This is a genomic window from Kocuria oceani, from assembly GCF_029524215.1.
GTDB classification, from domain to species: domain Bacteria; phylum Actinomycetota; class Actinomycetes; order Actinomycetales; family Micrococcaceae; genus Kocuria; species Kocuria oceani.
This window is the reverse complement of record NZ_JARAMH010000024.1, coordinates 1-55221: the sequence shown is the minus strand read 5'-3', so window position 1 is coordinate 55221 and position 55221 is coordinate 1. Positions and strand designations below refer to the sequence as shown.

Annotated in this window: 53 protein-coding genes and 1 pseudogene; 27 read left to right on the top strand and 27 right to left on the bottom strand. The window is 66.7% G+C overall.

The annotated features are described in order from the left end of the window. Positions 1-538 precede the first annotated feature (538 nt). The 6 genes from PU704_RS17945 to PU704_RS17920 all read right to left on the bottom strand — a co-directional run bounded on the left by PU704_RS17945 (position 539) and on the right by PU704_RS17920 (position 5933). Positions 539-868 carry a histone-like nucleoid-structuring protein Lsr2 gene (locus PU704_RS17945; RefSeq protein WP_277552232.1) on the bottom strand — a complete coding sequence of 110 codons (330 nt, stop codon included), beginning with the start codon at positions 866-868 and terminating at the stop codon, positions 539-541. A 183-nt stretch (positions 869-1051) separates the two neighbouring features. After that, a complete protein-coding gene (locus PU704_RS17940) occupies positions 1052-1675 on the bottom strand; it encodes a hypothetical protein (RefSeq protein ID WP_277552231.1) in 624 nt (207 codons plus the stop codon). 56 nt (positions 1676-1731) lie between these two features. Next, positions 1732-2973 (bottom strand): SNIPE associated domain-containing protein, encoded by a 1242-nt coding sequence (locus tag PU704_RS17935; RefSeq protein ID WP_277552230.1) that lies wholly within the window; start codon positions 2971-2973, stop codon positions 1732-1734. A 131-nt stretch (positions 2974-3104) separates the two neighbouring features. Further along, the gene (locus PU704_RS17930; protein WP_277552229.1) at positions 3105-4352 is read right to left on the bottom strand and encodes a coiled-coil domain-containing protein; all 1248 of its coding nucleotides are present in this window, start codon (positions 4350-4352) and stop codon (positions 3105-3107) included. Positions 4353-4507: 155 nt separating this feature from the next. After that, complete coding sequence (locus PU704_RS17925; RefSeq protein WP_277552228.1) at positions 4508-5275, bottom strand: DUF1883 domain-containing protein; 768 nt, start codon at positions 5273-5275, stop codon at positions 4508-4510. A 16-nt stretch (positions 5276-5291) separates the two neighbouring features. Next, the gene (locus tag PU704_RS17920; protein WP_277552227.1) at positions 5292-5933 is read right to left on the bottom strand and encodes a hypothetical protein; all 642 of its coding nucleotides are present in this window, start codon (positions 5931-5933) and stop codon (positions 5292-5294) included. 530 nt (positions 5934-6463) lie between these two features. On the opposite strand from PU704_RS17920, the gene PU704_RS17915 reads away from it, so the two are divergent. Both PU704_RS17915 and PU704_RS17910 read left to right on the top strand, forming a co-directional pair. Further along, positions 6464-6934, top strand: a complete 471-nt coding sequence (locus PU704_RS17915) for a PIN domain-containing protein (RefSeq protein ID WP_277552226.1) — start codon at positions 6464-6466, stop codon at positions 6932-6934. Between the two features lie 113 nt (positions 6935-7047). Continuing rightward, complete coding sequence (locus PU704_RS17910; protein ID WP_277552225.1) at positions 7048-8574, top strand: hypothetical protein; 1527 nt, start codon at positions 7048-7050, stop codon at positions 8572-8574. Positions 8575-8678: 104 nt separating this feature from the next. Here PU704_RS17910 and PU704_RS17905 read toward each other — a convergent pair whose 3' ends face one another. After that, on the bottom strand, positions 8679-9002 hold the full coding sequence (locus PU704_RS17905; RefSeq protein WP_277552224.1) for a histone-like nucleoid-structuring protein Lsr2: 324 nt from the start codon (positions 9000-9002) through the stop codon (positions 8679-8681). A 785-nt stretch (positions 9003-9787) separates the two neighbouring features. Between PU704_RS17905 and PU704_RS17900 the strand changes: the two genes are divergently transcribed. Genes PU704_RS17900 through PU704_RS17890 form a run of 3 tightly spaced genes read left to right on the top strand, consistent with a single transcriptional unit; the run spans position 9788 to position 13682 of the window. Then, positions 9788-11497 (top strand): Mu transposase C-terminal domain-containing protein, encoded by a 1710-nt coding sequence (locus PU704_RS17900; protein ID WP_277552223.1) that lies wholly within the window; start codon positions 9788-9790, stop codon positions 11495-11497. Beyond that, the gene (locus tag PU704_RS17895) at positions 11491-12417 is read left to right on the top strand and encodes a TniB family NTP-binding protein (RefSeq protein ID WP_277552222.1); all 927 of its coding nucleotides are present in this window, start codon (positions 11491-11493) and stop codon (positions 12415-12417) included. Before PU704_RS17900 ends, PU704_RS17895 begins: the two co-directional genes overlap by 7 nt. Beyond that, positions 12414-13682 (top strand): TniQ family protein, encoded by a 1269-nt coding sequence (locus tag PU704_RS17890; RefSeq protein ID WP_277552221.1) that lies wholly within the window; start codon positions 12414-12416, stop codon positions 13680-13682. Before PU704_RS17895 ends, PU704_RS17890 begins: the two co-directional genes overlap by 4 nt. Positions 13683-13792: 110 nt before the next feature. Here the strand turns inward: PU704_RS17890 and PU704_RS17885 are convergent, their stop codons facing one another. Continuing rightward, complete coding sequence (locus PU704_RS17885; protein ID WP_277552220.1) at positions 13793-14269, bottom strand: hypothetical protein; 477 nt, start codon at positions 14267-14269, stop codon at positions 13793-13795. A gap of 282 nt (positions 14270-14551) precedes the next feature. Here PU704_RS17885 and PU704_RS17880 point away from each other — a divergent pair, with 282 nt between their 5' ends. Both PU704_RS17880 and PU704_RS17875 read left to right on the top strand, forming a co-directional pair. Beyond that, positions 14552-15175: a recombinase family protein gene (locus PU704_RS17880; RefSeq protein ID WP_277552219.1), complete on the top strand. Its 624-nt coding sequence runs from the start codon at positions 14552-14554 to the stop codon at positions 15173-15175. A gap of 41 nt (positions 15176-15216) precedes the next feature. Beyond that, on the top strand, positions 15217-15735 hold the full coding sequence (locus PU704_RS17875) for a GNAT family N-acetyltransferase (protein ID WP_277552218.1): 519 nt from the start codon (positions 15217-15219) through the stop codon (positions 15733-15735). A gap of 92 nt (positions 15736-15827) precedes the next feature. Here the strand turns inward: PU704_RS17875 and PU704_RS20100 are convergent, their stop codons facing one another. Continuing rightward, on the bottom strand, positions 15828-16112 hold the full coding sequence (locus tag PU704_RS20100) for a RidA family protein (protein WP_380112711.1): 285 nt from the start codon (positions 16110-16112) through the stop codon (positions 15828-15830). A 180-nt stretch (positions 16113-16292) separates the two neighbouring features. Here PU704_RS20100 and PU704_RS20095 point away from each other — a divergent pair. After that, a pseudogene (locus PU704_RS20095) lies at positions 16293-16884 on the top strand (recombinase family protein). 50 nt (positions 16885-16934) lie between these two features. Here PU704_RS20095 and PU704_RS17860 read toward each other — a convergent pair. After that, the gene (locus tag PU704_RS17860; RefSeq protein ID WP_277552217.1) at positions 16935-17849 is read right to left on the bottom strand and encodes a LysR family transcriptional regulator; all 915 of its coding nucleotides are present in this window, start codon (positions 17847-17849) and stop codon (positions 16935-16937) included. Positions 17850-17901: 52 nt separating this feature from the next. On the opposite strand from PU704_RS17860, the gene PU704_RS17855 reads away from it, so the two are divergent. The 5 genes from PU704_RS17855 to PU704_RS17835 all read left to right on the top strand — a co-directional run bounded on the left by PU704_RS17855 (position 17902) and on the right by PU704_RS17835 (position 20888). Continuing rightward, on the top strand, positions 17902-18870 hold the full coding sequence (locus PU704_RS17855) for a carbon-nitrogen hydrolase family protein (protein WP_277552216.1): 969 nt from the start codon (positions 17902-17904) through the stop codon (positions 18868-18870). Between the two features lie 74 nt (positions 18871-18944). Continuing rightward, positions 18945-19220: a hypothetical protein gene (locus tag PU704_RS17850; protein WP_277552215.1), complete on the top strand. Its 276-nt coding sequence runs from the start codon at positions 18945-18947 to the stop codon at positions 19218-19220. Continuing rightward, a complete protein-coding gene (locus PU704_RS17845) occupies positions 19217-20515 on the top strand; it encodes a SufS family cysteine desulfurase (RefSeq protein WP_277552214.1) in 1299 nt (432 codons plus the stop codon). Before PU704_RS17850 ends, PU704_RS17845 begins: the two co-directional genes overlap by 4 nt. Beyond that, the gene (locus tag PU704_RS17840) at positions 20512-20640 is read left to right on the top strand and encodes an iron-sulfur cluster assembly scaffold protein (protein ID WP_277552213.1); all 129 of its coding nucleotides are present in this window, start codon (positions 20512-20514) and stop codon (positions 20638-20640) included. Before PU704_RS17845 ends, PU704_RS17840 begins: the two co-directional genes overlap by 4 nt. Then, positions 20637-20888 carry a hypothetical protein gene (locus tag PU704_RS17835; RefSeq protein ID WP_109223263.1) on the top strand — a complete coding sequence of 84 codons (252 nt, stop codon included), beginning with the start codon at positions 20637-20639 and terminating at the stop codon, positions 20886-20888. Before PU704_RS17840 ends, PU704_RS17835 begins: the two co-directional genes overlap by 4 nt. 229 nt (positions 20889-21117) lie before the next feature. On the opposite strand, the gene PU704_RS17830 is transcribed toward PU704_RS17835, so the two are convergent. The 3 genes from PU704_RS17830 to PU704_RS17820 form a co-directional block, all read right to left on the bottom strand. After that, positions 21118-21950, bottom strand: a protein-coding gene (locus PU704_RS17830) for an IS5 family transposase (RefSeq protein ID WP_417466369.1) whose coding sequence is annotated in 2 segments (ribosomal slippage) — positions 21118-21597 and positions 21600-21950 — 831 coding nt in all. Because the reading frame shifts where the segments join, the coding sequence is not laid out codon by codon here. A gap of 143 nt (positions 21951-22093) precedes the next feature. Further along, entirely contained in the window at positions 22094-22450 is a 357-nt protein-coding gene (locus PU704_RS17825) for a recombinase family protein (protein WP_081416879.1), read from the bottom strand. A 293-nt stretch (positions 22451-22743) separates the two neighbouring features. Then, positions 22744-23937, bottom strand: coding sequence for an alcohol dehydrogenase catalytic domain-containing protein (locus tag PU704_RS17820; protein ID WP_026821179.1), 1194 nt, complete (start codon positions 23935-23937; stop codon positions 22744-22746). A gap of 148 nt (positions 23938-24085) precedes the next feature. Between PU704_RS17820 and PU704_RS17815 the strand changes: the two genes are divergently transcribed. Then, positions 24086-24980, top strand: a protein-coding gene (locus PU704_RS17815) for an IS5 family transposase (RefSeq protein WP_277552211.1) whose coding sequence is annotated in 2 segments (ribosomal slippage) — positions 24086-24442 and positions 24444-24980 — 894 coding nt in all. Because the reading frame shifts where the segments join, the coding sequence is not laid out codon by codon here. On the opposite strand, the gene PU704_RS17810 is transcribed toward PU704_RS17815, so the two are convergent. Continuing rightward, complete coding sequence (locus PU704_RS17810; protein WP_277552210.1) at positions 24977-25900, bottom strand: LysR family transcriptional regulator; 924 nt, start codon at positions 25898-25900, stop codon at positions 24977-24979. The two genes, PU704_RS17815 and PU704_RS17810, sit on opposite strands and share 4 nt — an antisense overlap. 102 nt (positions 25901-26002) lie before the next feature. On the opposite strand from PU704_RS17810, the gene PU704_RS17805 reads away from it, so the two are divergent. Further along, positions 26003-27028 (top strand): YeiH family protein, encoded by a 1026-nt coding sequence (locus tag PU704_RS17805; RefSeq protein ID WP_338130242.1) that lies wholly within the window; start codon positions 26003-26005, stop codon positions 27026-27028. A gap of 164 nt (positions 27029-27192) precedes the next feature. Here the strand turns inward: PU704_RS17805 and PU704_RS17800 are convergent, their stop codons facing one another. Both PU704_RS17800 and PU704_RS17795 read right to left on the bottom strand, forming a co-directional pair. Further along, positions 27193-27825, bottom strand: coding sequence for a response regulator (locus tag PU704_RS17800; protein ID WP_277552209.1), 633 nt, complete (start codon positions 27823-27825; stop codon positions 27193-27195). Further along, positions 27822-29123: a sensor histidine kinase gene (locus tag PU704_RS17795; protein ID WP_277552208.1), complete on the bottom strand. Its 1302-nt coding sequence runs from the start codon at positions 29121-29123 to the stop codon at positions 27822-27824. Before PU704_RS17795 ends, PU704_RS17800 begins: the two co-directional genes overlap by 4 nt. A 243-nt stretch (positions 29124-29366) precedes the next feature. Here PU704_RS17795 and PU704_RS17790 point away from each other — a divergent pair, with 243 nt between their 5' ends. Both PU704_RS17790 and PU704_RS17785 read left to right on the top strand, forming a co-directional pair. Continuing rightward, the gene (locus PU704_RS17790; RefSeq protein ID WP_277552207.1) at positions 29367-30461 is read left to right on the top strand and encodes an ABC transporter permease; all 1095 of its coding nucleotides are present in this window, start codon (positions 29367-29369) and stop codon (positions 30459-30461) included. A gap of 2 nt (positions 30462-30463) precedes the next feature. Then, positions 30464-31219, top strand: coding sequence for an ABC transporter ATP-binding protein (locus tag PU704_RS17785; protein WP_277552206.1), 756 nt, complete (start codon positions 30464-30466; stop codon positions 31217-31219). Positions 31220-31314: 95 nt separating this feature from the next. On the opposite strand, the gene PU704_RS17780 is transcribed toward PU704_RS17785, so the two are convergent. Next, entirely contained in the window at positions 31315-32334 is a 1020-nt protein-coding gene (locus tag PU704_RS17780; RefSeq protein WP_277552205.1) for a hypothetical protein, read from the bottom strand. A gap of 193 nt (positions 32335-32527) precedes the next feature. On the opposite strand from PU704_RS17780, the gene PU704_RS17775 reads away from it, so the two are divergent. The 9 genes from PU704_RS17775 (at position 32528) to PU704_RS17735 (ending at position 39517) form a co-directional block, all read left to right on the top strand. Continuing rightward, positions 32528-32713 (top strand): hypothetical protein, encoded by a 186-nt coding sequence (locus PU704_RS17775; RefSeq protein ID WP_277552204.1) that lies wholly within the window; start codon positions 32528-32530, stop codon positions 32711-32713. 321 nt (positions 32714-33034) lie between these two features. Continuing rightward, positions 33035-33445, top strand: a complete 411-nt coding sequence (locus PU704_RS17770) for a hypothetical protein (protein ID WP_277552203.1) — start codon at positions 33035-33037, stop codon at positions 33443-33445. An 11-nt stretch (positions 33446-33456) separates the two neighbouring features. Next, a complete protein-coding gene (locus tag PU704_RS17765) occupies positions 33457-33690 on the top strand; it encodes a PLDc N-terminal domain-containing protein (protein WP_277552202.1) in 234 nt (77 codons plus the stop codon). Between the two features lie 523 nt (positions 33691-34213). Further along, entirely contained in the window at positions 34214-34540 is a 327-nt protein-coding gene (locus PU704_RS17760) for a hypothetical protein (RefSeq protein WP_277552201.1), read from the top strand. Positions 34541-34649: 109 nt separating this feature from the next. Next, positions 34650-35423, top strand: a complete 774-nt coding sequence (locus PU704_RS17755) for a hypothetical protein (protein WP_277552200.1) — start codon at positions 34650-34652, stop codon at positions 35421-35423. 62 nt (positions 35424-35485) lie between these two features. Continuing rightward, on the top strand, positions 35486-36043 hold the full coding sequence (locus PU704_RS17750; RefSeq protein WP_277552199.1) for a hypothetical protein: 558 nt from the start codon (positions 35486-35488) through the stop codon (positions 36041-36043). Positions 36044-36229: 186 nt separating this feature from the next. Next, positions 36230-36910 (top strand): ABC transporter ATP-binding protein, encoded by a 681-nt coding sequence (locus tag PU704_RS17745; protein ID WP_277552198.1) that lies wholly within the window; start codon positions 36230-36232, stop codon positions 36908-36910. Then, positions 36910-38523 carry a hypothetical protein gene (locus tag PU704_RS17740; protein ID WP_277552197.1) on the top strand — a complete coding sequence of 538 codons (1614 nt, stop codon included), beginning with the start codon at positions 36910-36912 and terminating at the stop codon, positions 38521-38523. Before PU704_RS17745 ends, PU704_RS17740 begins: the two co-directional genes overlap by 1 nt. Positions 38524-38878: 355 nt before the next feature. Next, entirely contained in the window at positions 38879-39517 is a 639-nt protein-coding gene (locus tag PU704_RS17735) for an NAD(P)-dependent oxidoreductase (protein WP_277552196.1), read from the top strand. A 287-nt stretch (positions 39518-39804) separates the two neighbouring features. Here PU704_RS17735 and PU704_RS17730 read toward each other — a convergent pair whose 3' ends face one another. The 6 genes from PU704_RS17730 to PU704_RS17705 all read right to left on the bottom strand — a co-directional run bounded on the left by PU704_RS17730 (position 39805) and on the right by PU704_RS17705 (position 46423). Continuing rightward, positions 39805-40089 (bottom strand): hypothetical protein, encoded by a 285-nt coding sequence (locus PU704_RS17730; RefSeq protein WP_277552195.1) that lies wholly within the window; start codon positions 40087-40089, stop codon positions 39805-39807. Between the two features lie 296 nt (positions 40090-40385). Next, entirely contained in the window at positions 40386-40892 is a 507-nt protein-coding gene (locus tag PU704_RS17725; RefSeq protein WP_277552194.1) for a hypothetical protein, read from the bottom strand. Beyond that, entirely contained in the window at positions 40889-41116 is a 228-nt protein-coding gene (locus tag PU704_RS17720; RefSeq protein WP_277552193.1) for a hypothetical protein, read from the bottom strand. The genes PU704_RS17725 and PU704_RS17720 overlap by 4 nt, the downstream gene beginning before the upstream one ends. Beyond that, positions 41109-42893: a DEAD/DEAH box helicase gene (locus PU704_RS17715; RefSeq protein ID WP_277552192.1), complete on the bottom strand. Its 1785-nt coding sequence runs from the start codon at positions 42891-42893 to the stop codon at positions 41109-41111. Before PU704_RS17715 ends, PU704_RS17720 begins: the two co-directional genes overlap by 8 nt. Before the next feature lie 264 nt (positions 42894-43157). Continuing rightward, the gene (locus tag PU704_RS17710; protein ID WP_277552191.1) at positions 43158-44663 is read right to left on the bottom strand and encodes a serine/threonine-protein kinase; all 1506 of its coding nucleotides are present in this window, start codon (positions 44661-44663) and stop codon (positions 43158-43160) included. 1328 nt (positions 44664-45991) lie between these two features. Beyond that, positions 45992-46423, bottom strand: a complete 432-nt coding sequence (locus tag PU704_RS17705) for a hypothetical protein (RefSeq protein WP_277552190.1) — start codon at positions 46421-46423, stop codon at positions 45992-45994. A gap of 525 nt (positions 46424-46948) precedes the next feature. Between PU704_RS17705 and mobF the strand changes: the two genes are divergently transcribed. After that, positions 46949-51469 (top strand): MobF family relaxase, encoded by a 4521-nt coding sequence (mobF, locus tag PU704_RS17700; protein WP_277552189.1) that lies wholly within the window; start codon positions 46949-46951, stop codon positions 51467-51469. Between the two features lie 92 nt (positions 51470-51561). On the opposite strand, the gene PU704_RS17695 is transcribed toward mobF, so the two are convergent. The 4 genes from PU704_RS17695 to PU704_RS17680 form a co-directional block, all read right to left on the bottom strand. Next, positions 51562-51954, bottom strand: coding sequence for a DUF4913 domain-containing protein (locus PU704_RS17695; RefSeq protein ID WP_277552188.1), 393 nt, complete (start codon positions 51952-51954; stop codon positions 51562-51564). A 3-nt stretch (positions 51955-51957) separates the two neighbouring features. After that, complete coding sequence (locus tag PU704_RS17690) at positions 51958-53469, bottom strand: type IV secretory system conjugative DNA transfer family protein (RefSeq protein ID WP_277552187.1); 1512 nt, start codon at positions 53467-53469, stop codon at positions 51958-51960. Beyond that, positions 53466-55004 carry a hypothetical protein gene (locus tag PU704_RS17685; protein ID WP_277552186.1) on the bottom strand — a complete coding sequence of 513 codons (1539 nt, stop codon included), beginning with the start codon at positions 55002-55004 and terminating at the stop codon, positions 53466-53468. The genes PU704_RS17690 and PU704_RS17685 overlap by 4 nt, the downstream gene beginning before the upstream one ends. Further along, the coding region (locus PU704_RS17680; protein ID WP_277552185.1) for a hypothetical protein at positions 55001-55221 on the bottom strand (221 nt) is incomplete at its 5' end. The genes PU704_RS17680 and PU704_RS17685, both read right to left, overlap by 4 nt.

The following is a 55221-nucleotide window of genomic DNA, read 5'->3' as shown; positions in this document are numbered from 1 at the left end:
GGTCGCCCGCGGGTTCCGGAACTTCGAGAACTACCGTCTACGCGCCCTGCTCGCCGCCGGCGGACACCGGCCGTGGAGAAAGACACCTACCCATGCTCATTTGTGAAGGGCCGCTTTCCCATGGTCGGAGAGGAAGGAACCCGGCTCACCGTTGCTGGTGGGCCGGGTTCTCTTCTTCTGGTGACAGGCGGCGGGATGGGGCGGGTGGTCCGGTGGGTCTTCGAACGACGCGGGTGCCCGCGCTAGGTCCGAAAGCTGCCAGGGCTAAGCCCCAGAGAGGCTCGTTCCCGGGCGCCAAAGGGACGACCAGCGCTGTCCAGATGGACGCGGGGCGCCCCGGGGGCACCGTGGCCGGAAACTGATCATCAGCCCGTCACCGGCTGCTCACCGTGCGGAGGGGCCACGGTGAGGGCCCCCGTACTCGAGCCCTGCCCCGAGACGTTCCCCGGTAATGCCACGGCCGTAACCGCCGGCATCAGACCCCCCTGACGCGGAGCACCCGGACGGCCCGAGGCGGTGTCCGGGTGGGGGAGTGGGTCTACTGGGCGGCGTAGTAGGCGTCCTTGACGGACTGGTGGATGCGGCCGCGGTCGGAGACCTCGTACCCGTTCTCCTTCGCCCAGGCCCGGATTTTCGCCGTCTCCGGGTTACCACCGGAGGAGGAACGGGGCCCGGTGGTCCGGGGGGACTTGCCCTGGGCCCGCCGGCCAGCGGCGGCGTAGGGGCGCAGGGCCTCCCGCAGCTTCTCCGCGTTAGCGGTGGAGAGGTCGATCTCGTACTGCCGGCCGTCCAGGCCGAACTGGACGGTCTCCTCCGCCGGTCCGCCTTCGAGGTCGTCTTCCAGAATGATTTTCACGCTCTGCGCCAACTCAGCACCTTCTCATTGATTTCATCATGGCTTGCACCGAAGAATATACACGGCCGCAATAGCCTAACTGAACCCACATTCCGTCAGCTAGCAGGAATCCCACCCGAAGGCCCTATTGAGAACGTTTGAGGAATCTCCTGGGTTCCTCGCACGTCTTCTACAACGAATGGCCGGCGCATGACACTAGCGCCACAGTGTCTCGTAGGTGGCCATTCCGCCGTCCTGTGTATAGATAGCCACCAAATCGAGGCTTTGAAGGGCGGGATCATCAGGGTGTGCTCGGAGTGCACTGGTGACATCCGTGAGGACGCTAGGAGCGTAGGTTTTGGTGGCGTTTGTTTCAAGGTCGGTGACAAAGGTGACGATCACGTCGTCGCCCTCAACCACCACTGTGTCCACGATGGAGGTGCCCATTTCCTGCGGCCCGTACCAGGGCTCGGCAGCCAGGTAGCGGTTTACGGCCTCTGTTGCTGTTACGGGGTCTACGGGTTCCGCAGGGGAAGCAACAGCCTCGGGGTTTGTTTCCGGCGTGGGGACCGCCTCAGGGGTTGGCATAGGCGTTGGGACAGCCTCGGGGAGAGTTGCCGCATCGCTGGGCTCCGCACGACCTTGCTCGGGAGGGTCGGCTGCTTGAGTAGCATTCTCGTCGTTGGAAGTCGCCTGGGGCTGCTGTGTAGTGATTCCGACGGCCTCCAGCGCCGGGTCCGACAAGCCGAAGGCCTTCAGTCCAATAAGCAGAGCGACGAGGATGAGGACGACCGCTACAGCGACGACCAGAACATTTCCGAGATATTTGAGAACGCGCATGGAGACTCCTAAGACTGGGGTTACTTGTCAGTATGATCGTCCCAGTAATACTTGCCCTAATCGTGCGAAGTGGTTATTACGTCGTCTCTGTCCACTGCAGGTCTGGCGGGCCACCTGTTGAGGGATTGGTAGTACTCGGTGGCTTCGGCTTGTTCGTTGAACTCCAGCAGGTTGCCGACCTTTTCCGCGAGGACTTCGCGAACCTCGGAGGGGGAGGCGAAGAAGAACTCCTTGCGGGGGTTGGCCTGGTTCAGCGCCCGTGATGCAAAGTGCTTGTGGAGTTCGTTCTCCAGGGTGACGGCGTCTTCGGAGAAGTACAGGGTGTGGATGTCGAAGCGGAAGGGCACCGCGGCGCCGCTGAGTTCGTCCACGCGTTCGGTCGGTTCCAAGCGGCGCGTGAGACCGATCTTGACCACGTCCTCACCGAATGCCCCGCGATTGGAGATGACGTAGATGTAGCCGGCTCGGATGTTGGCCGCCCGGAAGTCGTTCTGGGCGATGGCCTCGTCGATCGACTCCAAGCGGTGCTCGAGGTCAGGATCCGTGACGCCCGAGGAGCGGATGGCGTTGAGCGCGTTCAAAAGGTGAGTGCGTTCCTTATCGAGGCGGGCGCGTTCTTCGGCCAGCTCGCGTTCCACCCGGCGTTCCTCGCGCAGGCGCGCACGTTCTTCGCGTTCGGCTTCCTTCTCCTCCTGCTTCTTCATCAACCAGTCCGCGGTGAGCTCGATCTCATCGAGGCGCCGTTGGTGGAACTCGTCGCTGATGTGCATCTCCATCAGCGCCCCCAGCTTCGCGATGGAAGCCCGAGATGCCTCGAGGCGGCGCTTGGCGGTCTGGACGTTGCCCAATCTCAGGGACCTGATGCTGTTGTCGGCTTCGGCGTTGTAGGCCCGCAGCATGAGCTTGGCCAAGTCATTGGTCATCCGCCGACCCTTGGCCAGGGAGTTGTCGAAGGTAAAGGCGTTCGACTTCACGATGGCCCGGTCGGCGGCGACGAGCTCAGCGATCCGGGCCTCAAGGTCGGTGAGACGGTCGCGGAAGGCGGCGGCGTTCTCCAGGGGGTGGTGGTAATGGTAGATGCCAACGTCCTGGAGCACCCGGGCGTCGCTGAGCTCGATGAAGGGTTCGGCCGAGGAAGACGCCTCGGACAGCTGCTGCCGCAACTGGGCGTTCTCCGCTTCGAGCAGGGCGATCCGCGTGGCCTCCGGTGTCGTCGACGGTGCGGGCGGGTCGGGTGCAGGAGTCTCCTCCGCTGGTTTCGGGACAGCCTTCGTGGGCTCCGGGGCATCGGCGGGCACCCACAGTTGCCAACCTTCCGGAGGGGGCGGCCAGGAGGGGTCCGGGCTCCAGCTAGCCGGCGGACGCCACCCCGCAGGCGGCTTGGGCCAGCCCGGGGGCGGATTGAAGACCGGCGAGTCGTTGTCAGCCATCAGGAACGACGCACTCCCGCCGTGTTGGCAGCCACCAAGCCCAGAGGATTCTTCGAGACCGACGCACCGAGATACTCCAGGGTGGCCGCGGGCACAACGGACGACAGATCAATCTCGGAGAAGACCTCCCGGGCGGTGCCGACGGCCAAGAACGGAACGTAGACCCTCTTGCCGGTAGCCGGGTCGGTGGTCTGCGTGCCGACCTCCAGGGCGATGCTCTGGATGAGGCCTCGCCGGTCGGCTTCAAAGACCTCGTGCAGGGAACGCAACGCCACCTGCTGGACGATCCCCAGATACCGGTCCCTGGCGTCCTTCTGCGACAGCGCCACCGGGGTGATCTCGTCGCTGGCCCTCACATAGCGGTAGGACTTGATCGTCGGGATGGTGCTCGGCTCAGGGATCAGGACCCGCAGGGACAGTTCCGCCGTCTCGGGGTCGAACTGCGCCTCGTGCTCCACCGTGAAACCCTCGGGGTACACAGAGTTGGCCAACACGATGCCTACGTACTCCTGCACCGCCTCCACCGAGCCGTAGCCCAGATTGGCGATGAGCTGATCGAGGTCGGCGTTGTGCTCTGCGACCTCCTTCTCCCGTTCAGCACATTCGGCCTCATAGCGGGCCAGTTCCGCGGACAAAGCCCGCTTCCGGGTCTCCTCTGCTGCTGTGTGCCGAGCGGCGAGCTTCTGACGGCGGGCGGGCAATGCTCGCATTTCTTCTTCCCACTCGGCCTGTGCATGGGCGAAGTCGGTTTCGGCCTGGGCCTGCGCCTGCGCCATTTTCTGCTTCCGCCCGAATAGCCCCGCTGGCGGCGCGGGCGGCTGAAAGACCGGGGCGGGGGGATCGGGGATTGGCTGAGGGGGTGAAAGAGGCCTCCTCAAGTTCTCACGCTCAAAGGCCGCGTGGTTGACCGTCTGACGGAGCTTCTCCAGATCGACGTAATCATCCACGTCCAGGGTCGCCTCGAGAAGGCTGTCGACGCGGTCATAGACCGCCGTGAGCTCGGAGTTGAGTTCCTCCACCTCCGCCTGCCGCGAGGCTACATGGGCTGCTGCCGCCTCCTTCTCCAGTCGCTTGCGCTCAGCCTCCGATGCACGTTGCGCGGCGAGCTTTGCCCGCTCCTCGGCCTTGCGTGCCTGCTCAGTACGACGGATAGCAGCTTCCTGTTCTCGGACTGCCGCGCGCTGGCGTTGCTCAGCGAGCTTGGCCTGGTGTTGCATCTCAGCGAAAAAACCACGGCGACGTGCCACGAAAACTCCTAAAACATACGTACGAACTATCGAGGTCCTGGATATATATAAAGTCAGTCAATTTAAATAAAAAATCCACCGGATGGACGTGGTTGCTGCACGATCCATTTGAGCCCTTCTCAGGAAACGTGGCAGACGACATCGAAGACGGGCCACTAGGTCCCGTGCACAACCTCAGCTATCTCCTCGGCGATTTCAGACACAGTATTGATCGCGGTGTTGCGTGCGATCTTGTCGACGAGTGAAGGTGATTGCTTGGCGATTTCGCTGCGGGAAATCTCGTGCCAGATGGGCAGCATGCGTTGTTCGCCATTGACGCTCATGCCGATGATTCCGTCCAGCTCATACTGTGGCCAGCCCTTGGCGAAGAACGATTTGGACAGGATGACCACGCCAAAGGTGCTGTGAGCGAGGCCGTAGTCGATCTTGCGGCGCAGACTATCCCCGATGCGGAGCTCGGTCTTGTCGAGCCACACCTTAAGGTTTCGTGCATTCAGTTCAGCGGCAAGTGGTTCGGCGACGGTTTCCTTGTCCTCGCTCGCGTGTGAGATGAACACGTCCCACGTCTGTCCGTCCTCATCGGGTGCCACCGGCGGACGTTCGTGCTGGATACCGCTGAGCGAGCGAAGCGGCGCCGATTTCGCGGTGGGCAGTGGGGGAGGCTCGACCGTGGCCGAGTGGCGAACGTTCGTCCCTTTCAGGCCCATCAGGTCGATAGTGAGGTACCAATTTCCTGTCTTAGGGACTGTGATTCGGAACGGTGACTTCCGGACCAGGCCACCGGCGTAACGGTGCCGCCGGCCGTTCTTGTAGGCGTTAAAGTTTGTGCTGTCCATGAGCCGTACATTCGCGGCCGTGCTGAGCGATACGACGATAGTTGCGCCCTTCTCTAGACGGTTCCAATGGTATTTGATGAATTTCACTCCGGCCATGTGGACGTCACTTGCTCACTTTCTCGAGTAGCTCTCGCAACCGCCTCGCTCCCTTATCTGACACTCCCTGCGCCATGACATATGACGCGGCGTGTTGCGGGGCCAGCCGTCCCGTCCGCACATGGTCAGCCAGGTGAGTGCGGGCGTGCTGCTTCTCATGTGGGCCGGTCCAACCGTTGTTTCCGCCGAAGAAGACCGCATGGTCGAGGTCGCTCCGGATGTCGTCGGGGAGCGAGCTTGAGGTGGTGCTGCCATCCAACAAGTTGATTGCTGCCGCCTCGGCGGCCCACTCGGCAATCGGGAAGCGGGCAGTTTCGACGACAACGAGTGAGTGCCCGCGGGCAAGATCAAGCGCGAAATTTAGTGTCTTCTCAGTTGGGGCGTAGGCAAGAACGGGGCCGGGGTCGAAGCGCTCCTTGCCCTGCGGCGTTGCGTGTCCGCCGTGATGAACAATGTCATCCAGCGCCCCGATGCCGGTTCCGTTCTGGAACGTGTTGGTCACTAGTAGCGGCGCTACGCTTTTGACTTCGCTGCGTTGCCAGATCCAGTTCGCGGCGAGATCTGCCGCTTCGTCCCATGGCCGCTTTGGGTTGTCGTCGGGTACCCAGGCAGCCACCTGCAAGTGAGTCTTGGGATGAAACTCGACCACCGGGGACACCCTCCTACTGCAACTCATCTGGACACGAGATGATCGTCCCACGCGGCACGCCGTAGCATCGATGCGACGTGCCGCGCGGGGTTCCAAGTCGAGCCAAGACCGTTCGGTGCATCGTTGCCCTGGATTGTCCAAGCATGGGGATCTAGGTTCTACGTACTACGTATTGCGCGTAGAGATGAGTATGAGGAGGCCCCTGTGAACGTTGATCGTGACCAGCTGAAGCGGCAAAAAGTGCACAGGGTTCTGCAGGACCAGGCTCACGCCCGTGAACTCGAAGTGTTCAGGCGCGCAGCTGAGGAGATGGTCCAAAAGATGTTTCCAAGGATGTCGACAGCTGACTTTGCTGCACAGGTCCTCGGCTCACACCCTGTTCCTTTCAGTTCTAGATTGTTCGGCTCCTCATCTGTCCCGCCTGCCCTCGGTGTAGCGGCTCTTCGGGCTCTGGCTAGTGAGCAACCGAGAGAGGTGACCCCCGAGGAGGTGTACCGAATGATGACCCCATTGCCCTCCGATGACGGTGGATGGGAAGAGGAGTTGGCGGAAGACCGACGGACTACCACGACGGACGATCCCTGGTCCGAGCGGTGAGGGCATTACTCGACACCAACGTGCTTATTGCCCTGCTCAAGGCCGATGAGGTCACTCCTAATTTGAGTGGGTTCACTGGACTCATGATCAGTTCGCTCTCCTTCTCAGAGCTTTACATGGGAGTGGCTACCGCAGGAGCGAACTCCCTTGTACGGAGAGCTAGGGAGGACAGGATTGCCAAGATCAGGGCTACTTTTGGTGCCGGCCTTCCCTACGACGACACATGTGCTCTAGCGTTCGGAGTGGTGTCGGAGGAGGTGCTTCGGAACGGCGCCTTACCCAAAAGTCACGTCGTCGACAAGATGATCGCGGCGACGGCGATGGCGCATGGATTGGCTTTGGTTACCCGCAACCTGGCGGACTTTAGGCACCTGACCAATCTGGTGCAGGTGGAGGAGTGCTGATCGGAGTATTTGACCTCCCGGTCCATGGATGTTCCCTTAAGAATTATGATCACCTATTAGACTGAGATGTGAACAGGCCCCCACCTCGACTCCACCCCACAGGGAATTGATCAGTGACCCCTAAAAACGTCAGTCAACATGCCCAGGAACTGCTGGACCTCGCCAAGCAACATGGCTGGAAGGCCACGGACACCAGTATTGGGTTCCGGCTGACTCATTCCTCTGTCGACGTTCCCGTGATCCTGCGAGCTGACCTCGATGGGGACAGAGGGCGGGTATACGAAAACATCAAGACGCAGCTGGAGCGACCCTCTCGTCGAGGGCGAGGCAAAAATGCCACCATTCAGAAGAATATGGCATTCAGTCCGGTCAAGCGCATCACGGACATCACCACACTCGATGAGGTGTTTGGAGACTCGCAGCGGCAGAACAAGATGCACCAACGGGCGATGAAGGGCGTCATCCTGGATCGCCACCAAATGCCCACCTACTTGTTCGAGGCATCTCTACTGGTCCAAATGAGCCATGGAGTAAAGATCGACCAGTACACCCCTGGGGTGTTGGAGTACCAGTACGGCAGCCGTACAGCGCAGCTCCAGGAGCCGTACCGAACAGATGTCCCCTCCTTCATCAGAGGGCTATGCGAGCTGGAACTGAACCCAGGTAAGCCGGTCCCGCGCCTCGGAGACACGAACGAGTATGTGCATCACGGTCCCGGTGGATACGGGATGCGTAGCTTGGTGGATGACGAGCCGGAAGGGCAACCTCTTGCTGGGAGTCAGCTGACGCCCGCCCCAGAAGAGATCCCACTCCCCGCTAATACTGCACTTGTGAATGAGCGCCTCAGCATTCCTGTAGAGGAGGATCTACCTTCTGATAATGCCATTGTCGTTGAGACCACCCCGTACAAGTCCCGGTCGCACATGTCTTCCAAGGGCGGCACGGTCTATGACTCTCCCTACATCAATGTGGTGACCTACTCCGACGGCACGGTCCGCTATGCGTGCGCCAAATGTGGCTATGAGAGGGGCAGTATCCGCCCGATCATTCCTCACCACCGCTCCCACGTCGATCGCACTAAATCATCCGAAGAGCGGCAACGGGAAAGAGAAGATTTGCGTCGAGGGTTGCAGTACGTGGACCCGACCGCGCAGTGGCAACCCACCTCGCGACAGCATGCGGTTGCGGCCAGGCTGGCCAAAGAAATCCGGGAGGCCATGGAGAAAGGTGCCGTATCGCCTGAGGATATTGCCTCACTCATTGTGGAGAATCGCGTCCGCACTAACCCCGGTGCCTCTCGCCCCGAGGACGAGCAAAACGTGCTGACGGCTGACGAGGTGCTTGCCCGTATTCGGCTGCTCCTGGACGACGGGACCTCATCCAAGGTTGAAGACGAGTTGGTAGACACTCGACAACGTTTGGAGGACGAAGCCCTGGCAAACCTGGAAATGGAACAAGCGATCGAGGAGATGCGTCTTGGCATGGCGCGCATCGAGGAAGAGCTGAGTGAGACGCGTCGCACCGCAGACCAGAAAAGTCGTATTGCTAAGTCCTATAAGGACAAGCTCAAGGAAGTCCGCTCTTCCATGGCCGCTTCCATGGCTGCACTGAGCTTTTCCATCGATGGTGAAGAAAAATGAGAGTCCTGACTGTGCGGAGAGGGCACTCCACGTCTCGTAACGGGTCCGAGTTGCGGCTATCCGTACATGGGCGATGTGGCTGAATGTACCGGCTGACGCCGGGGTCAGTGGGTAGCGTTGTAGGTATCTTGCACGGTCTGGTGAATGCGGCCTCGGTCGGAGACCTGGTAGCCGTTCGCCTTCGACCAGGCCCGGATCTTCGCGGTGTCTGGAGCGCTGCTCGAGGCGCGGGTGCGAAGGGGGCTGCTGCTGCGGGTGGTCTTGCGGCCGGCCTCCGCGTAGGGGCGCAGGGCCTCACACAGTTTCTCGGCATTGGTGGCGGAGAGGTCAATGTCGTAGTCCTTGCCGTCCAGGGTGAAGATGATGGTGTCTTCGGCGGGTCCGCCGTCGAGGTCATCCTCGAGGTGCACTTCGACTTTCTGGGTCATGGGTGGTGTTCCTTCCGATGCCCGAGTGGAGGAGTGGGATTAGTTGCGATCGGGGTCATCGGCGGGTACTTCAGTGCATGCCTCGTCAGCGGGGACTTCCACCGGCTCCGTGGGGTCCGTTGGCTTCATAACCTTAGTGCGGTTGCCGGTGATCACGATGCCTTCGGTCGTGAGGTCCACACGGAGCATCCCATCCTCCATGAACGGCTTGCATCGGCGGTGGCGGTGGTATCGATGCCGTAGTGGGCGGTGTGAAGGCCGTGGCAGACACAATTGCCTGCCCGGAACCGCGCTGGGACCCGCTCCGGACTGCATAGGCATGCGGGGAGAAGTCATCAGTTGCGCGCAATGCCATGACCTGACGGTCGCAGTTGTAGAGCAACTTCACCGTCTTGGCGTTGCCGACCAGGTCGTGGGCGGCCTTGTTCAGAGAGATCACTCCGCGCTTCTGGACGGTCACGCTCGGGGCCTTGGCCAGCGGAGTCATTCCCTTGTCGAACACTTCGAACGGCATCGTTCCCCTATGGGTCGCGACTAGCACGGACGAGTTTCATCGTAACCATTGCACGCAGTTGCTTGACAATCACGCATGGTTCATTCGCGATGTCTTTTAAGGCATGGTATGCGAGACGTCTCGTCCCATGAATTTTACCGTTGTGATTTTTTGTCAGTTTCCGAAGTCGGCTGCACGGTCGGGTCTGTGATGGCGGGGGTGTGTAGTCGGGTTCGGTCATTTTGGGTTTCCGTGCTCGTGTGCGCGACCGGTGGTGTTGTTCCATAGTTATATGCACGACGAGACGGTCGAGGGTGACCGGGTGGTTGAGCGGGGTCTGCTGAGCGTTCCTGGTGAGGTGTGGGCGGTGGCGGTCCGGCGCGCGGAGGTGATCGGCCCGCTGGCGGCGGCTGGGGCGGTGGGGGCCGCTGCTGCGGGTGCTGCCGCTGGGGAGTTGGGGTTGTCGCGGCGGCAGGTCTATACGTTGCTGGGCCGGTGGCGGGCCGGGGAGGGTGTGGTTTCGGATCTGGTCCCGGGGGCTTCCTCCGGGGGCCGTGGTGGGCGGCGTTTGCCGGAGGCTGTGGAGGCGGTCATCCAGGATGTGCTGGGCCGGTCCTACCTGTCGCGGCAGCGTAGGTCGATCGCTTCGGTCCGTCGGGAGGTCGCCCAGGTGTGCCGTTCCCGGGGGTTGGCGGTGCCCTCTCGTGGGGCGGTGGCCCGGCGGATCGCCGACCTGGACCCGGTGGTGGCCAGGCGGGCGCGGGCGGGCCCGGATGCGGCACGGGCCCTGGAGCCGGCCGGCGGACACGTCCCACCGGTGAGGTCGGTGCTGGAGCAGGTGCAGATCGATCACACGGTGGTGGATGTGATCGTGGTCGACGCCCGGCACCGGCTGCCGATCGGGCGGCCGTACGTGACGGTGGGGATCGATGTGTTCAGCAGGTCCATTGTCGGGATGGTGTTGACCCTGGAGGCGCCCTCGGCGCTGTCGGTGGGGTTGTGCCTGGGGCACATGGTCACCGACAAGCGCCCGTGGCTGGAGCGGTTGGGCGTGGAGGCTTCCTGGCCGATGGCGGGCAAGCCGGGGCAGTTGTATGTGGACAATGCCTCGGAGTTCCATTCCGAGGCGTTGCGCCGCGGCTGTGAGCAGCACGGGATCGCGCTGGCCTACCGGCCGGCGGGTCAACCCCACTTCGGCGGGGTGGTCGAGCGGGTGATCGGCACGCTGATGGGGATGGTGCACGAGCTGCCCGGCACGACGTTTTCGGATCCGGGGGAGCGGGGCTGCTACGACTCCCAGGCCCGGGCCGTGCTGACCCTGGGGGAGTTGGAGCGGTGGATGGCTCTGGCGGTGGCCGGCTACCACGGGCGGGTGCACACCACCACGGGTCAGACTCCGGCGGCGGCCTGGGCGGCTGGAACGGCCGGGGGACCGCCGGGGACCGTCGGGGATGAGGCGGCCTTCTTGATCGACTTCCTGCCGGTGATCCGCCGGTCGCTGACGCGCACCGGTTTCGTGGTCGATCACGTGCGCTATTTCAGTGACGCGCTCAAGCCCTGGATCGGACGCCGCGATCGACTGGGCAAGTTCGTGCTCCGCCGCGATCCGCGCGACATCAGCCGGATCTGGGTGCTCGAGCCTGAGGGGGGTGCTTATCTGCCGGTGCCCTACCGGACGCTGTCGCATCCGCCGATCAGTGTGTGGGAGCACCGTGGTGCGCTGGCCCGGTTGCGGGAGCAGGGCAGAGCGCAGGTCGATGAGCAGGCGTTGTTCCGGGTGGTGGAGCAGATGCGCACCATCACCGACACCGCCGCCACCACCACGCGCAGGGCACGCCGCGACGCCCAGCGCCGCCGTCACGCCAGCACGGGGAGCTCGTTGCCCCGCCCCGGCCTGGTGCCTCCGGCGGGGGACGGTTCCCTTTCCGAGGTGGATGTGGGCGACACCGATGTCGGCGGCGTGGACGCCGCTGCGCCGTTCGAGGAGATCGAGCAATGGTGAACGAGGCCGAGATCGGTGACATCGACAGTGGGGACCTGGGGCACTTGCATCCGGGGGCCCGGGCGGTGGCCCGTCTGCCCGGGACCGAGCGGCTGCACTATGTGCGGGCGGACCGGTGGATCGGCTACCCGCGGGCCACCGCGGCCCTGGGCCGGCTCGAGGAGCTGTTGGCGTGGCCGGGCAAGCAGCGGATGCCGAACCTGTTGCTGATCGGGGCGACGAACAACGGCAAGTCGATGATCATCGAGAAGTTCCGGCGCCTCCACGCACCGGTCAGCGAGGCGGACCGGGAACGGATCCCGGTGCTGGTGGTGCAGATGCCCTCGGAGCCGACGGTGATCCGTTTCTACACCGGGCTGCTGGCCGCCCTCGGGGCCCCGCTGCGCCCAAGGCAGCGGCTGGCCGAGCTCGAGCAACGCACTCTGGGGCTGCTGCGGGCGGTGGGGGTGCGGATGCTGGTGATCGACGAGCTGCACAACGTGCTGGCCGGCCGCGCCGATGCCCGCCGGGAGTTCCTGAACCTCATCCGGTTTCTGGGCAACGAGCTGCGTATCCCGCTGGTGGGGGTCGGCACCCGGGAGGCCTACCTGGCGATCCGTTCCGATGATCAGCTGGAGAACCGCTTCGAACCGTTCACCCTGCCGAGGTGGGAGCCCGACGGGCTGGGGTGTTCGTTGCTGGCCAGCTTCGCCGCCTCCTTCCCGTTGCGCCGCCCCTCGCCCATCGCCACCCCTCAGATGGCCCGGTATCTGCTCACCCGGTGCGAGGGCACCATCGGGGAGCTGGCCCACCTGCTCACTGACGCGGCGGTGGCGGGGATTGAATCCGGGGAAGAGGCCATCACCCAGACCACGCTGCTGATGGCCCCCTATGCCGGGCCCACCGAGCGGCGCCGGTTGTTCGAGCGGGAACTGGCATGACCACCATGCTGCGGTGGCCGTTGCACCCGCGCCCCGGTGAGGGCGAGGCCCTGTCGTCCTGGTTGGATCGGGTCGCCGGCGCCTACGGCATGGACGCCCAACAGCTGCTGGGGCACAACCTCGGGGCGGTCTCCCTGCAGCTGGACGCCCACAGCCTCGACACCTTGGACGTGGATCCGCCGCCCGGGGTGCTCACCGCCCTCACCGAGCGCACCGGCGTACCCCGGGCCCAGTTGCACCGGATGACGGTGGCCGGGCAGGTGCCCTGGCTGCTGGACCCGATGGAGGCTGAGCCGGCACCCGGGGTCGGCTTCGAGACCTACGTCGGGCAGCACTCGGTGCTTCTGGCGCCGGGGCAGATCCCGCACCGTCGGGTACCGGGTTGGCGGGCCTGGCTGCCGACCCAGCAGAAGTCTGCGCCGATGCACCGGGCCTGCCCGGTGTGCATCGACAACACCGCACCCGAGGCCCGGCAACTCACCCTGGTCTCCCAACTGCCGGTGGGACTCTCCTGCCCCGACCACGGCTGCCGCCTCGAGGACATGATGGGCATCCGAGGCGCTTTCCTCTCCTGGACGCACCCGGACACCGGCCCCACCACAGTGCCGGGCCCGGTCGCGGCGATGGACCGGCGCACTGAAGAAGCTATGCGCACCGGGATCGTGTCCCTGCCGGGACGACAGGTGCACGCCGGGGTGTGGTTCCGGCTGCTGCGAACGCTGATCGAGGAGCTCTCCACCCCGATCTCCGCACTGGGCTGCAGCGCTCAACGCGCGCTGCGGGAGATCTGGCAGCACACCGGTCGCCTGCTGCGCGGCGGGATGACCCGGTGGCGGCCCTACGAGGCCCTACCCTGGCCCCACCAGCAGTCGTTCCTAGAAGCCGCCGCCACCGCAATGCACCTGATCAACACCGGGCAAGTACCCGCCGCGGGCACGCTCGGGGCGCTGCTGCGTTCTGAGCCCCACCGCCCCGTCATCGGCGGCACACCACCGGCCGAGGGGACGAGCGCCCCAGAGACCACCGCGGCCGGTAACGCCCCTGAGCAGGGCGCCACACTGATGGAGGAGCCGGCCGGGTACTGGAGGCAGGCCAGGGACTCCATGTACCAGGTGATCGCCGCCGCCCAGGACGACCCCGCCGTCGCCTCCCAGCTGTTGGCCTTCCTCACCGCGTGGAATCGGACCCCGGAGCACCGGAAGCGTGTCCGCCAGGACATGATCACCCTCGGGGTCCCCGAACACCATCTCCCTCCCGGGCCGTGACCTCAGAGCACTTCGGGCAAGTGCCCGCCGACTGGTTCCGGGAGCCATGAGCGCGGTTCTTCTCCTCGCCCTCGGTGAGGGCACCGTGGCGCCCCGGCCGAGGCGGGCACTCAGGCGTGGTCGGCGGAGTGATCCGTCGGTGAGTCGGAGGCGGGAGCCTCGGCAAGAATGTCGTCGGCCTCCTCCGGCTCCGCAACGGTCGCGACCTTGGTGCGGTTGCCGGTGATCACCACACCCTCGACGGTGAGGTCAACGCAGAGCATGCCATCCTCCACGAAAGGCTTCCATCGCCTCGTGGCAGTGGTGTCAATCCCGTAGTGCTGCGTGAACGCGGTAGCCGAGACAATGGCTTGCCCGGGCCCGCGCTTGGAACCGGTGCGGACCGCATAAGCATGCGGAGACGAGTCATCAGCTGGGCGCAGCGCCATGATCTGACGGCCCTGGTCGTAGAGCAACTCCACTGTCTCCACGTTGCCGAGCAGGTCATGGGCAGATTTGTTCAGCGAGATCACACCCCGTTTCTGGATCGTGACACTGGGTGCCTTCGCCAGCGGAGTCATTCTCTTGTCGAACACCTCAAAAGCCACCGAGCTCTCCCATTCATCGAGCGTCTGTAAACCACGTCAACAATGTCCAGCGTACTCATTGCTCATCACGTTCGAACCCGTACGTCGCTCATGCTGTGCACGCGGTGCACGACGCGCATTTTCTCGGACGCTTTGAACGCCTCTTGCCTGTCACACAACACCGTAATGGGATCCTTTGTATGACCTAGGATAAGTAACGGGTTAAGTGACACAAAAGGGTGATCGGCGGATTCGCGACCACCGTGTCACGCAAACGGTCGTATAAGTGATGGAGAGTGAGCCATGCTGGTGGGCTACATGCGGGTGTCGAAGGCCGACGGGTCTCAGACCACCGACCTGCAGCGCGACGCGCTGCTGGGCGCCGGCGTCGAGGCGGAGGCGTTGTACGAGGACAAGGCCTCCGGGGCCAAGGACGACCGCCCGCAGCTGGCCGCATGCCTGAAGGCTCTGCGGTCCGGGGACACCCTGATGGTGTGGAAGCTCGACCGGCTGGGCCGGAACCTGCGCCACCTGGTCAACGTCGTGCACGAACTCACCGAACGCGGCATCGGGCTGAAGGTCCTCACCGGCCAAGGCGCGGCGATCGACACCACCACCGCCTCCGGCAAACTCGTCTTCGGGATTTTCGCCGCCCTGGCCGAGTTCGAACGCGAGCTGATCTCCGAACGCACCACCGCCGGGCTGGCCTCCGCCCGGGCCAGAGGCCGCAAGGGCGGGCGCCCCTACAAGATGACCCCCGCCAAGGTAAGGCTGGCCGCGGCCTCCATGGGCCAGCCCGGCACCAACGTGGGGGAGTTGTGTAAAGAGCTTGGCGTGACCCGTCAGACCCTCTACCGCCACGTCTCCCCCACCGGGCAGCTACGCGAGGACGGGCGCAAGCTGCTGGCCCAGAGGCGGATCAAGTGAGCGTTGCTGGCCGTCGTGGGACAGGGGGCACCATGGAGGGCATGATCCGTCTGACCGTTCCTGACGACGCTCCGGCGCTGCTGACGCTGCAGCAGCGCCTGGACCACCAGTCCTCGTTCATGCTGTTCGAACCGGGCGAACGTGACCCGGACCCTGGCCGGCTGCGGCACCGCCTGGCGGGCCAAGGGAATCGCGGCAGCTTCGACCTGGTGGCGGAAGCCCCTCAGGGGCCATCCGGCGGGCCGGCTGAACTCGTGGGGTGGCTGTCTGTGGCGGTCACACCTTACCGGCGGGTCGCTCATGTGGGATCCCTGGCGCTTGGCGTGGACGCCGCCCACGCCTCACGAGGGCTGGGCTCGGCTCTGCTGGAGGGCTGTCGCGCCGAGGCGGCCCGGCGGGGCCTGAGGCGTCTGGAGCTGACCGTGATGGCCGACAACCTGCGCGCTTTGAACCTTTATCTGCGTCACGGCTATCAGGTCGAGGGTCTACGTCGTGGTTCCTTGGAGCGGCAGGACCGATGCATCGACGAGTACCTCATGGCCCAGCTGCTGGAGCACTGACCACCAGCCGCAACGGTGCACGGGCCTACCGGCTTACGCGGACGACGTGGCCAGTCCCGGAGAACAGCACCGTCGCCTGCTGCCCGGATGTGTCATCGCCTGTGCGGTGACGACGGCTCGGTCACAGGAACGCCACGACGGCGTCTACCTGGACTTGCGGCGCCCAGGGGTAGTCCGGCGACCTGCATAGTGGTCCGTGCAGGGTACGGAATGCTCAGCCGGCGGCCATGGACGGTGTTCAACGCACCGACGTCGGCGTAGTCCGTCAAATACAGCACCGTGCGCACCAGGTGCTTCGGCTCGAGCCCGACTTCGCCCAGCAAGGTCTCCACGTTGTCGAGCATCGTTTCGCACTGTGCCGTGACGTCGGCGGAAATGAGGATCCTTTGACGGGACCTTCCTATAACGCTGCGGAGGACTTCGGAAGTCTGTGCAGCCGACTTCGGAAACTGACAGCCCGCATGATTCCGCGGTTCTGCCTGTCTCGCATCCTTGTGCTTTATCTATGCCCCTAGAATCGGATATTCAACGTTAGTTGCGAGACAGATGGAGTGGACGTGGGGAAGCTGATCGGGTATGCGTCGAGTTTTGACGCGACAGCAGGATGCGGATCGTCAAGTGCATGACTTGCTGGGTGCCGGTGTGCGGCGCGATGACGTCTACGCCGACCATGGAATGTCTGGGAGCCGTGCATCTCGTCCGCAGTTCGACAAAGCAGTGGCCGCCCTCGAGGAGGGCGACACCCTGGTGATCACCACGCTGGATCGGCTGGGCCGCTCGACGCAGAACATGCTGGCCTTCGCCGAAGCGCTGCGGAGGAGAGGTGCCGGGCTGCGGGTGCTCAACCTCGGCGGGGGAGACGTCGACACGGCCACCCCGATGGGCTCGATGGTCTTCACCGTCATGGCCGCCCTGGCCCAGATGGAGCTAGAGATCAAGCGAGAGCGGATCGCCGATTCGGTGGCCAAGCGCAGGGCCGCCGGCAAGGACCTCGGCGGGCGACGCCAGACCTTCACGGACTCCCAGATCCGCAATGCGCTGCGGCTGATCGATTCGGGGGAACCGGCCACCCAAGTGGCCCGCGACCTGGGCATGTCCCGGGCCACCCTCTACCGGCGCATCCGCGAGCTTCCAATGCCTACTGCCTGAGTTTCCGCTCCTGGAAGGCCCGAGGAGCCGGAGAGTGCTGGTGAGACGCGTCAGCTGCCGAGGCACTCACGGACGAAACTGCGCAGCCACTGCTGGGCCGGATCGTTCTCGCGCTGGGGGGTCCAGGCCATCGAGACCGTGAACCGGGGGAATGGGATGGGGGGCTCGGAGAGGACGAGGTCGGTGGTCGCGGCGAAGGCCTGCACGGCGTGGCGCGGCAGGGTGACCACCACGTCGGCGGTCTTCAAGGGGGTCAGCGCCCCGGAGAAGTGGGTGGTGGACCCGATGATGCGCCGGCGCAACCCCCGGGCCTCGAGCAGTTCGTCGACGATCCCGCGCCGGCCGTCGTAGGAGACCAGCAGGTGCGGCATGGCCAGGTAGTCCTCCAGCCCCAGCGGGGTACCCAGCCCCAGGCGGTCCCCGTCGTAGAGGCAGGCGTAGCCGGAGGTGAACAGTTCCTCCCGGTGAAAACTTTCGGCCAACCCGGGCAGGGCCCCGATGGCAAGGTCCACGGAGCCCTCCGTTATCAGGGACTCGGCGGTGTAGCGGTTGGACTGGCGCACCAGCACGGACACTCCCAGCTTCTGCTCCTGCAGGTGCTGGAGCATCCGGGGCAGCATGCGGGCCTCGATGTCGTCGGACATGGCCAGCACGAACGCCCGGTCGCTGGCGGCGGGGTCGAAGACGGGCTCCTCGAACAGCACCCCGGACAGTTCTCGCAGCGCCCACCGGATGCGTGGGGCGATCTCCTTCGCCTTCGGGGTGGGGGCCATTCCGTCCTTGGTGCGGGTGAACAGCTCGTCGTCGAAGAGCCGGCGCAACCGGGCCAGGGCCGCACTGGCGGCGGCCTGGCTGATCCCCAGGGCGTGGGCGGTGTGGGTGACGTGGCGTTCGCGCATGAGCACCTCGAAGGTCACCAGCAGATTGAGGTCCACATTCCGGAAATCACGTTCGTCGATGGTCATTATCGCCCATATTAGTTTCCCTTCTGATGGGGTGGGGAGGACGATTACGGGTATGACATCTGTGAGAGTGGCCGTCGTGCAGGCCGGTTCCGTCCTGTTCGACACCGCGGCCACCCTCGAGAAGGGCGAGCATTACATCCGTGAGGCCGCCTCCCAAGGGGCTGAGCTGATCGTGCTGCCCGAGGCGTTCGTCGGCGGTTACCCCAAGGGCCTGGACTTCGGGATCACCGTCGGCTCCCGCGCCCCTGAGGGGCGGGAGCTGTTCCGCCGCTACTTCGAGGCGGCCGTGGCGGTGCCGGGGCCGGAGACCGATCGCCTGGCCGGGCTGGCCGCCGAGCTGGGCACCCACCTGGTGGTCGGGGCCATCGAGCGCGACGGGTCCACCTTGTACTGCACCGTGCTGTTCTTCACCCCGGCCGAGGGCCTGGTGGCCACTCACCGCAAGCTCATGCCCACCGCCGCCGAACGCTACCTGTGGGGCCAGGGGGACGGCTCCACCATGCCGGCGGTGGCCACCGCGGTGGGGGTGTTGGGGGCGGCGATCTGCTGGGAGAACTACATGCCGCTGTTCCGTCAGGCGATGTATGCCAAGGGCGTGCAGATCTGGTGCGCCCCGACGGTGGATGACCGCGAGCAGTGGCAGGCCAGCATGGCCCACATCGCCCTGGAGGGGAGGTGCTTCGTGCTCAGTGCCAACCAGTTCCTCACTCGGGCGGATTTGCCCGGAGACGTCCACCCCGTCCAGGGCGAGGACCCGCAGACGGTCTTGATCAACGGAGGCTCCACCATCGTCTCCCCGCTGGGGGTGGTGCTGGCCGGGCCGCTGCGCGGCACCGAGGGCGTGCTGGTCGCCGAGGTGGACCTGGACGAGCTGACCCGGGCGAGGTTCGACCTGGACACTGTCGGGCACTACGCCCGACCCGATGTCTTCACCCTGAGCGTGGACGAGACACCCCGAGCCTCCGTGCACGCCACGAGCGGGGAGACCCGCGAACTGGCGGAACAGCCGGTGCGGGCCTGAGTGGACGAACGCCCACTGCGCACCCGGAGGGCCCACCGGCCCACCGATCACGACGACCTAGTACGAGGAAGACCATGAGCAAGCGACCCCGCCCCGAGAACAACGAGCCCGTCCCGCCCAAGCGCAGCCTGTTCCGTCGCTTCGACGACCTGTCGATGCGCATCTACGGCCCGGCCGCCCGCAGCCGCCGGGACCTGCGGGGCCAGGACCAGCCCAGCGAACAGACCAAGGCGTGGTATCAGAACCTCCAGCAGGAGTACATCACGGAAAAGGACGCCACCGGCCGCACCTATCTACGGCCCCGCCGCCCCGAGGACGGTCCTGCTACCTCCCCGGAGAATCCCCAGTGACCTCGCCGACCGCCCTCCCCGTTGCGCCCCTGACCGATGCCGAGGTGCGTGTGCTGCGGGAGGACTTCCCGCTGCTGACGAACAGTCCGTCGGTCTACCTGGACTCGGGGGCCACCTCCCAGAAGCCCCTGGCCGTGCTGGACGCCGAGCGGAGCTTCTACCTGCACCGCAACGCCGCGGTCCACCGCGGGGCCCACGCCCTGGCCGTGGAGGCCACCGACGCCTACGAGGAGGCCCGCCGGGTGGTGGCCGGCTTCGTGGGTGGCACCGAGCGGGAGCTGGTGTGGACCTCCAACGCCACCGAGGCGATCAACCTGATCACCTACTCCTTCTCCAACGCCTCGGCCGGACGCGGGGAAGACGCGGCCGCCCGGTTCCGGCTGGGCCCGGGTGACGAGATCGTCACCACGGAGGCCGAGCACCACGCCAACCTCATCCCGTGGCAGGAGCTGGCCGCCCGCACCGGGGCGACCCTGCGCTGGATCCCCGTCGACGACGCCGGGCTGCTCGACCACGAGGCCGCCCGGCAGGTGATCGGGGAACGCACCCGGGTGGTGGCCTTCAGCCACGTCTCCAACGTCACCGGCGCGATCACCGACGTCGCGGACCTGGTGGGCCTGGCCCGGGAGGTGGGCGCCTTGACAGTGCTGGACGCCTGCCAGTCGGTGCCGCACCTGCCGGTGGACCTGCCCGCCCTGGGGGTGGACTTCGCGGTGTTCTCCGGGCACAAGATGCTCGGGCCCACCGGCATCGGGGCGCTGTGGGGGCGGGCCGAGCTGCTGGACGCGATGCCCCCGTTCCTCACCGGCGGGTCCATGATCACCAAGGTCACGATGGAGTCCGCCCGGTACCTGCCGGCCCCCACCCGGTTCGAGGCCGGCACCCAGCGCATCAGTCAGGCCGTGGCGCTGGCCGCGGCCGTGGAGTACCTGCAGGTGATCGGGATGGAGCGGGTCGCCGCCCACGAGCGGGCGCTGGGGCAGCGGCTGGCCGCCGGGCTCGCCCAGCTCGAGGGGGTCCGGCTGATCGGTCCGGCCCCGGGCACGGAGCGGGTGGGGCTGGCCGCGGTGGACGTGGCGGGGGTGCACGCCCACGACGTCGGCCAGGTCCTGGACGTGGCCGGGGTGGCCGTGCGGGTGGGCCACCACTGCGCCCAGCCACTGCACCGGGCGCTGGGACTGACCGCCAGCACCCGGGCCAGCGCCTATCTCTACAACACCACCGAGGACGTCGACCGGTTCCTGACCGAGCTCGCCGGGGTGCGCACCTACTTCCGCGTGGGGAGCACCCGGTGAACGGCCTGGACGCGCTCTACCAGGAGGTCATCCTCGACCACGCCAAGCGGCGGAGCGGGGAGGGCCTGGCCGCCCCGGCACCCGCGCACGGGGCCGGGGAGTCCCACCAGTACAACCCCACGTGAGCACCAAGCCCACCCCCGGCGCCGCCCGCGGCCGTCGCACCCCCGCCCCGGCCACTCCGACCGACGGCCCGGACATGACCCTGGCCTACGCCGCCCACGCCCAGGCCGCCACCGAGCCCATCAAGGCCACCTCCATCCGCCTGCCCGAACGCCTGCACAAGCACCTGCGCCGGCACAGCGTCGAGGCCGGGGTACCCATGTCCCAGCTGATCATCCAGGCCATCGAAGCCCAGCACCCCGAACAGTGACCGCACTACCGCAGTAACGCAAGCGTGAATGCGGTACTGCGGTAGTTGCACTGCTACCCCGGTCTGAGCAAGTGTGATGCCCGGTGGGGGCTACCGGGTGGCCGCGCGCGGCCCGGGCGGAAGTGAAATGCCCCCGCCCCCTATATCGATCAAGACAAGGGCGGGGGCGCCCACACTAGAACGAGAGAACAGGCGGCTCACTCACTGTCGCGGCCCTTAACACCTGGTCTCATAACTCGGTTGCCGGGTTCAGACGGCGGAGGTTGATGAGGGTAACCGCAAGCAACAGCAATGGGAGCAGGGTCGCCTCGGTGCGGTCGTAGCGGATGCCGAGGCGCTTGAAGCGCAGGACCCAGGAAATGGTGCGCTCCACCACCCAGCGGTGCCGACCGAGGTGGTTCTTGTCCTCGATGCCGCGCCGGGCGATGCGGACCTTGATGCCACGGCGGTGGAGGTAGCGGCGGCAGCGGGGATAGTCGTAGCCCTTGTCCGCGTGCAGCTTCTCCGGACGGCGCCGTGGTCGCCCCGGGCGTCCTCGTCGGGGGCGCACCCCGGGGTTGGTCTCCAGGAGTGGTTCGAAGAGACGACTGTCATGGGTGTTGGCCGCCGAGACAAGCACGTGCAGCGGCAGGCCGTTGCGGTCGGTGAGCAAGTGGTACTTCGTGCCTGCTTTCCCGCGGTCAGTGGGGTTCGGGCCGGTCAGCTCGCCCCCCTTTGGGCCCGTACGGACACCGAGTCGATGCTGGCCCGGGACCAGTCGAGGATCTCCTCCTCGGAGAGCTCCTCGAGCACGGCTCGGTGGAGATGCTCCCACACCCCGGCTTCCTGCCAGTGGCGCAGCCGGCGCCAAGCGGTGTGCCCGGACCCGCAGCCCAGTTCCACAGGCAGGTCCCGCCATCGGCAACCGGTGTGCAGCACGAAGAGGATCCCCTCCAGGGCTGCGCGGTCGTCGATCCGCGGTCGCCCACCGGGACCCCGGGGCGGTGGCGGTTCCGGGATCAGCGGAGCGATCAGCTCCCACAGCCGGTCATCGACCATCCACTGATGCTTCCTCGTGGCCATGCAGGCATGGTCAGCCCTCCGAACGAGGGCGAGCAATGACCGACCAGGTTTTGAGACCAGGTGTAAAGAAGGACATCGCGACGGGTCTCACCCTGCGGGGAAGAACCGGCCCGAACCGCGGACATCCACAGGGCGCGGGCCGTTCAGGGCTGGCCGGCCTTGGTGGTGTCAAGTGCCTTGTAGATCGTGGGCCGGGAGACTCCGAACGAGCGTGTCACAGCGGCCACGGGCTGCCCTCCGGCCACCGCGGCCCGGACCGCGGCGGTCTTCTCCTCATCCAACTTCGGCTTCGGCCCCGGACGCCGTCCGGCCGCACGGGCCCGGGCCACGCCCTCGAAGGTGCGCTCACGCAGCAGATCCCGTTCCCACTCGGCCAGCATCAACAGCATGTTCAGCATCAGCCGTCCCGAGGCCGTGGAGGTGTCCAGGTCCACGTCCAACGCCTGCAAGCCGATCCCCCGATCAGCCAGGGCCTGCACGGTGCGCAACGCATCCGGCAGGGACCGGCCAACCGGTCCAGACGCATGACGACGAGGGTGTCCTCCCCATCACGCAGGATGGCCGGTCGCACTGATCCTCTACGGTCGAGACGGCGGGGATGTCACACCGTTATCGGCAACGGCATGCCCATCTCGGCCCGGTGCATCCTGGGCATCGCGCCATTGTTGGGCATCGTGACGACGCCGCCAGAGCGGACCGGGCACCCATGCGGCACCGCGCACCCCACTTTGGCGGAGTGCGCGGTGCGGTGGAGAACCACCCAGACTGAGCCTGACGAAACAGGCGGCGTCGCTCAGCGGGCGATCATCCCGTGGGGGTCGATGACGAACTTCTCCACGGAGCCCTGGTCGAACTCCGCGTAGGCCTGGGGTGCCTCGTCCAGGCTGATCACGCGCGGGTTGACCATCTCCGTCAGGTACGGCATCCGGTCCCACAGGATCGACATCATCAGCTGGCGGTTGTAGCGCATGATGGGCGCCTGGCCGCCGATGATGTGGGGCGACTTGATCCAGGCCTTGCCGAAGTCCACCGGGAAGGTGCCCTCCTGCTCGGCCTTCGTCTCCGCGATCGGGTCCGGCCCGTAGATGCCGATGATGCCCGTGGCTCCGCCTGGACGGGTGATGTCCAGGACCTGGTTCACGGCGGCGATCGGCTGCATCTCATCGGCCGCGGAGCCCAGGCCGTGGGCCTCGGAGCCGACGTAGTCCACCGCGCAGTCCACCATCGGCTCGCCGAGGATGTCGTTCACGGCGTCCTGCAGGTTCTCCGTGGCGGAGAGGTCGATAGTCTCGCAGCCGTGCTTGCGTACCAGCTCCAGCCGCGAGGCGTCCTGGTCGCCCACAATGATGCACGAGGCGCCCAGCAGCCGAGCGGCAGCCGCGGCACACCGGCCCACGGGGCCGGCACCGGCGATGTAGACGGTGGAGCCGGGCTTGGCGCCGGCCGCCATGAGACCGTGGAACGCCGTGGGGAGGATGTCCGAGAGCACGGCCAGATCCAGGATCTTCTCCATAGCCTGCTCCTGGTCCGGGAAGCGCAGCAGCTGGAAGTCGGCGTACGGCACGAACAGGTACTCGGCCTGTCCGCCCTGGAAATCGCCCAGATTGAAGCCGTAGGCGGCGCACGCCTGCTCCGGGTTGGCGGTCTCACACACCTCGGTGCGGCCGGCGCGGCAGTTGCGGCAGCGGCCGCAGGCCACGTTGAACGGCACGGAGACGAGGTCACCCTCCTTCAGGAACTGGACGTCGCTGCCGACCTCCAGCACCTGGCCGGTCATCTCGTGACCCAGCACCATGCCCTCGGGCACGGGGAAGGACCCGCGGTAGATGTGCAGGTCGCTGCCGCAGATGTTGGTGGCGACGATCTTGAGGATGACGCCGTGCGGGGCGGCGGAGCCGTCGGGCATCTCCAGCTTGGGGAAGTCCAGCTCGTCGACGCGCACGTCCTTGATGCCGTGGAATGCCACGGCGCGGTTCTTGGTGGTCATGGAAACTGTTGCCTTTCTGTCTCCACCGAGGCCCCTGACGGGGCGGGAGGAGGGGCGAACCCGAGGGGGAGTCCCGGTCACGGGCTGTACGGAAACACTAGGGCGTGTCTGACAATGAGTCCAGGGGCCGGCTGACACCTTGGAAGGCATGTCCCGGTTCCACATCCTCTCTGATGCTCAGTGGGAGCTGATCGCCCCGATGCTCCCTACTCGCACAGGCCGGCAGGGCAGGCCGTTCTCGGATGCGCGGATGATGGTCGAGGCCATCATCTACCGGTACCGGTGCGGGATCGCCTGGCGCGATCTGCCCAAGGTCTTCGGTCCGTGGCAGACCGTGTGGACCTGGCATCGACGCATGGCCGAAGAAGGCACCTGGGACACGGTGCTGGCAACACTGACCGCCGCCGCGGACGCGGAAGGCCTGATCGACTGGTCGGTGGCGGTGGACTCCACGATCGCCCGGGCACATCAGCACGCCACGAACACCACCCGCCACACAGGGGGATGGATCGAACTACAAGAATCCGCGTGAAGAGCCGGCCGATCACGGCATCGGACGTTCTCGCGGCGGGCCGAGCACGAAGATCCATCAGCTCGTCGACGGTGCAGGGCTGCCACTGGTCAGCCTGATCACCCCTGGCCAAGCAGGAGACTCGCCCATGCTGCTGCCGCTGCTGGAACAGCTGCGTGTGACCCGGCCGGCAGGTCGGCCCCGCACCCGCCCGGACGCGGTCCTGGGCGACAAGGCGTACTCATCACGGGCGATCCGCACCCATCTGCGCACTCGTGGCATCAAGACCGTGATCCCCGAGCCGGCGGACCAACAGGGCCACCGGAAACGCCGGGGCTCCCACAGTGGGCGGCCCGTGGGCCTCGACGCGGCCGCCTACAAGGGCCGCAACGTCATCGAGCGCCAGTACGCCCAACTCAAGCAGTGGCGCGGGCTGGCAACCCGGTATGACAAGTACGCGATCGTCTACCGGGCCGCGGTGATCCTGAAGGCGGTGCTCGCGTGGTCCAAACGATTGTCAGACACGCCCTAGGGGCGAGAAGTGGCGATACTGGGCCGGGCGTGGTGGTCCCGTGCCAGTTGAACCAGATCTCCGGCTGGGCCCATCAAGCGCGGCGGGCCTGTCCAGACAGCTCGCAACGCACGGTGCAGTTCCAGGCCGGGAACCTTGATGACGCTCAGTTCCCCGGTTTTCACCTGGTCGGCCACGGCCAGCGTGCTCATCACCGCGGGACCGGTTCCGGCCAGCACGCTGGTACGGATCGCTGCGGCACTGCCCATCTCCAGCAGCGGATCGGCGCGGTCGTAGGAGTGCAGCGCCAGGTCCAGTGTGGTGCGGGTCCCGGAGCCCGGTTCGCGGACCAGCAGGGCGGTTCCGGCCAGTTCGGTGATCGTCAACGGGCTGCCCCGGTGAGCCCAGCGGTGGGTGGGGTGGACGACGACCACCAGCTCGTCGCGGGCCACCACCAGGTGGTGCAGCGGTGATGGAACGAAGGGGGATTCCACGAACCCGACGTCGCAGGTTCCGGTGGCAACGTCGGTGAAGACCTGATCGGAGTTGTGCACCTGAAGGTGGACCCGCACCTGGGGGTGGGCCCGGTGGAAGCGGCTCAGCCACTCGGGCACCAGGTGCTCGGCGACCGTCATGCTCGCGGCCACGGCCAGTTCTGCCTGCCGGTGAGCGCGCAGACCCTCCGCTGCCTCGAGCAGCCGCTGGGTCTCGCCCAGCACCCGTCGCGCCCAGTGCGCGATGACGGTGCCTTCCGGGGTGAGAGTGGAACCGGCAGGGCTGCGCCGTACCAAGGCCACCCCCAGCTGACGTTCGAAGAGCTGGAGGGCGCGGCTGGCATTGGGTTGAGCCAGCCCTGCGTGTCGGCCGGCAGCGCTGAGACTGCCATGGTCGTCGATGCCCACCAGCAACTCCAGCACCGTCGGATCCGGCCACTGCGTCATGCTCGCACCATATGCCCAATGTGCTGGCCATGCATCCTTGATATGCCCTCGTGCTGAAACGCCGTCTATCGCACCGGGTGATCCTGCCGGAGGGTTGAGACCATGAGCGCCCCACCGAGCATGCCCAGGACATCGTCTCCTTCCACCACGGTGACAGCACTTCTTCCCGGAGTGGTCCTCTGCGCCGCGACGACCGCGCTGGCGCTGGGGGCCGGGAGGTGGCTGCCGGCGGTGAGCCCGTTGCTGCTGGCCATCGTGCTCGGTGCCGTGGTCGCCAACCTGCTTCCGCTGCCCGCCCGGTTGACTCCGGGTCTGTCCTTCACCGCCAAGGAATTGCTGCGCGTGGGCATCGCCTTGCTGGGGCTGCAGCTGGTGCTCGGTGATCTGCTGGGGCTGGGCCCGGGCATGCTGGCTGTGGTGGTCGCCGTGGTGGGGTTCGGTGTTGCGGGTACAGCATGCCTGGGCCGGCTGCTCGGGCTGTCCCGGGCGCAGGGGTTGCTGATCGCTTGTGGTTTCTCCATTTGCGGGGCCGCCGCGGTCGCCGCCGCCGATGAGGTCGTGGAGGCAGAAGAGGAGGAGGTCCTCACCTCCATCGCGCTGGTGGTGATCTTCGGGACCGTGATGATCCCGCTGGTGCCGTTGCTGGCCCAGGCCATGGGGTTGGAGGAGACACAGGCGGGGCTATGGGCCGGTGGGTCCATTCACGAAGTCGCTCAGGTCGTGGCCGCCGGGGGAGCCATCGGTGGAAGCGCTCTGACGCTCGCCACCGCGGTGAAACTGGCGCGGGTGCTGATGCTCGCCCCGGTCATCACCATCTTGAGCGCCCGTCAGCGCACCCACTCCACTGCTACCGGCGCAGCTGTCAGGCGCCCTGCGGTGGTTCCGCTGTTCATCGTCGGGTTCCTGGCCTGTGCGGGACTGCGTTCCACCGGGCTGGTGTCAGAACCTGTGCTCACCGCCGCCCACGGAGCGCAAACCGGTTTGCTGACCGCCGCCATGTTCGCCCTGGGCACCGGTATCCGCGTGTCACTGCTCACCAGGGTGGGCGCCCGAGCGTTCCTTCTCGCGGCAGCGGCCACCGTCTGGGTCGCCGGGCTCGCTCTGCTCGGCGTGCTGTGGGTCGGATAACGAGACCGGTAAAGGAAACTCTGCTCCCGGTGTGGCCACTCATGCTCGCTGGGCGAGTGTTCATGCGTGGCCATGTCGCCGCACCTATCGGCTCCCATGCGACACCTGCGCAGTAGGCCACCACACGGGAGTGTGGCTTGCTGCTTCTGCGAGGGACAGGCAGGTCAGAGGATGCGGTTGGTCCGGGCTCGGTCGATGGCGGCGGTGCGGTTGTCCACGCCGAGTTTGTCGTAGATGTGGATCAGGTGGGTCTTGACCGTGGCCTCGGAGATGAACAGGGCTTTGGCCAGCTGCCGATTGGTGGCTCCGGTGGCCAGGTGCTGGAGGATCTCGATCTCGCGGACGCTCAGGGCCGTGGCAGGGGCGGTGACACGTTTCAGCAGTTGCGCAGTGACCGTGGGGGAGAGGACCGGTCGCCCAGCGGCGGCGTCCTGGACGGCTTGGCTGATGCTCTCTGGCGGGGCGTCTTTCAGCAGGTAGCCGGTGGCGCCGGCTTCGAGTGCGGCCACGATGTCCGCTTGGGTGTCGTAGGTGGTCAGGACCAGCACCGGGGGACCGTTGAGCGCCTTGATGCGGCGGGTCGCTTCGATGCCGTCCATGCCGGAGCCCATCTGCAGATCCATGACCACTACATCCGCGGACACTGCCGGATCCGCAAGGATCTCGAGGGCTTCCTGTCCGTCGGCGGCTTCGGCGGTGACGGTGATGTTGTTGAACCCTTCCAGGACGGCACGCAGTCCTGCGCGGACCACGGGGTGGTCGTCCACCAGCAGCACGCGGATGTCTTCGGCGTTCATCGGTTCTCCTCGACGGAAGCGTTCTCGGCGCCACGGTGGGTCGGTGCGACGGTCGGGCGCGTCGAGGGCAGGCGGATGCTGATGACGGTCCCGTTGCCGGGCTCGGATTCCAAGGTGAAGGTCCCGCCCACCTCGCGCACCCGGTGCTGCAGCTTGGTCAGCCCGTAGTGCTCCTCGTCGTTGTCCCGGTCTGCCGCGTCCGGCACGAACCCGATCCCGTCGTCGAAGACGTCCAGCGAGACGGCGTCGTCCCACCCGGCCAAGGTGACCACCGCGGTCCGGGCCCGGGAGTGGACGGCCACATTGGCCAGGGACGATTGGGCAGTGCGTAGCAGCACGGACTGGTACTCGGACGGCAGGTCGGGGATCTCGCCTTCGCAGCGGAACCTGCAGGCCAGATCGGCGCCGGAGGCTCGGACCTGCTGCTCGGTGTGCGCGCACGCCTCCCGCAGCGCGGTGAGGAGACTCGAGTCCAGTGCCGGAGAGCTCAAATCGCGCACGAAGCGTCGCGCCTCCGCGAGGTTTTCCACCGCGGTGGCCTCGATGATGGCGATCCGCTCCACAGCCCGGGCGGGGTCGGCGTGATCGAGGGACTGCCGGGCGGCCCGGGACATCAGCACGATGGAGGACAGGCCCTGGGCAAGGGTGTCGTGGATCTCCCGGGACAGCCTCTCGCGCTCTGCTGAGCGCCCGGCCTCGCGTTCTCGGTGAGCCAGTTCCGTCCGGGCGGCCTCCAGGGCACGGATGACCCGCCGGTGGTGCTGGGCGTCGCGGTACAGCCTGCGGTATCCGTGGCCGACGACGACGGCGAAAACCGCCCCCACGACGGGGCCCACAACCATGGCTGCGCGGAATCCGTCGGGTCCGGTGTGCAGCAACTGTGCCACGATCACCACGGCCGTCAGCACCACGATGCACCCCAGAGCCACGACGCGAGGCAAAAGGACGAGGTAGACGAAGAAGAGCGGGAACACCACCCAGGAAAAGTCCGGGCTCAGCAGCGTCAGCGTGCCCCACAGCACCGTGACCACGATGAGCCAGGGGAGAGCCAGGGGCCGCGGGTCCCACCCCGCCTGGCGCCGGGCGGCCCTGTTCTCCGCGACCGTCCCCACCAGATAGACCGCCGCCAGCAACATCGCCAGACCCAGGAGCAGAACCAGTGGCCGGACCCCTGTTCCGGAGGCGTGCGCCTGGAGTACGGCCCGCCCGATCCCCAGCAGCAGCAGCGCCGCGAAACTCACGTGCAGGGTGATCCGCAGGGCGCCCAGGACAGCGGGGGTCGAGGTGTCCTCGTGCACTTGTCTCCCTCGTCCTGGGCCACCGTCCGGCCGTGGAACCGCCCGATGGCCAGGAAGTGATCGATGCGGTCTGTGGCCATGCTACGGAGCGGACGGTTCGTGCGGGTCCACCAGACGGTTGATCCCCCGATCCATGGATCAGTGCCCGCACATCGGCCGGCGGGGCGATCCCGCGCGGGCCCGTTCTCGCGATGCTGGGAAGCACGCCATGCCTCCACTATCAGCAGCCACAGGAGCTTCCCCATGTACCTGTCCATCCGCGACATCACCTTTGCCCGAGGGCGGTTCGCCCTCATCGGCGCTGTGGTGGCCCTGATCACCCTCCTGCTGGTCCTGCTCACTGGCTTGACCAACGGGTTGGGCCACCAGAACACCTCTGCCCTGGAACGCCTGGACGCCGAACAGTTCGTCTTCAGCGCTCCGGCCGACGGCTCCGGCCAACCCACCTTCACCGAGTCCCAAATCACCGGCGACCAGCTCCGGATTTGGCAGGGCGCGGTCGGCGACACCGACGTGGAGCGGATCGGGGTGACCCAGACACGGGCCCAAGCCGGCCCCAACACCGGTGCGACCAGCGTGGCCGTGGTCGGGCTCGAGACCGGCACCGTCCTGGCCCCCGACCTTCGGACCCTCGACGGGGCGACGCATCCAGGACCCGGGGAAGCAGTCCTCAGCCAGACCGTGGCCGAGAACCTCGGTGCGGCCGTGGGAGACACCGTCGAGCTGTCCACGACCGCGCTGACCGTCACAGGGATCACGCAGGACGAGTACTACAGCCACATCCCCGTCGTGTGGGCCGCCATGGCCGACTACCCCGACATCGCCCACCTCGACCAGGACGTCGAAGCCACCACACTGGCCCTGACCGCGGACACCCCTGCTGCCAACGCCGGCACCGAGACAGGAACCGTGACCACCGACACCCGCGGCGCCTTCGCCGCCCTGCCCGCTTACCAGTCCGAGCGAGGGTCCCTGCTGATGATGCAGGGATTCCTCTACGGGATCTCCGCCCTGGTCGTGGTGTCCTTCCTGACCGTGTGGACCATCCAGCGCACCCGCGACATCGCCGTGCTGCGCGCCCTGGGCGCGTCCCGGGCCTACCTCGTGCGCGACTCTCTGGGCCAAGCCGCTGTAGTGCTTTTGACCGGCGTCCTCGCCGGGGGAGTGGCCGGTGCCGGCATCGGCGCCATAGCCCGCACCGCCGTCCCATTCACCCTGTCACCGACCACGGCCCTGCTGCCCGCCGCAGGCGTGTTCGCCCTCGGAGTCGCAGGCTCCCTCCTCGCCGTCCGCCGCGTCTCATCCATCGATCCCCTGCTCGCCCTCGGAGGCAACTGACCATGAAATCCGCCCACGTCACCGACCCCGCCACGCCCGCCCTTCGGTCCGCTGCTCCTGCAATCGCTGCGCTGCGGCTGGAGCACGTCACCCTGGAATACGCCGACGGCACCCACGAGGACGGCAGCCCCCGCACAGTCCGCGCCCTGGACACCGTGGACTTCTCGGCCGAGACCGGAACCATCACTGCTCTGGTGGGACCGTCCGGATCCGGCAAGTCCTCACTGCTGGCCGTAGCAGCAACCCTGATCCGGCCGAGCACAGGGAGGGTGGGCCTGGCCGACCGCGATCTCACGCACCTGCCCGAGAAGGAACTGGCCCGATTGCGCCGATCCGAGATCGGGATGATCTTCCAGCAACCCAACCTGCTGCCCTCCCTCACCGCACGAGAACAGCTCGTGCTCACCGCTCACCTGCGCGGTGCCCGCGGAGCAGAACTGAAGACCGCCGCGGCCGAAGCAGGCGATCTGCTCGAACTCGTCGGCATGTCCGGCTCCGCCGACCGCCGCCCGCACCAGCTCTCCGGGGGCCAGCGCCAACGAGTCAACATCGCCCGAGCACTGATGAACCGACCCCAGGTGATGCTCGTGGACGAACCCACCGCGGCACTGGACCACAACCGGTCCCAACAGATCATGGAGCTGCTCGTGGAGGTGACTCGGCGCTTCGACACGGCCACCGTGGTAGTCACCCACGACACCGAGTTCGTCCCGCTGGCTGACCGAGCCGTGACCATGCGCGACGGCCGACTGAGCTGACGGGACTGCCGCACGAACAGGTCACCTGTTCATGCGGCAATCCCCCCTAGGTTGCGTTAGGGGTTGATGTTCGGGCGGCGTCTGAGGCGACGACGTTACTGGGGGCGGTTGAGCGCGTCGCCGTCCCAGGTGAGGTCCGCGTCGGTGCGCAGGGGCAGTACCTCCAGACCCGGGGTTCGCACGAGCTCGCGCACCAGTGCCGTGGTGCCGGCCACGAGAGTGGAGTCGAAGTCGATCTCGGTGGCCAGCACCCAGGCGTGGTCGTCCGGCCACAGGATGCTGGGGGAGGGCGCCCACAAGGGTTCATCGACCCAGGGCGCACGGGCCGGCCATGTGGGGTCGGCGAAGTCGGCGGCCCCGGCCTCGAACAAGACGTAGCTCCGCCCGGTGCCCCCGTGCAGTGCGAACCGCGGCCCGGCGGCGATTTCCGGTGTGAGCACTCCGGTGCCGGGTGCGGGGTCGTGGTGGGCACCCCGGGGACGAACCTGCAGCACCGCCTGCGCCCCGGTGAGCCCCTGCCGCAGGGCCGCAGCCAGCCGTTGGCGCAGCGACCGTGCGGTGACGGTCCCCGTGTCCTCGTCGATGTCTGGGGCTGGCCACTCGGCGCTGGGCACGAGCACGAGACGGGCGGCTCCGGCCGAGCTGACCAGCCCGCCCCAGCCTTCCCAGATCGCGGCGATCCCAGCCTCCGGGGTGCTGGTGTGCCGGGTCAGCACCGCTGCGGCCGCCGCCAGCGAGGCGGTGTCGAGGCGGCCCTCGGATGTGTCGCCGTAGCGCCAGCCGTCAGCGGCGATCACGCCGTCGACCTGGCCGTAGTCGGCCCGGACGAGACGTGCATATTGGGCCTGGGCGTGCATGGTCGTGCCGAACGATGCCGCGGCCTGGGCCCAGGTGGCACGCTGCGTCTCGAGTGCGGCCTCGATGTCACGGACACCGGCGAAGTAGGTGGCCTCATCGAGGCCCTGCCAGGTCCTTGTCGCCCGTGGCCGGTCGCGCTCGACCGGATGGAACAGGCGCGCGTAAGCCTGGAAGCCTCGCGGTACCACCGACAGGACACTGCCCAGCGGCTCGGCTTCCATTGGGCGCAGCCACTCACCCCGCTCGAGGTCAGGCACCCACCTGAACATTTCCGACATGACCCTCATTCTCCGCTTGGTGCCCGATTCTCTGGTTTGGCGCCCTTGGGAGGCTGGCGATCCCGGGGTGTCACGTAGCGGTTCCACTCACGAAGCATCTGCCCGCTGAATCGGGCAGGAAGCCGTGCTGGAGGCCGATGCTAGGCTTCACGGACTCAACGGAAGTGATGTCATGCACACCAAAGTCCGGGTCGCAGCGATCGTCGTTCTCCTCCTCGCGCTGGGCCTGTTCGTCGTCACCGAATGGGTGCCCGCCCTGCTCTTTCTGCCTGCGGCAGCAGGTGTGCTGCTGGTGAACGAGTCCGGGATGCTCACCCCCGGCCGACCCCGCAGCAACAGGGACCGCCCACGCACCTGACCGACACCGGCCCGGGGCACAGCATCACCGCGCTGATGAAGTTTCACCGCGGGCTCCGTTGGAGGGATGGCGAGACTCCGGGGTCTACTTCCTGCCCTTCTCCCGCCCTCTCAGACGAGACCCGTGAGTGCTCCTTACCGACAGGTCGGCCATCCCGTGGGGCGACCCTAGCTGAGGCATCCATGGGCGCGGAAGCAGATCATCTGAGGGCCAAGGCGGACCGCTCGGGGCCGTGTCGATGCTCCGCGCCGCCAGGGTCCTCGGCCCCTACAGTGGAAGGGCAGACAGCATCGTGGGCCCCGATCGAGAGCGAGGATCGTCATGCGCCGGTCACTGGTGACCATGCTCCTCACGACCGCTGCGCTGAGCCTGGCCGGGTGCGCCGATGCCGGGCCCGGCGTCTATGACGGTGAGCAGAGCGAGGCCGATCTGCTGCCGGCCCAGGTGCCCGCCGGGCAGTACGACTTCGATCCGGACAGCTCCCGGTTGCTGGCCACCCACGACGGGTACCAGTTCCTCGCCGTGTCTTCACCGAGCCAGGGCGACTGCCTACTCAGCTTCGACCCCAACGCCCCGGAGACCTGGGTCGCCGGGTGCGGCTCCGGTGGCCGGGTGGGCACCGGTGGCCTGATCGGCATCCAAGCCGACTACGACCCCGACGGGCTGCCCGAAGAGGACGCACCGCAGGGATGGACCCGGCTCACCCCGCAACTGCAGGTCTCCGGGGGCTGAGCGGGGCGGGAATGAACCCGCTGATCCCCACCAGCTGGGAAGTCCTCGCGATGCTGGCCGGCGCCGCGGTGATCGTGCTGTTCGTCGTCGCGCTGCTTTCCCTTTCCCGCGATGAGCACTACACCGGGACCCAGCGCCTGCTGTGGCTACTCGTGCTGCTGGCCGCCCCGTTACTGGGGCCGATCCTGTGGCTGACCCTCGGTCGACGCCACGCGCTCGAGCCCCACAACGGGCCCGTCCGATAAAGGGCACAAGAGGTCCAGTCCGCGGAGACCAGAAAGGGCGGAACGGCTGGAGCCAGCCAGCCTCCGTCATCCATTCCCTCGCCCGTCCAAGGCCTGCACTTTACATATGGCCCGGCTGCCGGACACAGCCCACGAGAACAACATTGCAGTAGGGGTTCCTCCCCCAGGGCTCAGATGGAGGGTATGGCGAAACTCCGGGGTCTACTTCCTGCCCTTCTCTCGCCCTCTCAGACGAGACCCGTGAGTGCTCCTTACCGACAGGTCGGCCATACCGTGGGGCGACCCTACATGAGGCCTATATGCGTGCCAGAAGGAGATCAATTGACGGCCGCGGTGGCCTCATCCGGAGTGGAATCCGGGACCCACTGTGATGCGGTTGGGGTTCCGATATCGCAGAGTGACTGTTCCGCAGGCCGGGGTCATCGGCTGACGTACCCAGCGGGATGGGTGGGCTCCCTAGCAACGTGGGTCGCAGAGGTTACCCAATCCCAGCGATCACGGGACACCACCGAAAGGGAAGTTCATGGAGAACGAAGATCTCCAAAAGCTCGAGCACGAGCTGCGGGAATACAACGAGATCGATTGGGTGTCGGTGGGCAACGTGATGCAGGAAGCAGGCGCATTGGGGTATCCCGCGACTGAGGACACAGCTATCGACTGCATCGTCCGGTTCCACGAGCAGGACAAAGTCCGCGTCGGCACCTACATCAACGGCGCCCCAGGAGGATTCGTGCCCTGGGAGGAACCCATCCATGACCTGCGTGAGCGCTTGCGCGCAGCACTGGTTCCCACGGACCCCGCAGATCCGCTGGGGCCGGTGACGAACACGATGATTGACTTCATCGCCTGACACTGAGGCGTTGCAGAGGGGGTTCCTCGCATGTGGTGTTCTTCTTCGGTGCGGTTGATTGATCTCAAGGGTCCGTCGCGCGGGGCGGGGATGTGCTCTACTCGGTGGCATGAGCAGCGAGTCCTTGCCCGGCATCCCCACTGCGGCTGACTTCTGCGCTCTGGCGTCCAGCTCGCCGTGGCGGTTCACCACGGTGCACCTCACCCACCGGTGCCTGCAGGACAACGGGAGCACCCCGATCGGCGGCCCGGTCGAGGTCTGGCTCGACCGGGGCGCCGGACGGCTGACCGTGCGCTCCGGCGCGGGGGTCGAGACGGCCGAGGGCGTGCCCTACGGAACAGCCGTCAGCTTGGTGAGCTGCAACGACCACGACGGCGACGGCGGCGCGGTGTGCGCTGTTCAGCCGTCCCGGGACACGGGGGTCGTGCTGCGTCCGGACGGGCTGGTCGCCCAGCGCCCGGAAGGGTGGCACTACGACCACGGCGATCCGATGTGGCGTGACTACCAGTTCACGGCGATGCTCGATCCGGCAGAGCTCAGCCAGGGGGTGGAGGTCAGTGATGTCGTGGCCACTGTGCTGCGGGGTCGTCCCACGTGGTCGGCGACCTGTCGGCCGCTGCTCGAAGAGGACGAGGAATGGGGCGGCGGCTACGACCCGCGGTGCGGTTGCTGCCCGCTGCTGCTCAGCCCGGCCAGCCTGATCTTTGAGTACGGCCCCGAGGACCCGGCCCTCACCACCGGCGAGGTCCCGACGGTGTACTGCGTGCATCTGGACGTGCAGACGGGCGTCGTCGTGGACATCACCCCGCTGGACGGCATCGGGGGCAGCAGCCTCACCAACGTGATCCACGCCGTCGACGAACCCCTCGACCCACCGCTGTGACGCATCAGGACCGTCCGCACCGGGTGCCCTCTCCGTGGTGTTCCGGTCGGTAGGGTCCAGGCATGAATGAGCCCACGACTTCCGCCGCAGACGGACCTGCCCCGCGGGTCGCGACCGTCCCGGTGCCCACACCCGGCCGGGTTGTGGTGCGGGCCATGCCTGCCGCCGCAGTCCTGGCGATCGCGATGCCGGGGGTGCTGTGGTGGTCGTCGGCCACGCCCGCCGTACTGGACACACCGTGGTGGGTAGCGTTGCTCATCGGCCTCGTCGTGCTGTTCCATGTGCTGGCCCGTCTGGCGCGAGCCCCGCGGCCCGGCCTGCAACAAGTGCCTGCGGAGCGACTTCGGCCCGCGCTGGTGTCGGCGTCTCGGGACGGTACGGTGCCGCCGGATCCGCAGGTGCGCACGGCGGCCGGGGTCACGGCCTGCCAGCGTGTCGAGGCCGCGGTCTACGCTGTGGCCGCCACGGTCGGCATGGTCTTGGCCTGGCTCCTGGTGGCGGAGCCGTCCTGGGTGTGGTGGGTACCCGTCCTCGCCGGTCTCGCCGTGATCAGCCTCGTCCGGGCCCGGCACTCCTGGGCTTACCTGCGCGTGTTGCGTTGCGCCGACCGTACCGGCTGACTACCCACCCGCTGCACGAGAGACATCGACACTCCACCCCGGGGCCAGGACGTTGCAGTGAGGGTCCTCGGCGCACGATTTTGCTCGGTCGGTGCGTTGCTGGAACTCCGGCCAGTGGGGGAGCCCTGGGCGGGGCCTCCAGGGAAGAATGGGTAGCTCGTCTTGCCGTCGAAAGGCTTGTTGTCCATGAGCTCCGCCCCTGTCCTGTCTGTCCGTGAGCTGGTGTGTGGTTATGCCGGGGTGCCGGTGACCGCCGGGGTCAGCTTCGCGGTGCGTCCCGGGGAGGCAGTGGTGCTGCGCGGGGTCAACGGGGCGGGCAAGTCCACGGTGCTGCGCACGGCCGTGGCCCAGCAGGCTCCGGTAAGTGGGAATCGGTGGCTGAAGGGCGGGCCGGTGGTGGAGAACTCACTGGTTTATCGCCGGGCGGTGAGCTGTCTGTTCGATGAGGACGCCTTTCTGCCCGGGGTGTCGGTGGGGCATCACCTGGAACTGGTGCTGCGCGGTCACGGGGTGGCCAATGCGCCGGAGGTGGCGGCCCGTGCGGTGGAGGAGTTCGGGTTGCAGGACCGGGTCGAGGCCTCGCCGTTCGCTCTGTCCTCGGGTCAGCGCCGGCGGGCGCTGCTGGCTGCGGCACTAATCCGCCCGTTTGAGTTGCTGGTGCTCGATGAGCCCGAACAGCGCCTGGACGCGCTGATGCGGTCCCGGCTGGCCGACCGTCTGGTCGTCGCCCGCGAAGCGGGGGCGGGGTTGCTGATCGCCACGCACGATGCGTCGCTGGCGGCCGCGGTGGGCACCACGGTGCTGACCATGGACTCCGACGGTGCCCTGCCATCGGTTGTGGCTGACGTGCCGTGGGAGGGCCAGTAGTGACGATTGGTGCCGGCCTGAAGCCTGCAGGGCCCGTCGAGATTGAGGTGTTCCTGCGGGGAGCCCGGGCCCAGATCCGCGGACGGGCTCCCCTCGCGGACCGGTTCGTCGATGTGTACACGGGGCTCTTCGTGACGGTGGTGCTGGTGGCATGGGCGGTCGCTGGGGTCGTGGGTCTCGGTGCGTCCCTGGGGGATCTGGTGGACGCCGGTTCCCCCGGCGGGGTGCTGCACCACCGGGCCGCCGCCTGGGTGGGGGCCGGGGCGCCGGTGCTCGGAGCAGTCGTGCTGCTTGCGGTCGCCTGGGTCGGTGCCGTGGACCTGTTGCGCGGGCTGGGACCGGTAGGGGTGTCCCCGGAGCGGGCGGTGTGGGTGTGGCCGCTGCCCGGGGCCGGGGCGCAGGAACCGGTCCGGGCAGTGCGCCGGATGCTGTGGCCTGCTGCTGCGGTCGGAGCGCTGTTCGGTGGCACTGGTGTGCTGCTGCTGTGGGGCGCCGGGCTAGCGACCGGGTGGGGGGAGCAGTGGTGGGAGGCGGTAGCGCCGCTGGTGTGTGGGGCCGGTCTGGGGGTCAGCGCGGTCGGTGTCGCCGTCTGGGCCCAAGCCGCAGGCGGGGTCCCGACGTCGCGACGATCTCGCCCTTGGGTGGGCTGGTTCGTGGCCCTGGGGGCTGTCCTGGTCGTGCTGGCCGGGATCCGGGATGGGGTCCCCGGTCGGTGGGGTGTCCTTGTGCCACCCTTGTGGGCCGTGGGAGTCGCGGGGGCACTGGCGGTGGTGGCCGGCCTGTTCTGGGTCTGGGCGCTGCGGTGGGCGCGGGCCCTGGGCGGGGAACAGATGCGGGCGGCCGGAGCACGAACGCGCCACCTGTCCAACGCCGTGTCCCTGCTGTCGACCCAGGACCTGCACGCGGCCCTGACACCCACTACGGTGACCGGCGTGCGGGCGCTGCCGGGGACCACGCCGGGCTGGGTGTCCGGTCCGCGCACGGTGGTGCTGTTCGCTTCGCTCACCGCACTGCGGACCACCCGGTGGCGGGCCGGGCTGGCCGTGGACCTCGGGCTGAGCGTGGTGGTGCTGGCCTCCTTCACCCACACCGTGGTGCTCGCCAGCTGGGCTGCGCTGCTGGTGGTGGGATACCGGGGGCTGAGCCGCGGCACGGCCTATCTGGTCGATCTGCGCGCCGGGGCCGCCGCCGAACGGAACCTGCCGCTGGGACCTACCGCAGCCGCCCTCGTGCACCTAGTGGTCCCGTGCGTGCTCAACGCCGCGGTCCTGGCCGCCGTGGCACTGCTGGCCGGGTTCACGGTCGGCACCAGCTACGCGGCACTGATGCTCCTCGGTGCCGTTTCTGGGGCCGGAATCGGTGCGGTCGGCCTCTACCGCGCCCTGGCCCCGGAACCGGACCACACCCAGCCCCCGATCGACACACCCCTGGGCCCGGTGCCTGTGGCGCAGCTGATCGGCTACAGCCGTGGTCTGGTCATGGTTCCTGCCCTGCTAGCGGCACCTGCCACAGTGCTGCTCCACCCCGCTGCCTGGGCGCCGGCCCTGGCCGCCGCCCTCGTCCTGACGGTCACCGCCGTGGTCCTGGCCATCAGCACTGACCGGAAACGCTGAGCCCATCCCCGGACCAGGCACCTGAGGGTCACGGTCGGGCCGAACCACACCCACCGTGCTCACGTGGTGCAGTAGGGGTTCGTTTTCGGCTATGTGGTCGGGGATCTGGCCTGCGTAGCACCGCCGTGTCCTTGGTGGGTCCGCAGGCTCTGCTCTGGTGGTGGCTGTCCTCCGGTTCGGGGACGCTGGGATCTCGATCATCCGCCGAACGGGGGTTGGTGTTTGCCGGTGATGCGTTGCGGTCCGGCATCGTGGCTTGTCACCAGAGGGTGCTGCTCGGGTGCCGTCGGCGCAGATCCCGGGTGCCTAGGGTGGAAGGGCAGCGTGTGCATGTTTCGAGGGATTGGGGGATCCCATGCGCGTGACCGTCTTCGGTGCGGATAACGAGGTCGGCGGCAAGGTCGTCGAGGAGCTGATCTGGCGTGGTTATGAGGCCATGGTCTTCGTCTCGGACCCCAGCACGGTGCCCAGCACCTGGGGGCACCGGGTGCAGGTGGTGGGCGGGCAGCTCACCGACTCGGTGGCCGTGGCCGCGGCCCTGGAGCGGACCGAGGCCGTGGTCAACACGCTCGATCCGCGACTGGATGGCCCCGGTGCCCACCTGGTGGAAGGCACCGCGCACATAGTGGCCGCGATGCAGCACCACGGGGTGCGCCGCTACGTCGGCCTGGGTAGCCCCGCCGTCGGACTGTGCCCGAAGGAGCAACCCACCCCGGTGGTGAAAATTCACCGCGTCCTGCTCAGAGCCCTGCGCCCGCGTGTTCACGGGCAGATGCGCCAGATGATGGCCACGGTCACCGGGGCTGAGTTGGACTGGACGATCGTGCGCTTCCTGCACCACACCCCGGGTCGGGGCCGCGGGCTGAAGTACGTCGGCTACTTCGGCCACGACGCCATCGGCTCCTCGGCGGCCGCCGGCGACATCGCTGCCTTCGCCGTCACCCAGCTCCTCGATGCCCGCCACATCACCGACGCCCCGGCTGTGAGCAACTGAGCCGCGCGGAGCCTTGGCGACCATCGACCACCGGGTTGCCCCTACACCAGCGCAGGACGACGGCCCCCATGCTGAGTTGCTCGACGCCCGATACGGGATCGGGCCCGTGATGGGGCATCTTTGCGGGAGAAGGCCGTACTCGTGGAGTCGGGAGGATGAGTTCGTCAGAGTCCTCCTGGGTGCGGTCGCAGAAGGCGGCGCGGGAACCGGATGGTCCCCCCAGGGATGGTGTGGAGGTGCCCGGCGTTGTTAGGTTCGCGGGGGCGTGCGGAGTGGGTCGGTTCAGGTCATCCCTCGGTGGGATCTCGTGGGTGGACCTGGTATTCCCGTAGGTCCAGGAGCTTGCGTTCTCCCAGCCCGTCCTCGCGGATCCACACCACACCCAACTCGACCGCGACCGTCTCCACCGTCCCCGCCCCGTGCGCCGCCCCGTGCCCGTGGGCCTGCACCCGCTGGCCCAAGTGCAGTTGCTTCGCCGTCGCGCCGATATCACCGGGTGCTTCGGCGGCCTGGCCGTACGGCACCCTCTCCCCTGCGCTCTCGTTGCCGTCTGCGGCTTCATGCCAACTCATGACCAATCCTCACCACCGGAAAGAAGCGGCCGGGAACTGTGACCGAAAGTGGCACTGACCTATTGCTTTACATATGGTCCGCTACCGGACACTGCCCGAGAGAACGACGGCCGGGCGAGGAGGGCAGCACGAGCTGCCGGCCATGCTTCATTCGCTGCCTAGCTCCTGAGCGCACTGGACACCGCGCTGCGATCATGTTGAAGAGCCACAGGCGGTACCCGGCGAGACGCTCGGGCACCTGTCAACGACGGTCATCACTAACCGTCCCTCACCGATGCTCTCTTGCAGGGGACAGTTCAAATATCGGGAAATATTTCGGCCACGAGATCGTGGGAGCGGCCGACGGAGGACACAGTGACGACGATCGGGAGGGCCGGGGCTGTCATGGGGTGCGCAGCCATGTTCCTTAACTCCCGTGCAAACGTCAGTATCTCTACTACCTTGGGTGCGGGATGAGTCTCTTGCTGGAAGCGTCGTATCAGTTTGCTGAACGTGGTGTTCTTGCCCGCGGTGAAGCGGTGGCGAAGGGCCGCCTCGACAGCCTGCAAGCTTTTCTCCAACGCAGTCGCAGCGAACTCGTAGTGAACGACGCTGGTCTCAAGCAGGTCGACGGACAGCTGAAGGAGCGCTGCCACGTCTGTCGGAGTGCTTGCCGTGCGCTGGAAGGTCCTGGCGAGTGTGGTGATCGTCTCCGGTGTCATGAAGATCGGGGGTGATTGGTCACCGGTCGCGATGATAGATGAGTGCGTGGATCGTTCATCGAGTGTGAAAGTCCATGTTGTTGGGTGGCGTCCGAAGGTCATGGTGTCGCCTGCAGCTCGGTCTCGAGCGCGGTGAGGTCCTTCCGGGCTGTGGCGATGAACTTGAGCGCACAGTCGAGGCAGTAGTGAAAGCTGTTGCGTTCGATCTTGATTACCAGAATCCGGTTGCCCTTGAGGATGACATGGCGCTTGTTTCCCTTGCAGCAGTGCTTGCGTCCGGCGAAGCCGGTGGTAAGGGATCTCAGCAGCGAGCGTTGTTTACCCACGGCGCAACTCCTCTTCCACATGGTCGACGATCCTGGGCAACTCGTCGATGAGATGGTCCAGGTCCGCGGCGGAGTACTCGCTGCGGGTGGCCGCGCCGCTGGGGACCGTCTTCTTGATCCGAAGGTCAATGGCGGACTTCACGACCTTGAAGTTCTCACGGGTCTTATCGAAGTCCCGGCCGGCGTGTCTGAGGCTGTGCTTGGCGAGGAGCTTGCCGACGGCGGTCTTCACGAGGTCGTCGAGCAACGCCCGCTTGGCCTTGCGGGAAGCCTGCTTGGTCGGGGTGATCCGCTGCAACCGGTCGAACTGCTCTCCCGTGCTGATGCCGGCGTCCTGCAGGACTGCGAGTGCCGCTGCGACCTTGGGGTCAGCGGTGAGCAGGGTGAGGCTCTCCAGCAGGACATCGTCCTGCGCGGTGATTACTGGCAGATTGCCGCCCCCGCCGTTGCCTCCTGTGCCGGGTTCGCGGGTAGGCGTGGGTTCCACCAGGCTTTCGTCGATCAGGTTGGCGAAGAAGGCCTGGTCGGCCTCCGCGAACTGCTGGAAGTCTGTCCAGACGCCGGTGATGTTGCCTCCGACGTGGAAGACTACGACTCCATCGTTGACGGGGTCGAAGGGATCCACGCCGGGAATCGTGCGCATGATGCGGCCGACGAACTGCATGAACGGTCCGAGATTGCTGAAAATGCTAAACACCGCGGCGACGCTAAGGTACGGGTGATCGAAGCCTTCACCAAGCTTCCGCACTTGCACGATGACGTCGAGCTCATGATTCTCGAGCTTTTCATGTATGCGCTCGTTCGCCTTCTCTGCCAGCTGGCTATGGACGAAGTCGGCGCGCATCCCCAGTTCACGGTACTTCGCGACGACCTGCTTGCAGTGCTCCATATTGAGAGCGGAGGCGATAATTTTCAGACGGGGCTGGCTGGTGGACTCCCGCATCTTTTGAAGCTTGCGGATGGATGCTTCAGCGATCGTGGTGAGGGTGGCCTCTGAGCTGACGATGCTGCGGCGGAAGCCGGCGTCTTCCTCGCCGAGACGGCGCACTTCATCCAGAGAGACCTCGACCTCGGTATCTCCCTCGTGGCGAACGTAGTGCAGCGTGGTGGGGTTCAGCCGGTATCCGTTGATGCGCTTGACGTACCCCTTCTCGACGGCCTTGGAGATCGGGTAGCTGTAGATGACCTCGCCGGTCATCACTTTTCCATCTGCCCGGGCTGGGGTGGCGCTCACATTCAGGATTCGCGTGTCCGGGAACTTGCGTCGCAGCACGTTCCAGCTCTCGGCGACGTTGTGGTGTCCTTCGTCGAAGAGGATCAAGTCGAAAAAGTCGCTGGGGAGCTTCCCGAGCCACTTGTTGTTCTCGCGCTGCAGCTGCTGGATGTTCGTGACGACGATGTCAGATTCTTCGAGGTCGCCGACGTTGCTGGAGGTTCCGCGGATTTCTGCTGGCTCTGGGAACGGCCCACCTGCGAGCACGTTGCGCTTCGTGTAAAAATACTTTGGGTTGCTGGGCGTGAGGTCTCCCAGCAACTGGTCGGCGATCTTTAGGTTCGGCGCGACAAGCAGGGTGCGCTTCGACTTCGTGGCGAAGGGTGCGAGGGCGAGGAGACCGGACTTGCCGCACCCGACTGGCAGGACGATCGACACCTCGCGGGCGTCGGCAGCTTGGAAGTCGTGGTTCTCGATCGCCTCATAGGCGAGGAGCTGCGGCTCCCGCAGCTCGGTATTGCCTGCAATTACGGGCTGTATGGCCGCGTACTGGTCGATCTTCACTTGCTGCTCCGAACATTGTGGTGATGGGTTGGTGTCTATGCTGGAGCGGGACCGCCGGCCAAGGCGGCCCCGCTTGGTGTCACGCGAAGTCTCAGCCGCTCAGCTCTTCTTCTTGTGAACCACCGTCGTTCTCGGGTTACGCTTCGCGTAGCTGAGCTTCACGAAGCGTCCCGAGACGGCGCTGCGGGCGTGGCCGCGTGATGCGGCCCTTCTTCCTTTGGTCATGTTCCTCACCCCCCTTCCTCGACGTCGTGCGAGGGGTCATCAGCTGGCCTCGCTGATCCAGTCCGCGATGCCGACCCGGATCGCAGGTGGCAGCGTGCGAACGGTGAAGTCGGTGATGGACCAGGCAACCTGGCCGCGGCTCACCGATCGCAGTCCCTCGATAGCAGCCATCGACATCTCTTCCGACTTGATGTCCTGTAGGACTGAGATCAGCACGTCTCGCACGTGCCAGCGGTTGTGGTCGGGGCCGAGGACGGCGAGGGCGGCAACGGTCATGCGCAGGATGCTGGAGTCGCCGGCGACGTCGACGACGCGGCGCATGAAGTTCGCGAGCACGTCGCAGTACTCGAACGAAAAGGCGGTGCGCTTGACGTAGTCGGTGAACCGCTCGAACAGGCGACGGAACGCGCCACGGTCCTGGTTCCAGAGGAACTCGATGGACGAGGAAGTGGACCACGGGAGGACACGGCTGAGCGCCTTCATGTCATCGTCATCAGACTCATCGAGAACGGTGGCCCACTCGAGCATCTCGATCAGGTCCGCAGGCGTTGTCGAAGGGCTGAGCATCCGGTCGCGAAGTCGTTCTGCAGTCTGTTCGCGGGACTCCCAGTTCTCGTGCTCTTGGTGCGCGCCGAGTGAGCGCTCGAGCGCTTCGAGGAACTCTGCCACTGAGGCGTATCGGCCAGCGGGGCTGTTCGCGGTGGCGCGCTCAACGACCGGTCGTAGAGGGCCCGCCGCCATCTCCGTATTTACCGGGTACTCCTGGGTCACGAGCTCCTGCAGAATCTTTCCGAGGCTGTAGACGTCCGAACGGTGGTCGGCGCTTCGCGCCCGGGCCCACTGCTCCGGCGCTGCGTATACCCAGGAGCCCATGCCTGCACGAAGCGTGGATGTGAGCGGGTCCGTACCCCGCTCGGCCTCGACGGCGAGACCGAAGTCGGACACGGCCCATTCGCCGCTCTCAAGTCGCAGCACGTTCGCGGGCTTCAGGTCGCGGTGGTAGACCCCGTTGCCGTGGATGTACGTGAGTCCAGCGCAGATCTGACGCATGATGTCCACGATCAGTGGCGGGTTGCCGTCGACCTTCCCGATGAAGTCGGCCAGACTGCCCTGCGCCAAGGGCATTGCATACCAGACGTCCTGCTCGTCGGTCTCGCCTTGCGCGATCACGGAGATCACGTTGGGGTGAGCGAGCCCTTCCAACAGCCGTAGCTCTCGCTTGAAGCGACTGATCGCCTCCGGATCCACGGTTGCCGTGTCCCGCAGTACCTTGACCGCGACGAGGTCCCCTGTCTTACGGTCGGTCGCCCGGAAGACGTCGGCGAACCCGCCGCTTCCGATTGCCGGAAGTTCAAGGATGAACCGGCCGCCCAGGGTCCTGACCGTCAGATCGGACTTCGGTCGCCCGGCCTTCTTCTGACGCAACCCGGAGCTGTCCCAGGCCCGGATGACGTCAAGATCCCAGATTGGGCCCTGGGCGATCTCTCCGATGGCATCTGGAAAATCGGGTCGCTGGCGCAAGGCGGCGATGCGCTGGGGGGTCACGCCCAGCTCCTCTGCGACCTCGCTCAAGCCACCAAGACGCATGATCGTCCCTTTCTGAAAAAATTATTGTTCATAGATCAATTATATCACAGGAATAGTTGCACCAACAGCAACTATTAAATGGAGGGCCGGCGGGCACATCTACACTTGTGATTCTTCGGTTTCAGACGCCCCGACCGCTTGAGGCGCGGTCCTCCAGAACTCGATCCACAGCTGGTTAAGTTACGGGAGCAGCATCGGCGAGAACGACACATCGGCGCGGGCGATCGGAGTCGGCGCGGTGATTACGGGACTGCTGTTGCTGCTGGTCCACCAAGCCGAGGCCCGTCGTGCAGTTGCCCGACGTTGAGCGCTTCTACTCCTACGTCCTCAAAGGCCCGGATCACGATTCGTGCTGGCTGTGGCTCAGGGTGATCAGCGATGACGGCTACGGCTGCTTCTGGTTGCCCACCGCTCATGGTCAGAGGGCCGTTGCCGCCCACCGCTTCTCCTTGGCCACCGTCTACGGTGGCCTGGGGGCGATCGAGGGGTTGACCGCGCTGCACTGGTGCAACGTCCCGCTGTGCGTACACGCCGTCCCGGAGTCCCCCACCCACCTGCTGCTGGGCTCCGGGCCAGAGAACATGGCCGATCGGGCGATGAGGGGCCGAACGCTCGGCGCGATCCCGACAGCTGCGCGACGAACTCAAAACCCACGGGTGGGACGAAGACGTGGTGCGCGAGCTCGTGCATGGCATCGACTCCGACCATCCCACCCTGTTCTGACATCACCTCGCCGGGACGGCACGATCTAGGACCTGTCGCGCGAATTGGGGTAGCGCACGGAAATTTCAGTAGGGGCCCAACGGCGTCCCGGGCCGCAGTGTTGGCGGGGTCGGTGGCAGAAATCAGCGCAGCCACCTCTATAAGGAATCCGGCCATCCCCACGCCAACACCCCATCCACCCCCACCCAGCAAGGTGGCCCCGGCGGCCGCGGCCACGGTCACCACCGCAATGGGCACCGTGGCCCGCACCCTCGGCAACGCCGCAGCATGACCAGCCGCCCAGGCCGCATCAGATGCTTTGGTGTATCGGGTGCGGATACCGGCCGTGCCGTTGCGAACCATGTTTCCCTCGGCCGCCATCCGGGTCACCAGCACACCCACCGAGGGGATCAGCACCACGCCGAAGAGCAAGGAAATCACGGCAAGGATGTCGTCGCTCATAGGCCACTTCCTGTAGGGCTTACTTCCACCGTACAGGCTGGAACCACTTGCCCCCGCTGGGTGATGGAGCCCGTGTCGTTCCATAGGAACGACGTCACATCGATTCGCAGGACAGTGCCTAGTTAGGCATCGACGTGCGCAGGCTCAGGCTCGGGCGCCTCCACAGTTGGCTGTTCACCATTCGCCGAAATGCTCCCGCCGTCAGCATCATCTTCGTAGGTGGCGGCTGCGGAGTTCTTGAGGAGGCCACGCACCTCGGCCACCGACAGCTCAAGGCGCTGCGCAATCTCCGGCACCGTGACCCGCTCACCCCTCATGCCGGCAACCACGCGCCCCTGATCCTCCTTGGCCCGCGCGGCTTCATGCTCGGCCTTGGCCCGAAGCTCAGCGATCCGCTGCTCAGCCGCCTCCATGATCTGCTCGGACTCACCCTGAGCGACGAAGAACTCCTCACCCAGTTCCAGCAACCGCTGCTCCCGGGCCATCGACTCCGCAGCCGCCCGGCGGGCCCGCTCCCGCGCCTCGGTCTTCGTCGCACTCTTACGCTGCGCCACCACGCCTCCTTCACATCAGCAACACCATTCCATCCCATTGAACACCAATCAGCCCCTAACGGTCATAGACCAACTTCTCCACCCCGACCGTTCCGCCGGCCGAGCCGGCGACGCGCAAGAGGGCGCCTGCCCGGCGGCAGTGCTACGAGCTTTGGTGGGGGCTGTGGACCGCCTCCGAGATTCATCCTCCGGTCTCTCCACCGGACCCACAGCCCCCACCAAACCTCGTGCAGGTTGTCCACATGAACGACACATGTGGACAACCTGGTTTCGCTTGCATCCAATCGACTTGGAGTGTGGACAGCTGATGCTCTGCGGTTCGTCCTCGTTCCTCGTCCTCCCTTGGCATCCCCTGCCCACACTCCAAGTCTCGTGGGCACAACCGCGTCACTGTCGTGACGGACTTTCTGGGTCGCTCCGATCCAATGACTCGCAAGCTCGCATCGGCCCTCCACGCCCTATCAGAACGTCACACCTCTTGCATTGTTGATAACCGAGGCCGAACACGCGAGAATCAGCCCTGTGATGACCGTCCATAAGCTCAGCGCTGGGGACGGTTATGCCTACTACACCTCCGAGGTCGCCTCGGCTGATGAGCTGCGCGCTGAGGGGCGCGAGCTGGGTGATTACTACACCGTCGAGGGCATGCCCCCGGGCCATTGGGTGGCCCACTCCAAGGCGCTGTTGGGGGTGTCCGGGGAGGTCACTGAGGCGCAGATGGCCGCCCTGTTCGGGGAGGGCATCCACCCGGACGCGGACCGCATCCTGGGTGATGGTGGCACCACGAAAGATGTGGCTTTGGGGCGGCCCTATCGCCGTTATGCCACGGCCAACACGGAGCTGACCCGCCGCCTGGACGAGGAGACTGCCCGGCACGAGCGCACCACTGGTGCCGCCCCGAGTGGGGAGGAACGGCAGGCGATCCGCGGTCGCGTCGCGGGCCAGCTGTTCCGGGAGACGCACGGGCGCGACGTGCGGAACAAGGAGGAGCTGGGCCGGTTCATCACCGCTCAGACCACCCCGAAGCAGCAGACGGTGGCCGGTTATGACCTGGTGTTCTCCCCCGCCAAGTCGGTCTCCTTGCTCTGGGCCCTGGGTGGGGACGAGGCCCGCAAGGCGGTCGAGGCTGCGCACAACGAGGCCATCGCGGAGACCCTGAGCTTCCTAGAGCAGGAGGGTACCTACACCCGGCGCGGGTACAACGGGGTCCGCCAGATCGACGTGGAGGGCGGGTTGGTGGCCACCCAGTTCCGCCACTATGACTCCCGGACTGGGGACCCGCAGTTGCACGATCACGTGGTCATTTCCAACAAGGTCTTGGGCGCTGACGGCCAGTGGTCGGCCTTGGACGGACGCACCCTGTACCGCATGGGCGTGTCCGCCTCAGAGACCTACAACGCGAAGGTGATGGAGAAGGTCACCGCCTCTCTGGGGGTCGCCGCGGTGCCGCGGATGGCCGGTGGGGACGAGCCGATCTATGAGATTGCCGGGGTGGACTTGGACGCGATTCATCACGCCTCCTCCCGTCGGGCTGACATTGCCGGGACCGTGGAGCGGCTGCACGCGGAGTTCATCGACCGGCACGGTTACGCCCCGTCGCCCAAGCAGAAGATCGCCCTGGCCCAGCAGGCCACCCTGGAATCGAGGCCGGCGAAGAAGTCCGCCCGGCGCCTGTCCGAGCTGGTCGAGCAGTGGGGGCAGGAGTACGGGCAGCAGGTGGGCATGCCGGTCGGAGACGACCTGCTGGCCCACGTGCGGGCGGCCGCCACCGGGATGCCGGCAGGCCCCGACGCCACCCAGATCAACGTGGCCGAGCACGCCCACCTGGTGGTGCACGAGCTGTCCCAGAAGCGCTCTACCTGGAGCGTGAACCACGTCCAGGCTCAGACCCGCCGGCACCTGAAAGAAGCCATGATCGGGCGCACCGTGCCCGATGAGCTAGTGGCCGAGGTGGTGCGCGAGGCCACCACCACGCACAGCCTGTCGGTCACCCCGACCGCCGATGTGCCGCGCCTGGCGGAGTTCACCCGCGCCGATGGCACCAGCCAGTTCATCCGTTCCGACGCCCACGTGTTTACCTCCCGCGAGGTCCTCGAGACCGAGCACCAGGTGCTCGCCGCCGCCCAACGCACCGTCATCCCGGCCGTCTCCGCCCAGACCTTTGACGGGGTGCTGGCCGCCCACACCGGCCCGCTGAGCGACGGTCAGGTCGCCCTCGCGCGGGCCTTTGCCACCGACGAGAAGCTGCTCTCCTTGGGTATTGGTCCGGCCGGTGCCGGTAAGACCACCAGCCTGGCCCTGGCCGCTGATGCTGTCCGGGCGACCGGCGGTAACGTCGTCGGGCTGGCACCCACGGCGGCCGCGGCTGCCGTTATGTCGGAGGACATTGGGGCGCAGGCGACGACCATTGATGCTTTCCTGATCGCCCACCGCACGGGTCGCACCGGGACGGCCCAGCTGAGTGCGGGGGACGTGGTGATCCTCGATGAGGTGGGCATGGTCACCACCCCGAAGCTGGCCGAGCTCGTGAACGTGGCGGCCCGGCACGGGGCCGTGGTGCGCGCCATTGGTGATGACCGCCAGTTGGGCGCCATCGGCTCCGGTGGGGCGCTGCGCCTGCTCGACAACGAGGTGGGAGCGACCCGCCTGGAGGCTGTCCACCGCTTCCGCACCGATGGTGAGGCGGTCGCGTCGCTGGCGCTGCGCGAGCCCCCGGCGGCCGGCGCTGACGCCCCGTGGGCCTGGTACCTGGAGAACCGTCGCGTCGTGGCCGGGGACACCGAGGCCATGACCGACACCGCGCTGCGGGCCTGGATAAAGGACACCGAGGCCGGCAAGCGGTCCCTGCTGATCGCCACCGACAACGCCACTGTTACTGACCTGAACGCCCGGGCCCAGGCCGCCCGGATCGCCACCGGGGACCTGGTGGCCACCGGGGAGTCAGTGGTGCTGCGCGACGGTCTCACCGCCCACACCGGGGACGTCGTGGTGACCCGCCGCAACGACCGGACCTTGCAGCTCAACGGCGGTAAGGACTTCGTGAAGAACAACGATGTGTGGACCGTGGAGAAGGTCGGGGCGGACACCGCGACGCTGCGCCACACCGGCCACGGCGGCAAGATCACCCTGAACGCCGACTACCTGGCCCAGCACGGCCAGCTCGGCTACGCCGCCACGGTACACCGGGCCCAGGGCGCCACCGTGGACACCGCCCACGCCATCCTGGATGACTCCACCGACCGGGCCGCCGCCTACGTGGCCGCCACCCGAGGACGCGAGACCAACCAGCTCTATATCGCCCTGAGCGACGGGCAGTCCCGGGATGAGGTGCTGGAGGCGATCGCCGGGGCCTACGACCGGAACCTGTCCGCCCACGAGACCGTGACCGCCGAGGCCATGCGCGCCGGCGACGTCGCCACCCTGAGTGAGGTCTACCGCGAGACCGCTGAGGCTGCCTGGACGGCCAAGACCCGCGTGATTGCCGTGGACGTCATGGGCGCGGACAAGGCCGCGGACTTCACCAATAGCGAGGCATGGGGTGCGGTGGCCACGCACCTGCACACGGCCCAGCAGGCCGGCATGGACCCGGCCGAACTGTTGTCGAGGGCAGTGAACCAGCGGGGCTTTGGTGGGGCCGAGGACCCGGCCGCCGTGCTCGCATGGCGGCTGGAGCACCATATCGAGTCCGCCCAACGGATCATCGACAACACCGACCGCCGGCCCCTGGGGAACCTCACCGACGAGCACCTGCAAAAGCTGGCCGATCGCACCGGATTCGCCAAAAACCCGCCTCGGGTCGAAAACCCGGACTGGGCGGAGCGCCCGTTCGCGCTCATGCCTTCTGAGCAGCTGGCTAACACTCTTCGTCTCGGCCGGGACCAGCTGGAGGCCCTACCGCCTGAGCGGTGGACCTCCACCACTGCCGCCAAGCTGGAGTGGATGACTCAGACCATGGGCGCCGAACAGGAGCGACGCGCACACCTTTCCCCGCCCCAGGCGGCCATGGAGCAGATCACCCGCGGTGAGCGGACCCGCACTGATTCGCACATCACTATTGGGGAGGCTATTACCGCTGAGCAGCAGGTGCGGGCGGTGGCCAGCAAGACTCCCGCACCGGTCCCCGTGGCGGACGGGCGCCGGGTGAGCGAGGACCTGGCCCCCACCCCACTGATCACCGACCAGCAGGTGCCGGCCCAGTATCGGGAGCAGTTGGAGCGGCTGCGCACCCGGCTGGAGGAGCGCGTCATGGTGCGCGGGGCCGAGCTGGCCGAGGCCCGCCCGGAGTGGACTACGGCGCTGGGCCCGGTGCCGGCCAAGCCCGCCAAGGCGGCCGAATGGCACCAGGTCGCCGCTGAGGTCGAGGCGTACCGCAACCGCTACAACGTCCCCGCCCACGAGACGGCCCTAATTCCCCCGGCCCACCAGGACGACCCGACCGCGGCCGCGCTGGTGGCACGGGCCACCGCGCTGCACAAGCACTCCGCCCTTACGACCGCCGCCCCGCAGACCCCCGAGCAGGTCCGGCAGGCCGTCGATGAGGCGCACGTGGCCGAGCGCGTGCGTACTACCCCGGCACCAGCTCAGGAGACCGTAGAGGCGCTGCGCGCCACCCGTGGACAGGCCGCCGATCCGATGCCGGCACCGCAGGCCCGCCAGGCCGCTGTCACCGCCGCGGCCACCAGCGAAGGAGAGGACAGCACCACCAACCGCCAGAAGCTCATCGATGCGGCTGTGGCCCGGTACCGGGCCGGCCAGGCTAATGAACGCCCCACCTCGCAGGAGCAAGACACCACTTTGGTCAGCCAGAACAAGGAGACCCCCATGACGGAACCCCCTCACACACCGCAGCGGAAGTCCCTGCACCAGCTGGGCCAAGAGCAAGCCGAACAAGCGCGTAAGGCCCACGCCGCCAAGTACCCCCACCAGCAACAGAAGGATGCGCCTACCCCCCAGCGCACGACGGCTCAGCAGGAAGCGGCCCGCGCTGCCGCCGCGTCCCAGCGGGCGCAACAAGCTCAGCGCGACACCGGCGGCCGCAACCTCTAACAACACGTCGAACCCTCCTGCGGACGCAAAAGTAGGGCCGGGCATCCTCATGGGATGCCCGGCCCTATCTCTGGCCACGGTGCCGTGTCTGCTTATGTGCTCCATCCCGTCGGCGGGGACACCGTGGAGAGCCGCGGCTTCTCCACGTGCCCGTCACGGCATTCCCCGAAGGGGCCACGCTTGGCGAAGAGCACTGCCGCGTGACGGTCGAAGTGATCGGTCCACCACGAAGAAAGCAGTCCGTGGGGCTGGTCCTTGTTGGGGGCCGAGGCAAGGTATTGCTGATGCATCCCGCGGAACCGCTCGACCGCTTCGGGGTGGGCCCACCACTGCGGGCACCAATGCATATTGCCCTCGTGGTCGAAGCTCTCCACGCTGACGATCAGTGTTTCCACCCATGACACCAGCGACGTCCAAGCCTCATCCTCATCCTGGGCTGGGTGATTATCCGGGGCGGGGAACTGATCGGTCTCTCTGTCACTCATGGCTCAGCCGACCTCCTTCATTTCGTCCAAGCCCTCGGCAATCCAAGCGGCTAGCGGCGGATCGGCAAACCAGCCCACGGTGCGCACGATCGTGCCCCCACCTTTGTTAGTGCGCACCCATGCCCGCCCCGGAGGCAGGGCGGCGAGCTTGTCCACGGGCAGAATCTCGCGCTGCTGGGTCTGCACGGAGGTGCTGCGCCCCCCACCTCGACTAGTGGAGTAGGACTGTGTGCGGTGATCGTATTTGCCGGTGACCTTGGAGAGCTGTTCCAGGAACTTGTCGTCATCCACCCCACCGCCGTAGACCCGCACCGCGGCGGCCGACCACAGCGTTTCCCATCCGGTGTGGCGCAGCATGGTTACCCCCTGCCCTTTGGTTTGGAAGAACGCAGAGACCACGATGCCCATCGACCCGAAGTAGGAGTACCACTCGGCCAGGGCCGGCAGCTTCACGACGTTACCCACCTCGTCCAGGTCGGCCACCAGAGGCACGCGCAACCGACCGCCATTGCGGCGGGCGCTCTTCTGCGCAGCAGTGAACACCGTATGCAACACCGTGGAGACGAACGCGGCCCCGGAACCGGCCGTGTCCTGGGCTAGCAAGATCAGCGTGTCGTCGCTGTCCAAGAAGGCGTCAGGGTCGAACCGGCGCACCCCCGTGGTCGGGGTAGCCCACCGCACCAGCACGTCATGAGACAGAGCTGAGGCCATGCGCTGGGCCGTGGCGAAAACCGAACCGCGGGTGTCGTCGGGTTGCTGGGAGATGCCGCGCAGCATCGCGGCCCGACCGGTGTGACCGTGATCGCGCAGCACTGTCTCGGGGTCGCGCAACTTCCCCGAGGTGATCCATTCCAGAATGGTTGCCGGCTCCCGCCCGTCCTCGGCCGCGGCCAAGATGCATGCCGAGAGCAGGTCCCGGCCCTGGGAATCGAACTGCGGGTCGCGACCGCTCGCGCCGGCGGCCCCGGCAGAGGCGGATTCAAAAATCGCCGCGACTTCATCGGCGGTGCGGGTGTCCTCCACCGAAGCGAACAGGTCGATCGTCATTGTCGGTTCCCCGGCCTCATCGAGAATGCGCTGGGGATCGAAGACCCACACCCGGCCCCGGTCGCGGCGGGCGGCAATCACCTCGGCCACCCCGTCCACCTTGTTCGAGGTCATCAGAAACGCACCCGGTGCCTCGGCCGCGTGCCGGACTACCTGGCTGGTGGTCTTGCCCCGTCCGGTGCCCCACACATGCACCGAACACTCCCGCCACCCCTGGTATAGGCGCCGGTCCCCGTACTCGCCCAGCGCCCCGATGCTCAGACCCGGGCCGATACCCGGGGCGTTCGGGTGTAGCTGATGGGCCTCCTCCTGGCGCTTGTCCCGGTCTACCGCACCAACAGGGTGCGCCCTGTCGAGGCGCTTGACGGTTTCACCCATCGACCCACCCCGACGCTCGGAATACCACCAGGCCGCCGTCACTGCCCCCAGTACGAGGGCCACGATCATCATCCACAGCGAGCCGCTCATGCCCGGGCCCTCGCCATCGCCTCGACCCACGCCTCGTTCGTGTCGTGGATGCGGTGCTCGGTGTCCGTGAGATTCATCTTGAACGGCACCCCGGGGGCGTTCTCCCCCAGCTTCATCATGAACCGGCCCCGCCCTGGCGGAGGCAGCGACTGCCCGGTGCGCGGATCGGTGGCGCCCTCAGCTGACCATTCCACCAACAGGTCCTTCTCCCGCTGGGACAGCGGCAAGACCTGCTCCAGCAGCTCCATCTCATTGCGCGCCAGCCCACCGAAGTACTTCACCGAGGACCGCTCCAGGAACCCGCGGGCAATCTCGGACAGCTGCTCCGTGGACAGCGTGAGGTCTTTCATGGTGTGCGTGATCATGATCTGCCCCAAGCCCTTTTGCCGGTTCAGTCGGGTGAGCGCGTCGATTTGGTGCACCAGCAGCTCCGAGGCGCGCAAGGTCTGCCACAGCTCGTCCATGATCATCAGGTGGTGCCGCTCGGGCTCGAGCCCGGCCACCGCCAGCGTCTTGGCCGCCGAGACCCCGGCCTGTCCGTAGGCCCAGCACACGATCTGGATCGCTGCGCGCATCATTTCATCAGAGATGTCCACCCCGGAGACGTCGAAGCAGGCCGGGCGGTCCACCTGCATCTGTCGGGTGGTGGGCTTGCAGAACACGTCCCCGAACGGGCCGTCCTCCAGCAACCCGATCAAGCCTTTGACTAAGGACTTGGACTCCGCCAGGAACTCCGCGGCGTCATTGGCTAGCGTCACCGCCTGCATCTCTGCCGGCGCCTCCCGGATTGCCGTCACCAGGTCTCCCAGCAAAGGTTGCCGCCCCTCCGCCTCGGCCCGGACCGTGGCGATTCGGATCGCCATGGACAGCACCGTGGGTTCCTGCTTTTCCGTGTCCAAGCCCCGGCCACGAGCCAGCTCCAGCAGCCCGCGCACCGTGTTGACCCGGCGGGTGTGAATCTCCGAGAGCAGTTCGTTGCGCTTGGCCACTGGCAGCTCGTCGACCCGGTTCCACAGCGGCCCTGCATCCAGGGGGTTGACCGACCCGATGCCGGGACCCACCCGGATCACTTGCCCGCCGATTTCCTTGATCATGCCCACGTAGTCCGGTTTGAGGTCCCCGAGGATTAGCGGCACGAACGACAGAGAGGACAGGTAGAGGCAAATCCGCACCGTCACCGAGGATTTGCCCCGGCCGTTGAGGCCCATGATGAACCCCGACGGGGAGGAGATCGTGCCGCGGATGAACAGGCTGATTGGGTCTCCGCACACCACCGACCCGTTATTGGTGTTGCGCCCCAGCGGGGCACCAATCAGCGGAGAGGAGGTGCCCACGCAATAAGGCCATAGCCCGGCCGTCTGAGCGCTGGTGGCTGCGAACTCTGGCGGAGCCTCCACCCAAGAGCACCGGCCACCATCGGCCATGTCGAAGCCCTTGGCGGTCAGTCCCGGCATCCGTTCTCCGCCGGCGGCGCCTTCCCGTTCACCGAAGAGTCGATTGCCGATCCGGTCGATCACATCATCAAGAACGCTCACAGTGCCCTCCTCATCGCATCGGAAAGTGTGGCGGCCTTGTCCGGGACGATCCCCAGTCCCAGACCCATAGCGAAGGCCGCGTCGTCGTTGTGATCGCACCCTCGCAACCGCAGCTGGATGCCCTGTGCCGCCTTCTGCCGGATAGCAGCCTCAGCCTTGGCCAACTCCTGGCCGGCCGAACCCACCGTTGCCGTGACCAGGATGGAGAACCGCACCA

Excerpts from the sequence above, each read along its gene's own strand:
- PU704_RS17940 (WP_277552231.1), bottom strand. The coding sequence starts at position 1,675 with ATGCGCGTTCTCAAATATCTCGGAAATGTTCTGGTCGTCGCTGTAGCG.
- PU704_RS17915 (WP_277552226.1), top strand. The coding sequence starts at position 6,464 with ATGGGAAGAGGAGTTGGCGGAAGACCGACGGACTACCACGACGGACGA.
- PU704_RS17905 (WP_277552224.1), bottom strand. The coding sequence starts at position 9,002 with ATGACCCAGAAAGTCGAAGTGCACCTCGAGGATGACCTCGACGGCGGA.
- PU704_RS17900 (WP_277552223.1), top strand. The coding sequence starts at position 9,788 with ATGCACGACGAGACGGTCGAGGGTGACCGGGTGGTTGAGCGGGGTCTG.
- PU704_RS17895 (WP_277552222.1), top strand. The coding sequence starts at position 11,491 with ATGGTGAACGAGGCCGAGATCGGTGACATCGACAGTGGGGACCTGGGG.
- PU704_RS17890 (WP_277552221.1), top strand. The coding sequence starts at position 12,414 with ATGACCACCATGCTGCGGTGGCCGTTGCACCCGCGCCCCGGTGAGGGC.
- PU704_RS17880 (WP_277552219.1), top strand. The coding sequence starts at position 14,552 with ATGCTGGTGGGCTACATGCGGGTGTCGAAGGCCGACGGGTCTCAGACC.
- PU704_RS17875 (WP_277552218.1), top strand. The coding sequence starts at position 15,217 with ATGATCCGTCTGACCGTTCCTGACGACGCTCCGGCGCTGCTGACGCTG.
- PU704_RS17860 (WP_277552217.1), bottom strand. The coding sequence starts at position 17,849 with ATGACCATCGACGAACGTGATTTCCGGAATGTGGACCTCAATCTGCTG.
- PU704_RS17855 (WP_277552216.1), top strand. The coding sequence starts at position 17,902 with ATGACATCTGTGAGAGTGGCCGTCGTGCAGGCCGGTTCCGTCCTGTTC.
- PU704_RS17850 (WP_277552215.1), top strand. The coding sequence starts at position 18,945 with ATGAGCAAGCGACCCCGCCCCGAGAACAACGAGCCCGTCCCGCCCAAG.
- PU704_RS17820 (WP_026821179.1), bottom strand. The coding sequence starts at position 23,937 with ATGACCACCAAGAACCGCGCCGTGGCATTCCACGGCATCAAGGACGTG.
- PU704_RS17810 (WP_277552210.1), bottom strand. The coding sequence starts at position 25,900 with ATGACGCAGTGGCCGGATCCGACGGTGCTGGAGTTGCTGGTGGGCATC.
- PU704_RS17805 (WP_338130242.1), top strand. The coding sequence starts at position 26,003 with ATGAGCGCCCCACCGAGCATGCCCAGGACATCGTCTCCTTCCACCACG.
- PU704_RS17800 (WP_277552209.1), bottom strand. The coding sequence starts at position 27,825 with ATGAACGCCGAAGACATCCGCGTGCTGCTGGTGGACGACCACCCCGTG.
- PU704_RS17790 (WP_277552207.1), top strand. The coding sequence starts at position 29,367 with ATGTACCTGTCCATCCGCGACATCACCTTTGCCCGAGGGCGGTTCGCC.
- PU704_RS17785 (WP_277552206.1), top strand. The coding sequence starts at position 30,464 with ATGAAATCCGCCCACGTCACCGACCCCGCCACGCCCGCCCTTCGGTCC.
- PU704_RS17775 (WP_277552204.1), top strand. The coding sequence starts at position 32,528 with ATGCACACCAAAGTCCGGGTCGCAGCGATCGTCGTTCTCCTCCTCGCG.
- PU704_RS17770 (WP_277552203.1), top strand. The coding sequence starts at position 33,035 with ATGCGCCGGTCACTGGTGACCATGCTCCTCACGACCGCTGCGCTGAGC.
- PU704_RS17765 (WP_277552202.1), top strand. The coding sequence starts at position 33,457 with ATGAACCCGCTGATCCCCACCAGCTGGGAAGTCCTCGCGATGCTGGCC.
- PU704_RS17760 (WP_277552201.1), top strand. The coding sequence starts at position 34,214 with ATGGAGAACGAAGATCTCCAAAAGCTCGAGCACGAGCTGCGGGAATAC.
- PU704_RS17755 (WP_277552200.1), top strand. The coding sequence starts at position 34,650 with ATGAGCAGCGAGTCCTTGCCCGGCATCCCCACTGCGGCTGACTTCTGC.
- PU704_RS17750 (WP_277552199.1), top strand. The coding sequence starts at position 35,486 with ATGAATGAGCCCACGACTTCCGCCGCAGACGGACCTGCCCCGCGGGTC.
- PU704_RS17745 (WP_277552198.1), top strand. The coding sequence starts at position 36,230 with ATGAGCTCCGCCCCTGTCCTGTCTGTCCGTGAGCTGGTGTGTGGTTAT.
- PU704_RS17735 (WP_277552196.1), top strand. The coding sequence starts at position 38,879 with ATGCGCGTGACCGTCTTCGGTGCGGATAACGAGGTCGGCGGCAAGGTC.
- PU704_RS17730 (WP_277552195.1), bottom strand. The coding sequence starts at position 40,089 with ATGAGTTGGCATGAAGCCGCAGACGGCAACGAGAGCGCAGGGGAGAGG.
- PU704_RS17725 (WP_277552194.1), bottom strand. The coding sequence starts at position 40,892 with ATGACCTTCGGACGCCACCCAACAACATGGACTTTCACACTCGATGAA.
- mobF (WP_277552189.1), top strand. The coding sequence starts at position 46,949 with ATGACCGTCCATAAGCTCAGCGCTGGGGACGGTTATGCCTACTACACC.
- PU704_RS17695 (WP_277552188.1), bottom strand. The coding sequence starts at position 51,954 with ATGAGTGACAGAGAGACCGATCAGTTCCCCGCCCCGGATAATCACCCA.
- PU704_RS17690 (WP_277552187.1), bottom strand. The coding sequence starts at position 53,469 with ATGAGCGGCTCGCTGTGGATGATGATCGTGGCCCTCGTACTGGGGGCA.